At 67.9% G+C, this 57,671-nt stretch carries 47 protein-coding genes (2 of these 47 only partly in view); 18 read left to right on the top strand and 29 right to left on the bottom strand.

Annotation, left to right across the window (positions count from 1 at the left end; translation table 11 throughout):
- The 4 genes from KR541_RS05610 to KR541_RS05595 all read left to right on the top strand — a co-directional run.
- Positions 1-1,318, top strand: the 3' portion of a protein-coding gene (locus tag KR541_RS05610) for an MdtA/MuxA family multidrug efflux RND transporter periplasmic adaptor subunit (RefSeq protein ID WP_216089401.1). It extends 56 nt beyond the left edge of the window; the window shows 1,318 of its 1,374 coding nt (coding positions 57-1,374); the start codon falls outside the window, past its left edge; the stop codon is at positions 1,316-1,318.
- 15 nt (positions 1,319-1,333) lie between these two features.
- Positions 1,334-4,447 carry an MdtB/MuxB family multidrug efflux RND transporter permease subunit gene (locus KR541_RS05605; protein ID WP_050011371.1) on the top strand — a complete coding sequence of 1,038 codons (3,114 nt, stop codon included), beginning with the start codon at positions 1,334-1,336 and terminating at the stop codon, positions 4,445-4,447.
- 83 nt (positions 4,448-4,530) lie between these two features.
- On the top strand, positions 4,531-7,839 hold the full coding sequence (locus tag KR541_RS05600; RefSeq protein ID WP_050011372.1) for an efflux RND transporter permease subunit: 3,309 nt from the start codon (positions 4,531-4,533) through the stop codon (positions 7,837-7,839).
- Positions 7,840-7,957: 118 nt separating this feature from the next.
- Positions 7,958-8,341 carry a VOC family protein gene (locus tag KR541_RS05595; protein WP_050011373.1) on the top strand — a complete coding sequence of 128 codons (384 nt, stop codon included), beginning with the start codon at positions 7,958-7,960 and terminating at the stop codon, positions 8,339-8,341.
- A gap of 99 nt (positions 8,342-8,440) precedes the next feature.
- On the opposite strand, the gene KR541_RS05590 is transcribed toward KR541_RS05595, so the two are convergent.
- Positions 8,441-9,904: an NYN domain-containing protein gene (locus KR541_RS05590; RefSeq protein ID WP_216089400.1), complete on the bottom strand. Its 1,464-nt coding sequence runs from the start codon at positions 9,902-9,904 to the stop codon at positions 8,441-8,443.
- A gap of 253 nt (positions 9,905-10,157) precedes the next feature.
- On the opposite strand from KR541_RS05590, the gene KR541_RS05585 reads away from it, so the two are divergent.
- Positions 10,158-10,787 (top strand): SDR family oxidoreductase, encoded by a 630-nt coding sequence (locus KR541_RS05585; protein WP_050011408.1) that lies wholly within the window; start codon positions 10,158-10,160, stop codon positions 10,785-10,787.
- 86 nt (positions 10,788-10,873) lie between these two features.
- Here the strand turns inward: KR541_RS05585 and KR541_RS05580 are convergent, their stop codons facing one another.
- Entirely contained in the window at positions 10,874-11,422 is a 549-nt protein-coding gene (locus KR541_RS05580; protein WP_050011409.1) for a peroxiredoxin, read from the bottom strand.
- Between the two features lie 278 nt (positions 11,423-11,700).
- On the opposite strand from KR541_RS05580, the gene cdpA reads away from it, so the two are divergent.
- Both cdpA and KR541_RS05570 read left to right on the top strand, forming a co-directional pair.
- Positions 11,701-13,443, top strand: coding sequence for a cyclic di-GMP phosphodiesterase CdpA (gene cdpA, locus KR541_RS05575; protein ID WP_200891613.1), 1,743 nt, complete (start codon positions 11,701-11,703; stop codon positions 13,441-13,443).
- Positions 13,444-13,469: 26 nt separating this feature from the next.
- Entirely contained in the window at positions 13,470-14,981 is a 1,512-nt protein-coding gene (locus KR541_RS05570) for an HDOD domain-containing protein (protein WP_209937521.1), read from the top strand.
- A 93-nt stretch (positions 14,982-15,074) separates the two neighbouring features.
- Here the strand turns inward: KR541_RS05570 and KR541_RS05565 are convergent, their stop codons facing one another.
- The 16 genes from KR541_RS05565 to hpnI all read right to left on the bottom strand — a co-directional run bounded on the left by KR541_RS05565 (position 15,075) and on the right by hpnI (position 33,407).
- A complete protein-coding gene (locus KR541_RS05565) occupies positions 15,075-15,869 on the bottom strand; it encodes an ABC transporter substrate-binding protein (RefSeq protein WP_050011412.1) in 795 nt (264 codons plus the stop codon).
- A 329-nt stretch (positions 15,870-16,198) separates the two neighbouring features.
- A complete protein-coding gene (gene astE / locus KR541_RS05560) occupies positions 16,199-17,227 on the bottom strand; it encodes a succinylglutamate desuccinylase (protein WP_176016678.1) in 1,029 nt (342 codons plus the stop codon).
- A 7-nt stretch (positions 17,228-17,234) separates the two neighbouring features.
- Complete coding sequence (astB, locus tag KR541_RS05555) at positions 17,235-18,575, bottom strand: N-succinylarginine dihydrolase (RefSeq protein ID WP_050011414.1); 1,341 nt, start codon at positions 18,573-18,575, stop codon at positions 17,235-17,237.
- A gap of 14 nt (positions 18,576-18,589) precedes the next feature.
- Complete coding sequence (gene astD / locus KR541_RS05550) at positions 18,590-20,053, bottom strand: succinylglutamate-semialdehyde dehydrogenase (RefSeq protein WP_050011415.1); 1,464 nt, start codon at positions 20,051-20,053, stop codon at positions 18,590-18,592.
- Between the two features lie 7 nt (positions 20,054-20,060).
- On the bottom strand, positions 20,061-21,092 hold the full coding sequence (astA, locus tag KR541_RS05545; protein ID WP_209939436.1) for an arginine N-succinyltransferase: 1,032 nt from the start codon (positions 21,090-21,092) through the stop codon (positions 20,061-20,063).
- Positions 21,089-22,156, bottom strand: coding sequence for an arginine/ornithine succinyltransferase subunit alpha (aruF, locus tag KR541_RS05540; RefSeq protein WP_050011417.1), 1,068 nt, complete (start codon positions 22,154-22,156; stop codon positions 21,089-21,091). The genes astA and aruF overlap by 4 nt, the downstream gene beginning before the upstream one ends.
- A 30-nt stretch (positions 22,157-22,186) precedes the next feature.
- Entirely contained in the window at positions 22,187-23,419 is a 1,233-nt protein-coding gene (locus KR541_RS05535) for an aspartate aminotransferase family protein (protein ID WP_050011418.1), read from the bottom strand.
- A gap of 1,018 nt (positions 23,420-24,437) precedes the next feature.
- Positions 24,438-25,478 carry a GlxA family transcriptional regulator gene (locus KR541_RS05530; RefSeq protein WP_089488286.1) on the bottom strand — a complete coding sequence of 347 codons (1,041 nt, stop codon included), beginning with the start codon at positions 25,476-25,478 and terminating at the stop codon, positions 24,438-24,440.
- Between the two features lie 21 nt (positions 25,479-25,499).
- Positions 25,500-26,300: an ABC transporter ATP-binding protein gene (locus KR541_RS05525; protein WP_006488736.1), complete on the bottom strand. Its 801-nt coding sequence runs from the start codon at positions 26,298-26,300 to the stop codon at positions 25,500-25,502.
- A 20-nt stretch (positions 26,301-26,320) separates the two neighbouring features.
- On the bottom strand, positions 26,321-27,034 hold the full coding sequence (locus KR541_RS05520) for an ABC transporter permease (protein WP_006476443.1): 714 nt from the start codon (positions 27,032-27,034) through the stop codon (positions 26,321-26,323).
- A complete protein-coding gene (locus KR541_RS05515) occupies positions 27,031-27,720 on the bottom strand; it encodes an ABC transporter permease (RefSeq protein ID WP_011544981.1) in 690 nt (229 codons plus the stop codon). The genes KR541_RS05520 and KR541_RS05515 overlap by 4 nt, the downstream gene beginning before the upstream one ends.
- A 364-nt stretch (positions 27,721-28,084) precedes the next feature.
- Positions 28,085-28,639 carry a hypothetical protein gene (locus KR541_RS05510; RefSeq protein WP_050011421.1) on the bottom strand — a complete coding sequence of 185 codons (555 nt, stop codon included), beginning with the start codon at positions 28,637-28,639 and terminating at the stop codon, positions 28,085-28,087.
- Positions 28,640-28,726: 87 nt separating this feature from the next.
- Entirely contained in the window at positions 28,727-29,770 is a 1,044-nt protein-coding gene (locus tag KR541_RS05505; protein ID WP_216089399.1) for a lysylphosphatidylglycerol synthase domain-containing protein, read from the bottom strand.
- Positions 29,767-30,651: a hopanoid biosynthesis-associated protein HpnK gene (gene hpnK, locus KR541_RS05500; RefSeq protein WP_050011423.1), complete on the bottom strand. Its 885-nt coding sequence runs from the start codon at positions 30,649-30,651 to the stop codon at positions 29,767-29,769. The genes KR541_RS05505 and hpnK overlap by 4 nt, the downstream gene beginning before the upstream one ends.
- Positions 30,652-30,654: 3 nt before the next feature.
- Positions 30,655-32,097: a hopanoid biosynthesis associated radical SAM protein HpnJ gene (gene hpnJ, locus KR541_RS05495; protein WP_373452483.1), complete on the bottom strand. Its 1,443-nt coding sequence runs from the start codon at positions 32,095-32,097 to the stop codon at positions 30,655-30,657.
- Positions 32,098-32,231: 134 nt separating this feature from the next.
- On the bottom strand, positions 32,232-33,407 hold the full coding sequence (gene hpnI, locus KR541_RS05490; RefSeq protein ID WP_050011425.1) for a bacteriohopanetetrol glucosamine biosynthesis glycosyltransferase HpnI: 1,176 nt from the start codon (positions 33,405-33,407) through the stop codon (positions 32,232-32,234).
- A 637-nt stretch (positions 33,408-34,044) separates the two neighbouring features.
- On the opposite strand from hpnI, the gene KR541_RS05485 reads away from it, so the two are divergent.
- Positions 34,045-35,043, top strand: a complete 999-nt coding sequence (locus KR541_RS05485) for an LLM class flavin-dependent oxidoreductase (protein WP_050011426.1) — start codon at positions 34,045-34,047, stop codon at positions 35,041-35,043.
- A gap of 36 nt (positions 35,044-35,079) precedes the next feature.
- On the opposite strand, the gene KR541_RS05480 is transcribed toward KR541_RS05485, so the two are convergent.
- Complete coding sequence (locus KR541_RS05480; RefSeq protein WP_124629910.1) at positions 35,080-36,141, bottom strand: alpha/beta fold hydrolase; 1,062 nt, start codon at positions 36,139-36,141, stop codon at positions 35,080-35,082.
- A 234-nt stretch (positions 36,142-36,375) separates the two neighbouring features.
- On the opposite strand from KR541_RS05480, the gene pdxY reads away from it, so the two are divergent.
- The 3 genes from pdxY to KR541_RS05465 all read left to right on the top strand — a co-directional run bounded on the left by pdxY (position 36,376) and on the right by KR541_RS05465 (position 41,219).
- Entirely contained in the window at positions 36,376-37,236 is an 861-nt protein-coding gene (gene pdxY, locus KR541_RS05475) for a pyridoxal kinase PdxY (protein WP_050011428.1), read from the top strand.
- 320 nt (positions 37,237-37,556) lie between these two features.
- Positions 37,557-39,701: a phosphocholine-specific phospholipase C gene (locus KR541_RS05470; protein ID WP_216089398.1), complete on the top strand. Its 2,145-nt coding sequence runs from the start codon at positions 37,557-37,559 to the stop codon at positions 39,699-39,701.
- Positions 39,702-40,070: 369 nt separating this feature from the next.
- Positions 40,071-41,219: a branched-chain amino acid ABC transporter substrate-binding protein gene (locus KR541_RS05465; protein WP_050011430.1), complete on the top strand. Its 1,149-nt coding sequence runs from the start codon at positions 40,071-40,073 to the stop codon at positions 41,217-41,219.
- Between the two features lie 135 nt (positions 41,220-41,354).
- Here KR541_RS05465 and KR541_RS05460 read toward each other — a convergent pair whose 3' ends face one another.
- Positions 41,355-42,104, bottom strand: coding sequence for a FadR/GntR family transcriptional regulator (locus KR541_RS05460; RefSeq protein ID WP_011544971.1), 750 nt, complete (start codon positions 42,102-42,104; stop codon positions 41,355-41,357).
- A gap of 362 nt (positions 42,105-42,466) precedes the next feature.
- On the opposite strand from KR541_RS05460, the gene gudD reads away from it, so the two are divergent.
- Positions 42,467-43,819 (top strand): glucarate dehydratase, encoded by a 1,353-nt coding sequence (gudD, locus tag KR541_RS05455; protein ID WP_050011431.1) that lies wholly within the window; start codon positions 42,467-42,469, stop codon positions 43,817-43,819.
- A 190-nt stretch (positions 43,820-44,009) separates the two neighbouring features.
- On the opposite strand, the gene KR541_RS05450 is transcribed toward gudD, so the two are convergent.
- The 3 genes from KR541_RS05450 to KR541_RS05440 form a co-directional block, all read right to left on the bottom strand.
- Positions 44,010-44,474, bottom strand: a complete 465-nt coding sequence (locus tag KR541_RS05450; protein ID WP_050011432.1) for a DUF2214 family protein — start codon at positions 44,472-44,474, stop codon at positions 44,010-44,012.
- Between the two features lie 38 nt (positions 44,475-44,512).
- The gene (locus KR541_RS05445) at positions 44,513-45,322 is read right to left on the bottom strand and encodes a hypothetical protein (protein WP_089488280.1); all 810 of its coding nucleotides are present in this window, start codon (positions 45,320-45,322) and stop codon (positions 44,513-44,515) included.
- Between the two features lie 226 nt (positions 45,323-45,548).
- Positions 45,549-46,613: a glycosyltransferase family 4 protein gene (locus tag KR541_RS05440; protein ID WP_006476459.1), complete on the bottom strand. Its 1,065-nt coding sequence runs from the start codon at positions 46,611-46,613 to the stop codon at positions 45,549-45,551.
- 561 nt (positions 46,614-47,174) lie between these two features.
- On the opposite strand from KR541_RS05440, the gene KR541_RS05435 reads away from it, so the two are divergent.
- Positions 47,175-49,007, top strand: a complete 1,833-nt coding sequence (locus KR541_RS05435) for an ABC transporter ATP-binding protein (protein WP_050011436.1) — start codon at positions 47,175-47,177, stop codon at positions 49,005-49,007.
- Between the two features lie 87 nt (positions 49,008-49,094).
- On the opposite strand, the gene otsA is transcribed toward KR541_RS05435, so the two are convergent.
- Together otsA and otsB are read right to left on the bottom strand one after the other, a co-directional pair.
- Entirely contained in the window at positions 49,095-50,480 is a 1,386-nt protein-coding gene (gene otsA / locus KR541_RS05430) for an alpha,alpha-trehalose-phosphate synthase (UDP-forming) (protein ID WP_124556929.1), read from the bottom strand.
- Entirely contained in the window at positions 50,477-51,229 is a 753-nt protein-coding gene (gene otsB / locus KR541_RS05425) for a trehalose-phosphatase (RefSeq protein WP_124556928.1), read from the bottom strand. Before otsB ends, otsA begins: the two co-directional genes overlap by 4 nt.
- Before the next feature lie 235 nt (positions 51,230-51,464).
- Here otsB and KR541_RS05420 point away from each other — a divergent pair, with 235 nt between their 5' ends.
- From KR541_RS05420 to KR541_RS05410, 3 genes are read left to right on the top strand one after another with little or no spacing between them, the layout of a single operon-like run.
- Positions 51,465-52,127 carry an SCO family protein gene (locus KR541_RS05420; protein ID WP_425542604.1) on the top strand — a complete coding sequence of 221 codons (663 nt, stop codon included), beginning with the start codon at positions 51,465-51,467 and terminating at the stop codon, positions 52,125-52,127.
- Between the two features lie 8 nt (positions 52,128-52,135).
- Positions 52,136-52,582 (top strand): copper chaperone PCu(A)C, encoded by a 447-nt coding sequence (locus KR541_RS05415; protein WP_050011440.1) that lies wholly within the window; start codon positions 52,136-52,138, stop codon positions 52,580-52,582.
- A gap of 10 nt (positions 52,583-52,592) precedes the next feature.
- Positions 52,593-53,462, top strand: a complete 870-nt coding sequence (locus KR541_RS05410; protein ID WP_050011442.1) for a cytochrome c oxidase assembly protein — start codon at positions 52,593-52,595, stop codon at positions 53,460-53,462.
- 15 nt (positions 53,463-53,477) lie between these two features.
- Here KR541_RS05410 and KR541_RS05405 read toward each other — a convergent pair whose 3' ends face one another.
- On the bottom strand, positions 53,478-53,969 hold the full coding sequence (locus KR541_RS05405; protein WP_089488277.1) for a GNAT family N-acetyltransferase: 492 nt from the start codon (positions 53,967-53,969) through the stop codon (positions 53,478-53,480).
- A 135-nt stretch (positions 53,970-54,104) separates the two neighbouring features.
- Entirely contained in the window at positions 54,105-54,971 is an 867-nt protein-coding gene (locus KR541_RS05400; protein WP_050011444.1) for a pirin family protein, read from the bottom strand.
- Between the two features lie 111 nt (positions 54,972-55,082).
- Here KR541_RS05400 and KR541_RS05395 point away from each other — a divergent pair, with 111 nt between their 5' ends.
- Positions 55,083-56,000, top strand: coding sequence for a LysR family transcriptional regulator (locus KR541_RS05395; protein WP_050011446.1), 918 nt, complete (start codon positions 55,083-55,085; stop codon positions 55,998-56,000).
- A gap of 103 nt (positions 56,001-56,103) precedes the next feature.
- Complete coding sequence (locus KR541_RS05390) at positions 56,104-56,607, top strand: GAF domain-containing protein (RefSeq protein WP_050011447.1); 504 nt, start codon at positions 56,104-56,106, stop codon at positions 56,605-56,607.
- Positions 56,608-56,710: 103 nt separating this feature from the next.
- Here KR541_RS05390 and map read toward each other — a convergent pair whose 3' ends face one another.
- Together map and KR541_RS05380 are read right to left on the bottom strand one after the other, a co-directional pair.
- Positions 56,711-57,517 carry a type I methionyl aminopeptidase gene (map, locus tag KR541_RS05385; protein ID WP_050011448.1) on the bottom strand — a complete coding sequence of 269 codons (807 nt, stop codon included), beginning with the start codon at positions 57,515-57,517 and terminating at the stop codon, positions 56,711-56,713.
- Positions 57,517-57,671, bottom strand: partial view of a ParD-like family protein gene (locus tag KR541_RS05380; RefSeq protein WP_050011449.1) — the 3' portion only. 82 nt of this gene lie beyond the right edge of the window; 155 of the gene's 237 nt are visible here — the last part of the coding sequence; its start codon lies beyond the right edge, outside the window; the stop codon is at positions 57,517-57,519. The genes map and KR541_RS05380 overlap by 1 nt, the downstream gene beginning before the upstream one ends.

The raw sequence follows: 57,671 nt of genomic DNA, 5'->3' as shown, positions 1-57,671 counted from the left end.
CCGGCGCCCACGCCGCACGCTGCTGATCGGCACCGCCGCGGTCGTCGTGATCGGCGGCCTGTTGTGGTGGCACCCGTGGAACCGCACGCCGGCGGCAGGCAGCACCGCGAAAGGCGCGGGCGCCAGCGCCGCCGCGGGCAGCCATCGCGGCCGCGGCGGCCCCGCCGCGATGGCGAACATGCCGCAGCCGGTGCAGGTCGCGACCGCGACGCAGGGCGAGATGCCGATCGTGCTGTCCGCGCTCGGCACGGTCACGCCGCTCGCGAACGTGACGGTGAAGACGCAGCTGTCGGGCTACCTGCAGTCGGTGTCGTTCCAGGAAGGCCAGCTCGTCAAGAAGGGCGACGTGCTCGCGCAGATCGACCCGCGTCCGTACCAGGTCGCGCTCGAGAACGCCGAAGGCACGCATGCGCGCGACGCGGCGCTGCTCGCGACCGCCCGCCTCGACCTGAAGCGCTACCAGACGCTGCTGTCGCAGGACTCGATCGCGTCGCAAACCGTCGATACGCAGGCGTCCCTCGTCAAGCAGTACGAAGGCGCGGTGAAGACCGACCAGGCCGCGATCGATTCCGCGAAACTCAATCTCACGTATGCGCGCATCACGGCGCCGGTGTCGGGCCGCGTCGGCCTGCGCCAGGTCGACCCCGGCAACTACGTGACGCCGGGCGATACCAACGGCATCGTCGTGATCACGCAGTTGCAGCCGATGAGCGTGATCTTCACGACGTCGGAAGACAACCTGCCGCAAATCCTCAAGCAGGTGAACGCGGGCCAGAAGCTGTCGGTCACCGCGTACAACCGCAACAACACGGTGCCGCTCGAGACGGGCGCGCTCGCGACGCTCGACAACCAGATCGACACGAGCACCGGCACGGTCAAGCTGCGCGCGAATTTCGATAACAAGGCAGGCATGCTGTTCCCGAATCAGTTCGTGAACACGCGGCTGCTCGTCGACGTGATGCGCAACGCGACGATCGTGCCGACCTCCGCCGTGCTGACGGGCTCGATCGGCCAGTTCGTCTACGTCGTCAAACCCGACGATACGGTGACCGTGCGCAAGGTCACGATCGGGCCGGTCGACGGCGAACGCACGAGCATCGTCAGCGGCGTCGCGCTCGGCGAGCGCGTGGTGACCGACGGCTCGGACCGCCTGCGCGAAGGCGCGAAGATCTCGATTCCGGCCGACAAGCCGAAAGGCGCGTCGGGCGCGCACGGCACCGGCGCGGCGTCGGGCGCCTCGGCGGCCTCGGGCGCGGCCGGTCATCGCGGCGGACACAAGCACGGCGCGTCGCAGGCCGCGGCCCCCGCGGCCCAGTAACGCGCGGGCCGCTCGATGAATCCATCCCGCCTCTTCATTCTCCGGCCGGTCGGCACCGCTCTCCTGATGGCGGCGATCATGCTGGCCGGTCTCGTCGCGCTGCGCTTCCTGCCGCTCGCCGCGCTGCCCGAAGTCGACTATCCGACGATCCAGGTCCAGACCTTCTATCCGGGCGCGAGCCCGGAGGTGATGACGTCGTCGGTCACCGCGCCGCTCGAACGCCAGTTCGGGCAGATGCCGTCGCTGAACCAGATGTCGTCGCAAAGCTCGGCCGGCGCGTCGGTGATCACGCTGCAGTTCTCGCTCGACCTGCCGCTCGACATCGCCGAACAGGAAGTGCAGGCCGCGATCAACGCGGCCGGCAACCTGCTGCCGTCCGACCTGCCCGCCCCGCCGATCTACGCGAAGGTGAACCCGGCCGATGCGCCGGTCCTGACGCTCGCCGTCAAGTCGAAGACGCTGCCGCTCACGCAGGTGCAGGACCTCGCGGACACGCGCCTCGCGATGAAGATCTCGCAGATCGCCGGCGTCGGCCTCGTGAGCCTGTCGGGCGGCAACCGGCCGGCCGTACGGATCCAGGCGAACCCGACCGCGCTCGCGCAGTACGGGATGAACCTCGACGACCTGCGCACGACGATCTCGAACCTGAACGTCAACACGCCGAAGGGCAACTTCGACGGCCCGACGCGCGCGTATACGATCAACGCGAACGACCAGCTGACGAGCGCCGACCAGTACAACAGCGCGGTCGTCGCGTACAAGAACGGCCGCCCGGTGATGCTGACTGACGTCGCGACGGTCGTCGCCGGCTCGGAGAACACCAAGCTCGGCGCATGGGTGAATGCGGACCCGGCGATCATCCTGAACGTGCAGCGCCAGCCGGGCGCGAACGTGATCGCGACCGTCGACGCGATCAAGGCGCAGTTGCCGAAGCTGCAGGAAACGCTGCCGGCCGCGCTCGACGTCGAGATCGTCACCGACCGCACGACGATGATCCGCGCGGCCGTGCGCGACGTGCAGTTCGAGCTGCTGCTCGCGGTCGCGCTCGTCGTGCTGGTGATGTACCTGTTCCTCGCGAACGTCTACGCGACGATCATCCCGAGCCTGTCGGTGCCGCTGTCGCTGATCGGCACGCTCGCGGTGATGTACATGGCCGGCTTCTCGCTGAACAACCTGTCGCTGATGGCGCTCACGATCGCGACCGGCTTCGTCGTCGACGACGCGATCGTGATGATCGAGAACATCGCGCGCTACGTCGAGGAAGGCGAATCGGGGCTCGAGGCCGCGCTGAAGGGTTCGCGGCAGATCGGCTTCACGATCATCTCGCTGACGGTGTCGCTGATCGCGGTGCTGATCCCGCTGCTGTTCATGGGCGACGTGGTCGGCCGCCTCTTCCACGAATTCGCGATCACGCTCGCGGTGACGATCGTGATCTCGGCGATCGTGTCGCTCACGCTCGTGCCGATGCTGTGCGCGAAGCTGCTGCGCCATTCGCCGCCGCCGGAGAGCCACCGCTTCGAGGCGCGCGTGCACCGCGCGATCGACTGGGTGATCGCGCGCTACGCGGTCGCGCTCGAATGGGTGCTGAACCGCCAGCGCTCGACGCTCGTCGTCGCGCTGCTGACGCTCGGGCTGACCGCCCTGCTCTATGTGTTCGTGCCGAAGGGCTTCTTCCCCGCGCAGGACACCGGCGTGATCCAGGCGATCACGCAGGCGCCGCAGTCGATCTCGTACGGCGCGATGGCCGAACGCCAGCAGGCGCTCGCGGCCGAAATCCTGAAGGACCCGAACATCGACAGCCTAACGTCGTTCATCGGCGTCGACGGCAGCAACATCACGCTGAACAGCGGCCGGATGCTGATCAACCTGAAGGCACGCGACGAACGCACCGAAACCGCCGCGCAGATCATCCGCGACTTGCAGCAGCGCGTCGCGAACGTCACCGGCATTTCGCTGTTCATGCAGCCGGTGCAGGACCTGACGATCGATTCGACGGTCAGCCCGACGCAGTACCAGTTCATGCTGACGAGCCCGAACTCGGAAGAATTCGCGACCTGGGTGCCGAAGCTCGTCGCGCGGCTGCAGCAGGAGCCGTCGCTCGCCGACGTCGCGACCGACCTGCAGAGCAACGGCCAGTCGGTGTACATCGAGATCGACCGCGCGAGCGCCGCGCGCTTCGGCATCACGCCGGCGACCGTCGACAACGCGCTGTACGACGCGTTCGGCCAGCGCATCGTGTCGACGATCTTCACGCAGTCGAACCAGTACCGCGTGATTCTCGAATCGGAGCCGAAGGAGCAGCACTACGCGCAATCGCTGAACGACATCTACCTGCCGTCGGCCGGCGGCGGCCAGGTGCCGCTGTCGTCGATCGCGTCGTTCCACGAGCGGCCGTCGCCGCTGCTGGTCGCGCACCTGTCGCAGTTCCCGTCGACGACCATCTCGTTCAACCTCGCGCCGGGCGCGTCGCTCGGCGAGGCCGTCAAGGCGATCGAGGCCGCCGAGAAGGACATCGGCCTGCCCGGCTCGTTCCAGACGCGCTTCCAGGGCGCGGCGCTCGCGTTCCAGGCGTCGCTGTCGAACCAGCTGTTCCTGATCCTCGCGGCGGTCGTCACGATGTACATCGTGCTCGGCGTGCTGTACGAGAGCTACATCCACCCGATCACGATCCTGTCGACGCTGCCGTCGGCCGGCGTCGGCGCGCTGCTCGCGCTGATGATCACCGGGCACGACCTCGACATCATCGGGATCATCGGCATCGTGCTGCTGATCGGCATCGTAAAGAAGAACGCGATCATGATGATCGACTTCGCGCTCGAGGCCGAACGCGTCGAAGGCAAGCCGCCGCGCGAGGCGATCTACCAGGCGTGCCTGCTGCGCTTCCGGCCGATCCTGATGACGACGCTCGCCGCGCTGCTCGGCGCGGTGCCGCTGATCGTCGGCTCCGGCGCGGGCTCCGAGCTGCGCCAGCCGCTCGGGATCGCGATCGCCGGCGGCCTGATCGTGTCGCAGGTGCTGACGCTGTTTACGACGCCCGTGATCTATCTCGGCTTCGACTCGCTCGCGCGCCGCGTGCGCGGCTGGTTCGAACGCCACGGCCCGCAAGCCGGCACGCGCACGGATGCGTAAATGAAACGACCCCCACGCTCACTTCGTTCGCTGCCCCCCACGGGGGCGGTCGGCACCCTTGGGGCGGCCCAGCGAGTGCCGACATGAACCTGTCGCGTCCCTTCATCACCCGCCCCGTCGCGACGACGCTGCTCGCGCTCGGCGTCGCGCTCGCGGGCCTGTTCGCGTTCATCAAGCTGCCGGTGTCGCCGCTGCCGCAGGTCGATTTCCCGACGATCTCGGTGCAGGCGTCGCTGCCGGGCGCGAGCCCGGAAACGGTCGCGACCAGCGTGACGAGCCCGCTGGAGCGGCACCTCGGCTCGATCGCGGACGTCTCCGAAATGACGTCGACGAGCACGGTCGGCAATGCACGGATCATCCTGCAGTTCGGCCTGAACCGCGACATCGACGGCGCCGCGCGCGACGTGCAGGCCGCGATCAACGCGGCGCGCGCCGATCTGCCCGCCGCGCTGAAGAGCAACCCGACCTACCGCAAGGTCAACCCGGCCGATTCGCCGATCATGGTCGTCGCGCTGACCTCGGAAACGGCGTCGCCGGCGAAGGTGTACGACGCCGCGTCGACGGTGCTGCAGCAGTCGCTGTCGCAGATCGACGGGATCGGCCAGGTCACCGTGAGCGGCTCCGCGAACCCGGCCGTGCGCGTCGAGCTCGAACCGCAGTCGCTGTTCCACTACGGGATCGGCCTCGAGGACGTGCGCGCCGCACTGGCCTCCGCGAACGCCAACGCGCCGAAGGGCGCGATCGAGTTCGGCCCGCAGCGCTTCCAGCTCTATACGAACGACCAGGCGTCCCAGGCGTCGCAATACCGCGACCTCGTCGTCGCGTACCGCAACGGCTCGGCCGTGCGGCTGTCCGACCTGTCCGACGTCGTCGATTCGGTCGAGGACCTGCGCAACCTCGGTTTGTCGAACGGCAAGCGCGCGGTGCTCGTGATCCTCTACCGGTCGCCCGGCGCGAACATCATCGAGACGCTCGACCGCGTGCGCGCGGCGCTGCCCCAGCTCACCGCGTCGCTGCCGGCCGACATCACGGTCACGCCGGTGCTCGACCGCTCGACCACCATCCGCGCGTCGCTGAAGGACACCGAGCACACGCTGCTGATCGCGATCAGCCTCGTCGTGATGGTCGTGTTCCTGTTCCTGCGCAACTGGCGCGCGACGCTGATCCCGAGCGTCGCGGTGCCGATCTCGATCGTCGGCACGTTCGGCGCGATGTACCTGCTCGGCTTCTCGATCGACAACCTGTCGCTGATGGCGCTGATCGTCGCGACCGGCTTCGTCGTCGACGACGCGATCGTCGTGCTCGAGAACATCTCGCGGCACATCGAGAACGGCAAGCCGCGGATGCAGGCGGCGTTCGACGGCGCCCGCGAAGTCGGCTTCACGGTGCTGTCGATGAGCATCTCGCTCGTCGCGGTGTTCCTGCCGATCCTGCTGATGGGCGGGATCGTCGGGCGCCTGTTCCGCGAGTTCGCGCTGACGCTGTCGCTCGCGATCGCCGTGTCGCTCGCGGTGTCGCTCACGCTCACGCCGATGATGTGCGCGCGCCTGCTGCCGGAACAACACGACCCGCAAAGCGAGGGCCGCTTCGGGCGCTTCCTCGAACGCGGCTTCGCGCGCATGCAGCGCGGCTACGAGCGTTCGCTGTCGTGGGCGCTGCGCCGGCCGCTGCTGATCCTGCTGACGCTGTTCGCGACGATCGGGCTGAACCTCTACCTGTACGTCGTCGTGCCGAAGGGCTTTTTCCCGCAGCAGGACACCGGGCTGATGATCGGCGGCATCCAGGCCGACCAGTCGACGTCGTTCCAGGCGATGAAGCTGAAGTTCTCCGAGATGATGCGGATCGTGCAGGGCAACCCGAACGTGAAGAGCGTCGCAGGCTTCACCGGCGGCACGCAGACCAACTCGGGCTTCATGTTCGTCACGCTGAAGGACCGCACCGAGCGCAAGCTGTCGGCCGACCAGGTGATCCAGCAGCTGCGCCCGCGGCTGGCGGACGTGGCGGGCGCGCGCACGTTCCTGCAGGCGGCGCAGGACATCCGCGTCGGCGGCCGGCAGAGCAACGCGCAGTACCAGTTCACGCTGCTCGGCGATTCGAGCGCCGACCTGTACAAGTGGGGGCCGATCCTGACCGAAGCGCTGCAGAAGCGCCCCGAGCTGACCGACGTGAACTCCGACCAGCAGCAAGGCGGCCTCGAGGCGATGGTGACGATCGACCGCGCGACGGCCGCGCGGTTCGGCATCAAGCCCGCGCAGATCGACAACACGCTGTACGACGCGTTCGGCCAGCGCCAGGTCTCGACGATCTACAACCCGCTGAACCAGTACCACGTCGTGATGGAGGTCGCGCCGAAGTACTGGCAGAGCCCGGAGATGCTCAACCAGGTGTGGATCAGCACGTCGGGCGGCAGCGCGAACGGCTCGCAGACCACCAACGCGGCCGCCGGCACCTTCGTCGCGACCTCGGCCGGCACGTCGAGCGCCGGCACGGCCGCGCAGAGCGCCGCGGCGATCGCGTCCGACTCCGCGCGCAACCAGGCGCTCAACGCGATCGCGGCGAGCGGCAAGTCGAGCGCGTCGTCGGGCGCGTCGGTGTCGACGTCGAAGTCGACGATGATCCCGCTGTCGGCGATCGCGACGTTCGGGCCGAGCACGACGCCGTTGTCGGTCAACCACCAGGGGCTGTTCGTCGCGACGACGATCTCGTTCAACCTGCCGCCGGGCGTGTCGCTGTCGCAGGCGACGCAGATCATCTATCAGACGATGGCGCAGATCGGCGTCCCGCCGACGATCGTCGGCAGCTTCCAGGGCACCGCGCAGGCGTTCCAGCAGTCGATGAACGATCAACCGATCCTGATCCTCGCGGCGCTGCTGGCCGTCTACATCGTGCTCGGGATCCTGTACGAGAGCTACATCCACCCGATCACGATCCTGTCGACGCTGCCGTCGGCCGGCGTCGGCGCGCTGCTCGCGCTGCTGCTGTTCAAGACCGAGTTCAGCATCATCGCGCTGATCGGCGTGATCCTGCTGATCGGCATCGTGAAGAAGAACGCGATCATGATGGTCGACTTCGCGATCGACCAGACGCGCAACAACGGGAAGTCGTCGTTCGACGCGATCCACGAGGCGTGCCTGCTGCGCTTCCGCCCGATCATGATGACGACGATGGCGGCGCTGCTCGGCGCGCTGCCGCTCGCGTTCGGCAGCGGCGACGGCGCCGAGCTGCGCGCGCCGCTCGGGATCGCGATCGCCGGCGGCCTGGTGATGTCGCAGGTGCTGACGCTCTATACGACGCCCGTCGTCTACCTGTACATGGACCGGTTCCGCGTATGGGGCGAGAAGCGCCGCAACCGCCGCGGCAATACCGGCGGGCCGGCGGTCGCCGGCGAGTGACGGAAAGCGGCTGCCCTTCGGGCAGCCGTCTTTTGCGCTTGATTGGCGGGCTTGTTTGCCGGCCGCGATCGGCTATCGTGTGTCCATGTCCACCGCCGCGCCTTCCCGGGAACCCGCCATGAACGTCCAGCTCAATCACACGATCGTCTGGTGCCGCGACAAGCATGCGTCGAGCCGCTTCGTCACCGAACTGCTGGAATTGCCGCCGCCGACGCCGTTCGGCGCAATGCTGGTCGTCGCGCTCGACAACGGCGTGTCGCTCGATTTTTACGAACAGGCGGGGGAAATCCGGTCGCAGCATTACGCGTTCCTGATCGACGAAGCCGGCTTCGACCGCGTGCTCGCGCGCATTCGCGAACGCGGGTTGCCGCACTGGGCCGATCCGGCGAAGCGGCAAGCCGGCGACATCTACCGCCACAACGGCGGACGCGGCGTGTACTTCGACGATCCGGACGGCCACTTCCTCGAAGTGATGACGCAGCCGTATGTGCTGAACGGGTAGCGCGGCAGGCCGGCGGGGCGCCGGCCCGGCATGCGCGGCGCGGGTGTCGCCCGGTTGCGGACGAGACCCGGCCGATTGTCCGACTGTCGCCCGCTGCCGTTACTCGGCGGCAGCCGTCGTCTTGCGCGGACGACGCGAGCGCGGCGCCGCCTTGCGGGCCGGTTTCTTCGGCTTGGCGGCGGCCGGGGCTTCGGCAGCCGCTTCGGGGAGTGCCGCGTCGTGCGACGGTTGCACGGCCTCGTCCCGAGCGTCGGACGCGCGAGCCGCCGGTTCGGCCGCCGCCGCCGCGTGCCGCTCGTCATGCGCCGCGTCGCGGTGCGGTTCGTCCGCATGCCGGCCGGGCACGTGCGCTTCGCCACCGTGTGTCGTATCGCGCTGCACGGCGGCGTCCGGCTTGCCGGCCGCGTGGCGACCGGCGCCCTTCGCGGCCGCGCCCTTCTTCGCGGCGGTCTTCTTGGCCGCGCTCTTGCGCGCGCGCTTGCGGCCATCCTTCGCGTCGCCGTGCGCGTCGGTCACATCGGGCGTGTCGGCCGTATCGGCCGGCGCCGCATCAGCGACCTCGGCAAACTCCGCGTCTTCCGCGTCGAACTGCACGCTTTCGTGAACGACCGCTTCCGCGCGCTGCCCGCCACGGTGCGCGTCGCGGCCGGCCGGTGCCGGCTCCGCCGCGCGCGCGCCGTGATGCGCGCCGTGGTGCGCCGCGCCACCGTCACCGCCCGCCGCGACGTGCTCGGCCGCGGCCGACTGGCGGGCCCGCGACACGAACGCGCCCGACTTGTCGTCGCGCCCCACTTCGAGCAGGCCGCGCGCCTGCGCCTCGTCGAGCAGGTTGCCGAACGCGCGGAACCCGTAGTACGACTCGTTGAAGTCCGGCTTGCGACGCTTGATCGCGCTCTTGAGCACCGACGCCCAGATCTTGCCGACGTCGTCACGCTCCGACGCGAGCGCGTCGAACGTCTCGACCGCCAGCGCGATCGCCTCGGCCTTGCGCGCATCCATGTCGTGCTTGCGCGACGGCTCGTCCGGTCGCTTCGCGCCGCCGTTGCCCGCGCGCTGCTGTTCGCGCTTCGCGAGCGCACGCTGCTGCTCGCGCACCAGATCGTCGTAGAAGATGAATTCGTCGCAGTTCGCGACCAGCAGATCCGACGTCGATTTCTTCACGCCGACGCCGATCACCTTCTTCGCGTTCTCGCGCAGCTTCGACACGAGCGGCGAAAAATCCGAGTCGCCGCTGATGATCACGAACGTATCGACGTGCGACTTCGTGTAGCAGAGATCGAGCGCGTCGACGACGAGCCGGATGTCGGCCGAATTCTTGCCCGACTGGCGCACGTGCGGAATCTCGATCAGCTCGAAGCTCGCTTCGTGCATCGACGCCTTGAAGCCCTTGTAGCGATCCCAGTCGCAATAGGCCTTCTTCACGACGATGCTGCCTTTCAGCAGCAGGCGCTCCAGCACGGGCTTGATGTCGAATTTCTCGTACTTCGCATCGCGCACGCCGAGCGCGACGTTCTCGAAGTCGCAGAACACGGCCATGCTGACGTTGTCCAGGGGTAATGCCATGTGTACTCCAACCGGTGGGCCGACGCGTGATGCACGCGTAGCGGCGAAAAATGCATCGCGCACATGATAGCCGGTCGGCGCGTCATTCCCGCATCCGTGTGAACGAATGAACGCCGGTACCCGGCACCGGTACGCCCGATGCCGGTACGCCCCTTATTACGTGCGCACCGTCGGGGCGATTCGACATTACACTTGAGTTATCGGTCGTCCGTCCCTATCTGCACGGATGACGCATCGAGCAAGGAGCGGTTTCATGACGACGAAGGTACTGCTGATTGGCGCGACCGGCCGGACGGGCCAGGCCTGCGCGGATCTGCTGCTCAAGCAGCCGGAGTTCGAGGTCACGGCGCTCGTGCGCCGGCACGGCTATGCGCTGGCGGGCGCACGGGTCGTCGAGGCCGATCTGACGAACGATTTCTCGCACGCTTTCCAGGGCATCACGCACGTGATCTACGCGGCCGGCTCGGCCGAATCGGACGGCGCGACCGAAGAGGAGCAGGTCGACCGCGATGCGGTCGCCCGCGCGGCCGACTACGCGCTCGCGTTCAACGTGCAGAAGCTCGTGGTGGTCAGCTCGCTGTCCGCCTACCGGCCCGAGCACGGGCCCGACGCGCTGCACCACTATTCACGGATGAAGCGCGAAGGCGACGATCGCGTGATCGCGTCGGGCGTCGACTACGTGATCCTGCGCCCGGGCCCGCTGACGGACGATCCGGGCGTCGGCAAGATCGCGCTGACCGACACGTGGCTCGAGCCCGCGCCGCCCGTGTCACGCCAGGATGTGGCATGGGCCGCGATCGAGGCGATCAAGCTCGGCATCTCGCGCAAGGTCGTCGGCTTCGTCGGCGGCAGCGTGCCGATCGAACAGGCGCTGCGCGCATAACGGCCCGCTGTGCGCCGCCGGGAGGCGGCGCGTTCCCGTGCCCGCGGCCCGCACGACGGGCCGTTTTCACGCGCGGGCCAGCCGTTTTACTGCTTCGGATGCGCGTCGGCCCACGCCTTCACGGCGGCGAGCGTGTTCTCGACGTGCTTGTCGGGCGACAGGCTCGTGTATTCGTAGAGAATCTTCCCTTCCGGCGAAATCACGTAGGACACGCGGTTCGCCCGGTCGAGCGCCGGCAACTTCGCGTCGTACTCGCGGATGATCTTTGCATCCGGGTCGGCCGCCACCGGGAACTTGCTGCGACACTCGCTCACCGAGAACTTCGTCAGCGTGTCGATGTTGTCGGCCGACACGCCGATCACCGTCGCGCCGTAAGCCTTGTAACGGTCGACCGCGTCCGCGAACGCATGCGCCTCGATCGTGCAGCCCTTCGTGAACGCCGCCGGATAGAAATACAGCACGACCGGCCCCTGCTTCAGCGCGTCCGCGAGCGCGTACGTGTAGGTCTTGCCGCCCAGCGACGCCTGCGTCGTGAAATTAGGCGCGGCCGCGCCCGGCTTCAGTTCCGCCTGCGCCACGAGCGCATGGCCGGCCACCAGCGCCGCCATGGCGCCCAGCAACAGTTTTCGCTTCATCTGCGTCCTCATTTCTTATAAAGTCGGCCTCGATACAGGCCACGCGGGCGTTCGCCTGCCGAACATCCGCGTGGAAGATCCGGCCGGCGGCAGCGCCGCCTGGGGCCGGTCCGTTAAAGATTTCGCACAGTCTGCCGTTATTCCTTCCGGACAACCGGTTCCAGCCCTTCACGTCAGCGAGAAACATGGAAGCCAACAGGAAACAGACGTCACGCAAGGGCTCCTGGCGCAGCGCCTTGCATACGCTGCGCCGCTTCGCTCGGTCGGGCGGCGCGCTGATGCCCGCGCGCGCGGTCGCGCCGCGACGCGACGACTCCGTGCGCAACTGGCTGGAACAGACGGTCGGCACGGTGGATTTCCTCGCCCACGTCGACCGCGAGTTGCGCTTTCTGTACGTGTCCGACGCGAGCCTGCGCTTCATCGGCTACCACCGCGACTACCTGCATACGCTGACGCTGCGCGACCTGATCGCCGAACAGGATACCGCGGCGCTCGAAGGCCTGCTCGCTCGCGCCGCGCGGTCGGGCCAGGTCGAGAAGGCGACGATGTGCATCGTCAAGTCGCTCACCTACCCGCTGGACGTCGAGGTCCGCGCGTTCAAGAGCCGCCACCACGGCGTCGACGGCTTCGCGATCGCGGCGTTCGACGTGTCGTCGTGGCGCGCGCTCGAGGCGCGTCTGACCTACGAAATGCACCACGACCCGATGACGGGGCTCGACAACCTGTCCGCGCTCGTGCCGGCGCTGATGCGCGCGCAGCAGACCGCCGACGAGGACGGCACCTGCGCGGCGCTGCTGCTGCTCGACCTCGACGACTACCAGCGGATCAACCGCGCGCTCGGCTACGACGCGGGCGACATGCTGCTGCGCGAGACCGCGCAGCGGCTGAAGGCGCTCGTCACGCCGGACGAGCAGCTCGCGCGCGTCGCGAGCGACAAGTTCGCGGTCGTGCTGGGCGCACCGGACCGCACGCAGGCGAGCCATGCCGCCGATTCGCTCGCGCGCCGGCTGCAGGCTGCGGTGCGCGAGCCCTACGTGTTCCAGGGCCAGACCGTGCACCTGTCCGCGAGCATCGGCATCGCGCTCTATCCGGACGAACGCGCCGCGCCGCATCGCGCGCAGCATCACAGCCCGCTGCTGCGCCGCGCCGACCACGCGCTCTCCCAGGCGAAGGCATCGGGCGGCAACGCGCTCGCGTTCCATGCGCCCGTCGACGATCCGGCCGACGCCGAACGGCTCAAGCTCGAAGCCGACCTGTACGACGGCGTGCGCAACGGCGAGTTTTCGCTGCATTTCCAGCCGATCACGCGCAGCCAGTCGGGCGCGGTGGTCGGCGTCGAGGCGCTGATCCGCTGGCGCCATCCGGTGCATGGCCTCGTGCCGCCGGCCACCTTTATCCCGCTCGCCGAATCGATCGGCCTGATCAACTACCTCGGCAACTGGGTGCTCAAGGCCGCGTGCATGCAGCTCGTCGCGTGGGACGGCCAGGGGCTCGCGCTGCAATACGTGGCGGTCAACGTGTCGCCGCAGCAGTTCCGCGACCCGCGCTTCACGCAGAGCGTGCGCGAGGCGATCGCGCTGACCGGCATCGACCCGCGCCGCATCGTGCTCGAAATCACCGAAAGCCTGCTGATGCACGATCCCGCGCACGCGAAAATGCTGCTCGAGGAGCTGACCGGTCTCGGCATCCGCTTCGCGATCGACGATTTCGGCACCGGCTATTCGAGCCTGGCCTATCTGCAGCGCTTCCCGCTCGCGAAACTGAAGATCGACCGCAGTTTCGTCGAAAACCTGCTGACGTCGCGCAACGACCGCGCGATCGTGTCGGCGGTGGTCGGCCTCGCGCAAACACTGGATCTCGAGCTCGTCGCCGAAGGCGTCGAGACCGAGGCGCAGCGCGAGCTGCTGACGGAGATGGGCTGCAATCACATCCAGGGCTGGCTCGTCTGCCAGGCGCTGCCGTCCGAGGAGCTCGCGCGGCGCTTCGAGGCGCAGCAGCTGCACCTGCACGCCGCCGCCTGACGCGCGCGGCGAACCGAAAGATCCGTATGTCAACCACCGAATACCTGCCCCGCACCGCGCTGCTCGACAAGCTGTGGGCCCGGATGAACGAGCGGGGCGATTTCCCGCTGCTGTCGGAATCGCTGCGCGCGACGATGGCCGCGATGAAGAACGACGACCTCGACTTCACCGCGCTCGTGCGCGTCGTGCTGTCGGACTTCGCGCTCACGCAGAAAGTGCTGCGGCTCGCGAACTCCGCGATGTACATGGCGTTCGGCGGTAACATCACCACCGTGACCCGCGCGCTGATGGTGCTCGGCATGGACGCCGTCGGCCATCTCGTGGTCGGGTTGAAGCTCGTCGACCACTTCCATCAGAGCACGCCGCGACGCATCGACGCGAAGCTTGAGCTGAACCGTGCGCTGCTGTCCGGCTGCGTCGCGCGCAAGCTCACCGAGCACGCCGAACTGCGCGGCGGCGAGGAAGCCATCGTCTGCACACTGATGCGCCAGGTCGGCAAACTCCTGGTGGTCTGCTATCTCGACAGCGAATGGGACCGCATCCGCCGCCGCGCGGCCGAGCTGAACGGCGACGAAGCGGCCGCCTGCGTCGACGTGCTCGGCGTCGGCTTCGACGAGATCGGCGTCGAAGCGGCCGCGCGCTGGAGGCTGCCCGACGTGATCTGCGGCGGGATGGCCGACGACGATCGCGCCACCCGCGCCGACGCGTTCGACAACGAAGACGGTGACGCCCGCCACGCGGGCCCGGCTGCCGACGACGGCTCGGCCGATCGCATCCGCTGGCTGCGCGCGGTGAGCCGCTGCTCGACCGACGTCGCCGGCGCGCTCGTCATGCCCGCGAGCCCGCAGCGCGACGCGCGCATCGCGGCGCTCGCGCAGCACTACGGCGCCGAGCTCGACATGGAGGCCGACGCGCTCGTCGAGATCGCCGATCGGCTCGCGCGCGAGGAAGCGAGCGACACCATGATGCGCGAGATCGTCGAGCTGCGCGCGAACGCCGATGCGATCGCGCGCGCGCAGGCCGCGCCCGAGGCCTGCCTCGAAGCCGGCCTCGCGGACTTGCGCGCGCTGCCGTCCGAGCACGTGCTGACGCCGGTGCTCGCGCTCGCGTCGGAAAGCCTGCTGGCCGGCCTCGCGTTCACGCGCACCGTGATGTTCGTGCGGCACGACGACGGCACCTTCGCCGCGCGCCTGGGCTTCGGCCCCGGCGTCGATACGGCGCTCGACCGGCTGCATTTCGACGAACGCTTCGAGCCGGACGTGTTTCATCTCGCGATCTCGAACTCGGTCGGCATCTTCATCGAGCAGGCGCAGGACCCGAAGATGACGAAGCGCCTGCCCGCGTGGTATCTCGACGCGTTCGACGACGCGCGTGCGTTCGTGCTGCTGCCCGTGCGCGTCGGCACGACGAGCGTCGCGCTGCTGTACGGCGACTGGGCCGGCGCGCAACCCGCGCGCAAGATCTCGCAGCAGGAGATGGCCGTGCTCAACGAACTCGCGCGCGAGCTGGGACGGTTCTTCGCCGCGCAGCCCGGCTGACGGCGGGCCAGCCTCCCGTCGTTTTCGCTCCCCAAAAGCAAACCGGCCGCATCAGCAGCCGGTTTTTTACCATCGTGCGATCGAGCGAGGCGCTTACTTGAGCGTGACAGGCACGCTGAAGTACTTCTTCGCGAGGTTGTCGATCGTGCCGTCGGCCTTCAGGTCCTTCAGCGCCTGATCGAGCGCGGTCTTCAGCGCCGCGTCGTTCTTGCGCAGGCCGAAGCCGACGCCCGAGCCGAGGATCTCGGCGTCGCTGACCGTACCGCCCGCGAACGCGAAGCCCTGGCCTTGCGGCTTCGTCAGGAAGCCCTTCGAGCCCGCTTCCGAATCCTGGAACGTCGCGTCGAGACGGCCCGACTTCAGGTCGGCATACGCCAGATCCTGCGTCTGATACGGCACGACATCAACGCCGGCCGGCGCCCACTTCTTCTTCGCGTACGCTTCCTGGATCGTGCCCTGCAGCACGCCGACGCGCTTGCCCTTCAGCGATTGCGGGGTCGGCAGCAGGCCGCTGCCCTGCTTCGCGATCAGCTGGTTCGGAATCGTGTAGATCGGATCGGTGAACGCGATCGCATGCTTGCGCTGGTCGGTGATCGTCATGTCCGAGTTGATCGCGTCGAACTTGCGCGCCTGCAGCGCCGGGATCAGGCCGTCGAAGTCGTTCTCGACCCACACGCACTTCGTCTTCAGCTTCGCGCACACCGCGTTGCCGATGTCGATGTCGAAGCCGGTCAGCTTGCCGTCGGGCGTCTTGTATTCGAACGGTGCGTACGAGGCCTCGACGCCGAACCGGATCTCCTTCAGATCCGCGGCAAACGCGCTGCCTGCCGCCACCGCCGATGCCGCTACCACCGCGTGCGCGGCCACTTTACGCCAATCCAACTTCATCAGGTGTTCTCCTCGATACTCGAATGTTCCGGAACGACAGACGCATGCATCATTGCAGGGTCGAATGCCACCGACAATGCCCACGCGGCGCCGTGATGCGGCGCAACAGCCGCAAGGCCGCGATTGTACCAATCCGCGCGGCCCGATACGGCAAAGCGGCCGCCGGTGCGCGATGCTGCGCTGCGCGCACGGCGGCCGCCGCGCGACCCGTCGAACTTGCAAGACGGTGTCGCAAATATGCAAGCGCGCCGTCCGCGCAGCGGGCGGGCGTCATCGCAAAAAATGAATCGACTGCCGGACGATGCGCGGTCCGCACGATTGCACGTCGATCAGACGAGCGCCGCCAGCGTGTCGCGCGTCGTATCGACGACGAGCAGGCCCGCGCGCAAACCCGGCTTCACGGTCGGGTTCGGAAATACGATGCGTTCCTCGTCGTGCTTCACCGTATAGCGGTAGTCGCCGTCCTGCGCGAGCACCGTGCCGCGCGCGAACGCGGTGAAGTTCGCGACGTCGGCCGCGACGAACAGCTCCAGCGCATCGCTCTGCTTGGTGATCTGATCGATCACCGTGAACACCCGCGGCAATGAGGCGTCGACGTCACGCCGCTCACCCGACACGAGCTTGCGCACCGCGCGGTCGGCCGGCGCGAAGCGCGTCAGGTCGTTCTGGCCGAACGGCCGCACCTTGCCGAGTTCCAGCGTGCACGCGAGCGCGCCGCACTGCTCAGCCGTGAAATGCGAATACGTGTTGCCCTTCGCGGTATGCAGCAGCACGGCCGCGATGCGTGCATCGCCGAGCCATTCGACCATCGCGCGCGTCGGCGGCGTGCCCGTATGCGGCAGCAGCGCGAATTGCTCGAAGACCGATGCGCGAATCGCCGTGTGCATGTCGATGTGCCAGCGCGCGCTGCCTGCCGGCGCGGCCGCGAAGAATGCGGCGGCCGCCGCCTCGAGCTGCGCGGCGCGCGGCGCTTCGCGGCTCGCGCTCACCTGCGCGTGACGGCCGCTGAACAGGCGGTTCAGGTCGTCGTCGAGATAGCGTTCGCCCGCACGCATCGCCGGCACGTTGCCGAGCACGACCAGCAGCCGGCACGCGAGCGGCAGCGCGCCCGCCGCGAGATCGCGCACCAGCATCGACAGCAGCTCGATCGGCGCCGTCTCGTCGCCGTGCACGCCGGCCGACACGAGCACGCTCGCGCGCGCCGCGGCGTCGGCGGCTGCCGGTTCGAACGCGAGCAGCCCGTCGCCGAGCCAGCGCCAGCGCACCGCGCCGCCCGCGCACGCGCCGTCCCGTTCGGCCGGCGCGCCACCGGCCAACGTGAACGCGAGGAAGTCGTCGAGCAGCGCGGCGGCCGGCATCCGTGCCTCAGCGCTGGAAGTCATACAGCGAACCGACGCGCAGGATCTGCGTGAGCTCATCGAGCGCCGTGCGCGATTCGTCGAGCAGCGCCGGATCGGCGAGGTCTTCCGGGGCGAGGCGATCGCGATAGTGCGTGTCGATCCACGCGTCGAGCGACGCGAACAGCGTGTCGTTGATCCACACGTTCGACGTGACGGCCGCGCGCTCGGCTTCGGTCAGCACGACGCGCAGACGCAGGCACGCGGGGCCGCCGCCGTTCTTCATGCTTTCGCGCAGGTCGAACACGAGCACGTCGTGAATCGGGCCGTTGCCGGCAGCCAGTTGATCGAGATAGGCGGCGACCCTCGCGTTCTCGCGGCATTCCTGCGGCACGACGAGCACCTGCGAGCCGTCCGCGCGCGACAGCAGCTGGCTGTTGAACAGATACGACGTGACCGCATCGTTCACGCTCACCGCTGCGTCGGGCACCTCGATCACGTTCAGGCGCGCCCCGCGTGCGTCGAGCGCGGCGGTCAGCGTGTCGTAGATCGCCTGCTTGTTGACGAACGCGCGTTCGTGCGTGAACAGCGTGTCGCGGTTGCCGACCGAGATCACGTCGTTGTGGAACACGCCCGCGTCGATCACGTCCGGATCCTGTTGCGCGTAGACCGTCGCTTCCTCGGCGAGCCCGTGGCGATGCGCGACTGCGCGGCTCGCCTCGAAGGTCTGCCGTGCCGGGAAGCGCTTCGGCTCGGGGCCGCGGCGGTATTCGGCGCGGCCGTACACGAAGAATTCGACGCCCGGCTTGCCGTATTCCGCGCAGAAGCGCGTGTGGTTCGCCGCGCCTTCGTCGCCGAGCGCCGGCGTGCCCGTCAATGCTTCGTGCACCGCGAAGTGCGTGGGGTCCGCGAACAGCGTCGACAGCGTGCGGCGCGTCGCTTCGTGCTCGATCGCGCGATGCAGCTTGCTGCACAGGTTCGCCGGCGTGAAATGCACGCGGCCGTCGCTCGTATCGGCCGACGGGCTGACGGTGGCCGCGTTCGCGGTCCACATCGCCGACGCCGAGCTCGCCGCGGCGAGCAGTTCGGGCGCCTGCTTCGCCGCCTTCGCGATCACGTCCGCGTCTTTGCCGGAGAAGCCGAGCTCGCGCAACAGGCGCAGCGACGGCCGCTCCTGCGGCGGCAGCACGCCTTGCGCGAAACCGAGGTCCGCGAGCTGCTTCATCTTGCGCAGCCCCTGCTTCGCGGCGGCCTTCGGGTTCGCGGCCGACTTCTCGTTGTTCAGCGACGCCACGTTGCCGAACGACAGCCCGGCGTAGTTGTGGGTCGGGCCGACGAGCCCGTCGAAATTGGCTTCTTGTGCGTTCATCGTCGCTCCCTCGATCAGAAATGCAGGCCCGGCGACAGGCTCGCGGGCAAAGTCAGTTGCGTGCTTTCCACCGACGCCATCGGGTACGCGCAATAGTCGGCCGCGTAGTACGCGCTCGGCCGATGGTTGCCCGAGCGGCCGGTGCCGCCGAACGGCGCGGCCGACGATGCGCCGTTGGTCGGGCGGTTCCAGTTGACGATCCCGGCGCGGATCGTGCGGCGGAAGTGATCCCATGCGTTGGCGTCATCGGCCAGCAAGCCCGCGGACAGGCCGAACGCCGTGTCGTTCGCGCGCTCGATCGCTTCGTCGAACGTCGCGTAGCGGACGATCTGCGCGAGCGGGCCGAAATGTTCTTCGTCGGGCAGGTTCGCGACACCCGTCACGTCGATGATCGACGCGTTCACGAAACCCAGGCGCGGATCGCGCTGCGTCATCGCGATGATCGGCTTCGCGCCCTGCTCGACCAGGCGCGCCTGCGCATCGACCAGCTTCGCGGCCGCGCGCGCCGAGATCACCGCGCCCATGAACGGCTGCGGATCGGCGTCGAACACGTCGGCCGTGATCTTCGACGTGACGTCGGCAAAGCGTGCGAGGAAGCGATCGCCGAACGCGCCCTGCGGCACGAAGATGCGGCGTGCGCACGTGCAGCGCTGGCCGGCCGACAGGAACGCCGACTGGATCGTGTGATGCACGGCGGCGTCGATGTCCTCGACCTCGCCGATCACGAGCGGGTTGTTGCCGCCCATCTCGAGCGCGAGCACGATTTCCGGACGGCCGCCGAACTGCTTGTGCAGCAGCGTGCCGGTATCCGAGCTGCCGGTGAAGAACAGCCCGTCGATCTGGCGGTGATTCGCGAGCGCGATGCCGGTGTCCTTCTCGCCCTGCACGAGATTCAGCACGCCGGCCGGCAGCCCGGCTTCGCGCCACACGTCGACCGTCGCGCGCGCGACGCCCGGGGCAAGCTCCGACGGCTTGAACACCACGGTGTTGCCGGCGATCAGCGCCGGCACGATATGACCGTTCGGCAAGTGGCCGGGGAAGTTGTACGGGCCGAACACCGCGACGACGCCGTGCGGGCGGTGACGCAGCACCGCGACGCCGTCGGCCATGTCCTGGCGCTTCTCGCCGGTGCGTTCCTGATAGGCCTGGATCGAGATGCCGACCTTCGCGGCCATCGCCGCGACTTCGGTGCGCGCTTCCCACAGCGGCTTGCCGGTCTCGCGGCCGATCGCGGTCGCGATCGCTTCCTTGCGTTCGGTGAGCAACGCGGCAAAGCGCTTGACGATTTCGCAGCGCGCTTCGAAGTCAAGCGCCGACCAGCCGGCGAATGCGCGGCGTGCGCTCGCGACCGCACGGTCGACGTCCGCCGCCGATGCGCTGCCGCCCTGCCATGCGATTTCATCGGTACCCGGGTTGCGCGACGCGAAGACGGGGCCCGAGCCTGCGACCCAGGCGCCGTCGATGAAGAGTTCCGTCATGATTCGTTTATCCCTGTTTGACTTTGAGCGGCAGCACGCGGACCGGATCGCCGGCCTTCACGTCGAGCGCGGCGGCATCGTCGGCCGACAACACGAACGCGCCGTTCTCAACCACGCCCGGCGCGACGCCGACGCGGAAATCGCCGAGCGACGTGTTCGACACGAGCGACCGGGGCGCGTTATCGCTTGCATCCGGCACACCGATCGCAACCGGCACGACGACGCTCTCGCGCACCGTGCGCAGGTCGTTCACATGGCATTCGAGCACCGGGCCCGCGTCGAAGATGTCGACGTGATTCTGGTAGCGCAGCCCTTCCGCTTCGAGCATCTTGCGGGCCGGCAGCGTGTCGCGATGCGTGAGGCCGACCGCGTCCTGCGCGTCCTGCGGCAGCAGGTCGACGTACACCGGGTAGCGCGGCATCAGTTCCGCGAGGAACGACTTGCGGCCGTGCGAGCTCAGGTAATCGGCCGCGTTGAAATCGATCTGGTAGAAGTGCGAACCGACCGCGCGCCAGAATGGCGACGTGCCGTCCTCGTCGAAGTGGCCGCGCAGTTCCGCGCAGATGCGTTCCGGAAAGCGGTCGCGGAACTGCGCGATGAACATGAAGCGCGAGCGCGACAGCAGGCCGCCGACGCCGCCCGTGCGATAGCGCGGGCTCAGGAACAGCGAGCACACTTCCGCGTAGCCCGTCAGGTCGTGCGAGATGTTCAGCGCGGACATCCGCGTCCACACGCCGAGCTCCTGGCTCGCATGCACGACCGTGCTCACGCGATAGTTGTAGAACGGTTGTTCGAGGCCGACCTGCGTCTCGATTCCGCACACGCCTGCGATGTCGCGCGTCTTCGAATCTTCCATCACGAAGAAGTAGCCGGCCTCGCCGGGCGCCGCGTGGCCTTCGAGCGTGCGGCGCGAGCGTTCGATGCGCGCGGCCAGCGCGTCGCGGTCGGGCTTGAACGTGGTCAGGCCCGGCCCGGTTTCCTGCGCGAGCGACACGAGCGCGTCGACGTCGCCCGTTTGTACGACCCGAACGACGATCATGCTGCGTCTCCCTTCAAATCTTCATCGTCGCGGCGATGCAGCGGCACGCAGCGCACGACATCGCCTTCCTTCACATCGAGCGCCGCGCGCACGTCGCCGGCGAGCGGCGCCTCGGTGCTCCGCGCATCGGCCGTGTCGCCCGGCAAGTCGACCAGCACGCAGCGGAACGATTCGCCGCTGCCCGTCGACACCATGTACGCGACGTCGCCCTGCTGATGCGCGGCCTCGCGCACGACGCGCTCCGACGCCTGCTTCACGCACGCGGTGCGGTCGACCTGCGCGGTCAGCACCGGGCCCGCGTCGAAGATGTCGACGAAGCGGTCGGGCTCGAAGCCTTCCTCGAGATGGATGTCGTACGCGAGCAGTGCCGTTTCGTTCGGCTCGCCGAGCACGCGTTGCGCGGCTTCCGGCAACAGCGGCACGTACAGCGGATAGGCCGGCATCACTTCCGCGATGAACGTGCGGCTGCGACCGCCCGATGCGATGTCGACGTCGGTGAAGTCGCGGCCGAAGAACTTGCGGCCCACCGCTTCCCAGAACGGCGACGCGCCGTTGCCGTCGCTCACGCCGAGCAGCAGCGTGAACACTTCCGGCGTGAAGCGGCGGCGGTTCGCGGCGATATACATCATCCGGGCACGCGAGATCAGGTGCGCGGCCGCGTCGCCGCGCAGCGACGGATCGACGTAGAAGCCCGCGAGCCGGCTCTTGCCGGTCAGCTCGTGCGACATCGTGAGCGCGTGGATCTTGCGGTTCACGTGCAGCTCGCGCGACGCGTGGATCAGCGCGTCGTTGCGGAACGCGTAGAACGGTTCCGAGTAGCCGGCCGCGGCCACGATGCTCGCCGTGCCGAGCAGCTTGCCGGTTGTCGAATCCTCGAGCACGAAGAGGTAGAACTCCTCGCCGGCGAAGTCGACGTCCGCGCGAAACGAATCCTCGGAGAGCGCCACGCGCGCTTCGAGCGCCGCGCGGTCGTGCGGCAGCGAGTGCAGGACCGGCTGCGCGGTGCGCGCCATGTGCGCGAGCGCATCGAGATCCGTGAGTTTGCCGGGGCGAACAAATAGCATCGTCGTTCCTGTCTGCGATGGGGGCGCCGATCAGCGCGCGGTGGCTTCCTGTGCGGCAAGCACTTGTTCGACCGCCTTCTCGAAGCGCTTCACGCCTTCGTCGAGCAGGTCGAACGGGATCACCAGCGACGGAACGAAGCGCAGCACGTTCGGGCCGGCGATCAGCATGATCAGGCCGTTCTCGGCGGCGGCGGTGACGAAATCCTTCGCGCGACCGTCGAATGCGGCGGTGAGTTCCGCGCCGACCAGCAGGCCCTTGCCGCGGATGTCCTTGAAGATGCCGAAGCGCGCGTTGATGCGTTCGAGTGCGCCCTTCAGGCGCACGCTGCGTTCGCGCACGCCTTCGAGCAGCGCCGGGTCGCCGATCAGTTCGACGACCTTGTCCGCGATCGCCGATGCGAGCGGGTTGCCGCCGTACGTCGTGCCGTGCACGCCGACCTTGAAGTGCGCGGCCAGTTCGTTCGTCGTCAGCATCGCGCCGATCGGGAAGCCGTTGCCGAGCGCCTTGGCGGTCGTCAGGATGTCCGGCGTGACGCCCGTGTCCATGTAGGCGTAGAACTGGCCGGTGCGGCCCACGCCCGTTTGCACTTCGTCGAAGATCAGCAGTGCGCCGTTGGCGTCGCACGCTTCGCGCAGTGCCTTCAGGAACGCCGGATCGGCGGGGATCACGCCGCCTTCGCCTTGCACCGGCTCGACGATCACGGCGCAGGTTTTCGGGCCGATTGCGGCCTTCGCGGCTTCGATGTCGTTGAACGGCAGGTGCTTGATGCCTTCCGGCACCGGGCCGAAGCCTTCCGAGTACTTCGGCTGGCCGCCGACGCTGACCGTGAAGAACGTGCGGCCGTGGAACGACTGCACGAACGACACGATTTCGTATTTGTCTGCGCCGTGGCGGTCGAACGCGACGCGGCGCGCGAGCTTCAGTGCGGCTTCGTTCGCTTCCGCGCCCGAGTTCGCGAAGAATGCGCGGTCGGCGAAGGTCAGCGATTCGAGGCGCTTCGCGAGGCGCAGCACCGGCTCGTTCGTGTAGCCGTTGCCGATGTGCCAGAGCTTGCGGCCTTGTTCGTCCAGCACCTTCAGCAGTTCCGGGTGGCCGTGGCCCAGCGACGTGACCGCGATGCCGCACGCGAAATCCACGTACTCGCGGCCGGCCGTGTCCCACACGCGGGAGCCCTCTGCACGGTCCGGCACGAACGGCGCGGGAGAGAATACCGGCACCATCACTTCGTCGAATGTCTGGCGGGTCACGGTCGAGGTCGTCATGGTCGTTCCTTTCGGTTTCGTAAGAGGGTTCAACAGGATCAAGTTTAGGGAAGGGTGACGCAAGCGTCTTGCGGAATTGCGACGGGTTCTATCGGAAGGTTTTGGTTTTGCCCTTTCGGGCTGGCCGGGGCGGCTACGCCGTGTCGGTATTTTGGGGCTTTTTCTCGCTCGTCTGGGGTCGGCTTCCCGGGTCGTGACGCACCTGCGATCGTGTCGGTCTATTAGCGTCGCCCCTCCGCGGGGCAGCGGTCACTTTTCTTTGTCTTGCCAAAGAAAAGTAACCAAAAGAAAGGCGCTCAGATATCGCATAACCTCCCGGTGCCATCGCCAACAAAGTGGTCCGCACAAAAGTGTCCGCGCCAGTCACGAAACCGGAGTGGTTCGAGCAATGGTTCTGACACCACTGCCTGCCCCACGGAGCGGTATACCGCTCGCTAGCTCCGTCCTCGCTTCGCTCGGCCGATAGGTCCATCCCGGCCAATGCCGCCATCTTCCGCCCGTTGCAAGGCACTCGCTCTACTTTCGATAAACGGGAATTCGCTGCTCTGCCCGTGAAAAAAATGGGGGACACAAATACATCGTCTCGCGCAGACATCGATCGTCAAACGATCCGGTCATACAAATGCGGAGAGCAGAAAAAGTGCCTGGCAGTCGACAGTTCATGCAGGAAGCAAGAGCGCCCTCCCCACCCTGAAGTACCTTCCAGCCGAGCGTAGCGAGGATGGAGCTAGCGGACGGTATACCACTCCGTGGGGTAGCGAGAGATGTCAGAACCATTGCTCGAACCACTCCAGTTTCCTGACTGGCGCGGACACTTTTGTGCGGACCACTTGGGGTGCCATGGCACCGGTAAGTCATGCGTTATCCGAGCGCCTTTCTTTTGGTTACTTTTCTTTGGCAAGACAAAGAAAAGTGACCGCTGCCCCGCGGAGGGGCGACGCTAATAGACCGACACGATCGCAGGTGCTTCACGCCAACCGCGGGCGGACCGCCAACCAAACCAAGTCAAACCCGGATCTCAATCCTTCCCGCGCTCGACGAGCGCCCCACCCCGAGGTTCGCTGCCGCCGCCGGTCTGCTTCTCGAGCCACGCTCTTCGATCCTCCCGAGGCGTAACACCAAACCTTTCGCGATAAGCGTTAGAGAAGTGCGCAGCAGAAGAAAACCCACAAGCGAGAGAAACCTGAACGACAGACTTGCTGGTCCGCTGCAACTGCGTCCTTGCCTTGAGCAACCGAAGATTGAGGTAATACTTCGAGGGCATTGCCCCGAGATACTGTCGAAAGAGCCGCTCCAGTTGCCGGCGTGAAACGCCCACGAGCCCGGCGATCTCATCGGTCGTCAAAGGATCCTCGATATTGGCTTCCATCAAAAGCAAAGCATCATTCAACCGAGGATGTCGCTCACCGGGCGCGGTAACAAAAGGAATCCGTTGGCGCTCCTCACCACTCCGCAGCGTCCCGGCCCCGAGCGCATCAGCAATCCGCTCCGCGAGATCCACCCCATGTTCCCGGCCAATCATGGCCAACATGAAATCGACGGTCGCCTGCCCACCGGCACAGGTGGCCCGATCGCGATCGATCTCGAAGATCTGCTGCGTGACGATCGACCGCTCGAACTGCTCGGCGAACTGCTGATACGTCTCCCAGTTCACGCTCACGCGATACCCGGAAAGCTGCCCGGCCATCGCCAGCCACCACACGCCGTGATGAATGCCGGTCACAACGGGCGTACGCTGCCCGACCCGCGCGAGACTCGCGAGAAACAACCGGTAATCGGCAAACTGCTGAAACCGCTCGGACACGACGATTACCCAGTCGCACGCGATCGCATCGTTGAACGCCGCATCGGCATGCCACTGCGCGCCGCCCGCGAGCGGCACCGGCCGACCGTCCCACGAACACACCTGCCAGCGATACAGCAGGCGTCCGTCGATCTCGTTCGCGAGATTCAGCGCATCGACGATCGGACCCACGCCCGACATCGACACGGGCGGCAATGCAACGATCGCCACCTGCGTCGTGCGGGTGGCGCCTGCGGGACGAGACACCGGTACCACGTTGAAACCTGCCCTGTCGCGTTACTTGAGGCTGCCCGACAGGAACTGCTTGAGCCGCTCGCTCTGCGGGCGCACCAGCACCTCCTTCGGATCGCCCTCTTCCTCGGTCCGCCCCTGATGCAGGAACATCACATGATTCGACACGTTGCGCGCGAAACCCATCTCGTGCGTGACGACGATCATCGTGCGGCCTTCCTCGGCCAGCTTCTGCATCACCTTCAGCACTTCGCCCACCAGTTCCGGATCGAGCGCGGAGGTCGGCTCGTCGAACAGCATCACGTCCGGATGCATCGCCAGCGCCCGCGCGATCGCCACGCGCTGCTGCTGGCCGCCCGACAGATGCGACGGATACTGCTTCTCGACGCGCGGCGGCAGACCGACCTTCTCCAGGTACTCGCGCGCACGCTCCTCGGCTTCCTTCTTCGAAATGCCGAGCACGTGCACGGGCGCTTCCATCACGTTCTCGAGCACGTTCATGTGCGCCCACAGGTTGAAGTGCTGGAACACCATCGCGAGCTTCGTGCGGATGCGCTGCAACTGCTTGTGATCGGCGACTTCGAGCGCGCCGGCGCGGTCGGTCTTCGTGCGCACGGCCTCGCCGTCGACGACGATCTGCCCCGCATTCGGCCGCTCGAGAAAATTGATGCAGCGCAGGAACGTGCTCTTGCCCGAGCCGCTCGCGCCGATGATGCTGATGACGTCGCCGGCCTTCGCGTTCAGCGACACGCCCTTGAGCACCTCGTTGTCGCCATAGCGCTTGTGGATGTCGACCGCGGCAAGCTTGACGGAAGCGGACGCGCTCGTTTGAGTGATCTCGGCCAACTGGCTCTCCTCGAAGTAATTCAATGACGGGCGGCCGCGAGATACGCGAGCCAGTGGCGCTCCGCGCGGCGAAACGCCGCGACGAGTGCGAACGATACCGCAAGATAGATCAGCGCGGCGATCCCGAACGACTGGAACGCCATGTAGGTCGCGGAATTGGCGTCGCGCGCGACCTTCAGGATGTCCGGCACGGTCGCGGTGAACGCGACGGTCGTCGCGTGCAGCATCAGGATCACCTCGTTGCTGTACAGCGGCAGCGCGCGGCGCAGCGCCGACGGCAGGATCACGCGGCGGTACATCGTGAACGGCGACATCCCGTAGGCCCGCGCCGCCTCGACCTCGCCGTGCGGGATCGCACGAATCGCGCCGGCGAAGATCTCCGTGGTGTACGCGCAGGTGTTCAGCGCGAACGCGAGGATCGCGCAGTTGAAACCGCTGCGGAAAAACGCGTCGAGCAGCGAGTGCGAGCGCACGAACTCGAGGCTGTACATGCCCGTGTACATCAGCAGCAGCTGCACGTAGAGCGGCGTGCCGCGGAACACGTACGTGTAGAACCGCACGGGCATCGACACCCACTTGTTCCTCGACACGCGCGCGACCGCGAGCGGCACCGCGCACACGAAGCCGAGCGAAATCGACGCGACGAGCAGCCACAGCGTCACCGCGAGGCCGGACAGGCGCTGGCCGTCCCAGAAAAGGAACGCCTTGCCGAATTCCTGGAGGATCTCGATCATAGTTCTGCGTGCCGCACGCCCATGGAATAACGCTTCTCGAGCTGGATCAGCACGAGGTTGGAGACGGTCGTGATCGCGAGATAGATCAGCGCCGCGACGAGGATGAAGAAGAACATGTTGAACGTGCTCTTGCCGGCGTCCTGCGCGGCCTTCACGACGTCCGCGAGACCGATGATCGACACCAGCGCGGTCGCCTTCACGAGCACCTGCCAGTTGTTGCCGATGCCCGGCAGCGCAAAGCGCATCATCTGCGGAAACATGATCCGCACGAACACGCGCGCGCCGCTCATCCCGTAAGCCGAACCGGCTTCGAGCTGGCCGCGCGGCACCGACAGGAACGCGCCGCGAAACGTCTCGGTGAAGTACGCGCCGTAGATGAAGCCGAGCGTCAGCACGCCGGCCACGAACGGATCGATGTCGATCTGGTTCCAGCCGACGAGGTCGGTGAACTGATTCAGCCAGATCTGGATGCTGTAGAACAGCAGCAGCATCAGCACAAGGTCGGGCACCGAGCGGATCAGCGTCGTATAACCGGTCGCGATCGCTCGCAGCACCCGGTTGTGCGACAGCTTCGCCACCGCGCCGATCAGCCCCAGCGCCACCGCAGTGGCGAGCGACAGCACCGACAGCTCGATGGTCTGCACGGTGCCGGCCCAGAGGACGGGACCAAAGCCGTAAAGGAACACGCGCGTCTCCAGAGTTGAATGAATGCCGACGCGTATGCCTGTCCCGCGCCGGGCTGACGCGGATAGTCGCAAGCGAAATTATTTGCCTCAAATCACCGTGCGCGCGATTGCTGCGTCGCAACAATTCGTCCCATCATTTCTGCGCACGGCCTACGCCGCTGTTTCAAAAGGAAAAAACCCGCTTCCTGACAGTCCGATGACGCGCCGGGAAGCGGGCTTTTTGCAATTTTCCGGTCGCTTTTTCGATATAGCGCCGGCTTGGCCGTCAGGCCGAATGGGCAGATCCGGACCGACGCCACACAATTGCTCGCTCATGCCCGCGACGCGCTGCGCGGGCTGGCTGAAGAAGCGCCGCGCGTGAGCGTCACCGCCCTTTCAGGATATCGGAGCGCGATGTCGTATAGACGAGCCCGTCCGGGCCGAAATGGACGTTGAAGAACGCGTCGGTGTTGACGCCGTCCTCGAGCCAGCGCCAGCTCCAGACCGTCTCGGGTTTCAGCGGATACTGCGCGACGTCGCCGGGCTTGCCGAGCAGGCGCCGCACCTCGTCCTCGTCCATCCCCGGGCGCACTTTCGCGAAATTCTCGGCGGTCAGCACCTGTGTCGCGCCCGTGTAGCGCCCGTTCGCGTCGAGATCGACGAACCACGTCTGGTTGCCCATCGGGCCGCGCGGATATTCGAGACGCTTCGAGCCGTCGGTGAACGTGCGCTCGGTCTCGGGTTTGCCCATCGTGCCGCGCACGTCGGCCTCGGTCGATTCGCCGACCTTCAGCCCCTTCAGCAGCAGCGGCGCGGGCTTGATCGCGTTGAAGAAGTCCCTGATACGTTGCACGTCGAGATGGCCTTGGTCGTCGCAACCGGTCAGCGCCAGCGCGGCGGCCAGCATCGTCACGGAAAGCAGCCGGAAACGAAAAATCATCGGAAGAATGGCGCGTGGAGAAACACGCGGCAAGGATACCCGCGCGGCGCCGAAAGCGCGAGACGGGCCGCGCGGCCCGTCGGAGGTTCAATGCGTCGTTTCGGTCCGGGCTTCGGACGCCCGATTCGCCGGCGGCGCCGGGCGCGGCCCACTCGGCGGCGCGCCCGGACGGCCGCGCGTGCGCACCAGCTCGGCAAGCTGCCACGAGCCGAGCGCGAGGCAGCCGAACAGCACTTCGCGGCCACGCTTGACCACCGCGAGCGACAGCGCCGTCTCGCGGTCGACGCCGAACATCTGCGCGAGCAGCACGACGGTCGCCTCCTGCACGCCGAGCCCGCCCGGCACCATGAACGCCGCATGCCGGACGGCCTGCGTCATCGCCTCGATCGCGATCGCGCCGCCGATCGACACCGGATGGCCGAGCAGCGCGAGCGCCCAGTAGATCTCGAGCGCGCCGAGCACGTAGCCGGCCAATTGCCAGAAGAACGCGCTGAACAACAGGCCCGTGCGCGACATCAGCGAATCGATGTCGGCGTCGAGCCGGCGGCCGTCGACGCCCTGCAGCAGCCGGTGCGAATCGCCGAGCAGGCGGCCCGCGAAACGCTCGATCGCATGGAAGATGCCGCCGCGCCGCATCAGCACGACGCCGAGCACCGGCAACGGCAGCGTCAGCAGCAGCGCGAGGCCGATCGTGCCGCCGCCCATGTTGTCGGTCGTCGCGAGCAGCAGCACGAGGCCGAGCGCCGCGAACGCATACTGGACGACGATCGTCACGAGCACCTCGACGATCACCGACGCGGTCACGCGGCTCGCGTCGGGCACCTGCCAGCGCGCGAGCCGGATGCCGACGATCTCGCCGCCGATCCCGACCACGGGCAGCAGCCGGTTCACGGCCTCGCGCACGGTCGCGATCCACCACAGGAACGCCAGCGACGCGCGCCGGTCGAGCAACTGGTGCCACGCGTATGCATCGAGCAGCAGCGGCAGCGCGTGGAACGGCACGAGCCACAGCAGCGCGTAACCGGCGCGCGCGAGCATCTGCGACACGTCGCCGACGCCTTCGTGCAGCCCCAGCGCGAGCAGGATGCCGATGCCGATCGGCCAGCCGAGCCACTTGATCCACTTGCTCATGACGGCTGCGCTCCCGGTGCGCGCGACGCATGCGCGCCGCGCCGGGCCGCGGGCCCGCCGAACACGTCGGCAAAGCCGCCGGTCGCGACGCCCGCCGCCTTCAGCGCGGCCGCGACACGCGGCGACAGCAGCGCATCCAGTTCGTCGACCGGTCGGTAGCCGGCCATCGTCGGCGTGATCGGACCGTCGCCGGCTTCGGCCGGATGGCAGTAGATCTCGCCGACGCCCGGCGGCAGCTTCGCGAGCGCGTCGAGCAGCACGGCCTCGTCCATCGCACCCGTATGCTCGATGCCGACCACGTAGTCGTTGTGCGCGAGCCCGGCCCGGTCGAGCCGCGCGCGCACCAGCGCGATCCACGGCTTGAGCAGCGCGGGCGCGCTCGTTTCGTACGGCAGCCGCACCGCGCGCAGCCCGTAGTCGCGGCCGATCTCGACGATCATCGACAGCACGGTCGGGTGCAGGTGGAAATGCTTGTGCGCGTTCACGTGATCGAGCGGCAGGCCGCTCGCCGCGAACGCGTCGAACTGCGCACGGATCTCGCGGCGCAGTTGCGCGCGCACGTGCGGCAGGAAGAAGAAGCGACAGCCGTCCTTCGCCATCGCGTCGCCGAAGCGCCCGTCAAGGCCGACGAGCGCGGGAATCTCGTGCGCGGGCAGCGTGGCCGGCCCGTCCGCGAGCACCAGATGCAGGCCGACCGCGAGCGACGGCAGCCGCCGTGCGCGCTCGATCGCATCCTGCGCCGCAGGCGCACCGACCATCAGGCTGGCGGCGTTCAGCACGCCGTCGCGATGCGCACGCTCGACCGCCGCGTTGACGCGCGGGTGCAGCCCGAAGTCGTCCGCGGTAAAGATCAGCGCCCGCGCCGCCCGCTGCGTCGTCACGGATCAGGCCTCGTGCGCGCGCAGGAAACGGAAGAACTCGACGCCTTCGCGCAGGCGACGCTTCATCATGTCCCAGCTCGTCAGCATCTCGCGCACGATTTCCCAGATCTTCGACGGGCGGAAGTAGAACTGGCGATAGAACTGCTCGAGATGGTGATAGATCTCGTCGCGCGACAGGTGCGGATAGCCGATCGCCGCGAGCTGCACGCCTTCCTTGCTGACCAGGTTGATGGTCTTGTTCTCTTCCATCCAGCCGTTCTCGACGGCCTGCTTGTACAACGTCGTGCCCGGATACGGCGCGGCGAGCGACACCTGGATCGTGTGCGGGTTGATTTCCTTCGCGTACTCGATCGTCTTCCTGATCGTCTCCTGCGTCTCGCCCGGCAGGCCGAGGATGAAGGTGCCGTGGATCTTGATGCCGAGCTTCTTGCAGTCCGCGCTGAAGCGGCGCGCGAAATCGGTGCGCACGCCCTTCTTGATGTTCACGAGGATCTGGTCGTCGCCCGATTCGAAGCCGACCAGCAGCAGGCGCAGGCCGTTGTCCTTCATGATCTTCAGCGACTTGTACGGCACGTTGGCCTTCGCGTTGCACGACCACGTGATGCCGAGCTTGCCCAGGCCGATGGCGATGGCTTCGGCGCGCGGCAGGTCGTCGGTGAAGGTGTCGTCGTCGAACATCAGTTCCTTCACTTCCGGCATGTTGTCGCGGATCCACTTCGCTTCCGCGAGCACGTTCTCGACCGAGCGCGTGCGGTAGCGATGGCCGCTGACCGTCTGCGGCCACAGGCAGAACGTGCAGCGCGACTTGCAGCCGCGGCCCGTGTAGATCGACACGTACGGATAGTTCAGGTAGCCGATGAAGTAGTTGTCGATCTTCAGGTCACGCTTGTAGACGGGCGCGACGAACGGCAGCTCGTCCATGTTCTCCAGGATCGGACGCGCTTCGTTGTGCTCGATCGAGCCGTCCTTCGCGCGCCAGCTCAAACCCTTGATTTCGGGGAACGGCTTGCCTTCGGCGATTTCCTTGCAGGTGTAGTCGAATTCCTCGCGACAGACGAAGTCGATCGCGTCGCTCGCCGTCAGCGAGTTGTGCGGATCGACCATCACCTTCGCGCCGACCATGCCGACCCGCATCGACGGCTTCATCTTCTTCAGGTCCTGCGCGAACATCGCGTCGGTCGGGAACGACGGCGTGCTCGTGTGGATGATCACGAGGTCGTAGTCGTTCGCGATCTTCAACGTTTCCTCGACCGACAGCCCGTCGGCCGGCGCATCGACGACGCGGCTGCCCGGCACGAGCGCGGCCGGCTGCGCGAGCCAGGTCGGATACCAGAAGGAACGGATTTCGCGCTTCGCCTGATAGCGCGAACCGGCTCCGCCGTCGAAGCCGTCATACGAAGGGGCCTGCAAGAACAGCGTTTTCATGAATGCTCCGGTAGCCTGCATAGTTCGTTTCGTTACAACGATTCAGTCAAAAAACCGCGGGCCGCCCTGCCGGCGCCCGCCTCTCTGTCATGTCGCGCCGCGCGGCTTCGCCGTGCGACGCGTCTCGGCCCGCGGGCCGGGTTCGATCGACGGCGCTAGCGGCCGTCCACTGCTTCCACGGCCGCCGTCGCGCGTTCGCCGCCGACGACCGTCATCCTGGCGCCGCGCCACACGACCTGCGTGCCGAACACGGCCGCGAGCCACTCGAGCGCGAGCAGCGTGTCGCGCACCGCGACGAGCGGCAGGTCGCGCCAGAACGCGCGCCAGCCGTCCTCGCCGCGCGCGTGCAGCACGAGCCGCCCGAATGCGCCGACCGCGGCCGCCCCGCCCGCCAGCGTGCCGGCGAAGGTGCCGTCGAGGCGCAATGCCAGCACCGCGCCGATCGCGAGCCACGGCGCGGTAAACGTGATGAACAGGAACGCGAAGCCGGCCGGGTTCAGCGAACGAATCGTGCGCAGCCAGCGCGTCTCGCGGTGCCACAGCGGCCCGAACGACGGTTCGATCACGTCGGTCGCGACCTCGACCTCGGACAGCACGGTGCGCCGCCCGAGGCGGCGCGGCAGCTCGGCCAGCCAGAAATCGTCGGCCAGCTCGTCCTTCAGCGCGAAGAGACCGCCGATCCGGTCGAGCGTGTCGCGCGTGAGCGCGAGCGTCGCGCCGAAGCCGAAGCGGCTCGAGCGGCCGAGGTGGGTGATCCGCACCGACGGCGCGAACCACGCGTCGACGAACTGCGCGCCGATCCGCGTCCAGAAGCCGCCGACGCTGCGCGCATGATACAGGCACGTGACGACCCCGACCGACGGGTCCGCGAGCGGCGCCGTCACGCGCTCCAGATAGTCGGGCTGCACCGCGATGTCGCTGTCCGCGATCACGATGCGGCCGTATTTCGCGCGCTCGGCGAGATTGATCAGGTTGCTGACCTTCAGGTTCTTGCCGTGCACACGCGCGTCGATCACGACCGTGATGTCGCAATCCGGATGATCGGCGCGCAGCCGCTCGACGACGGCCGCGGCCGGATCGGCCGACGATGCGACGCCGAACAGCACCTCGTAGCGAGGATGGCGCTGCGCGCAGAAGGTCGCGAGGTTTTCATACAGGTGCGGCTCCGCGCCGCACAGCGGCTTCAGCACGCTGACCGGCTCGAAGCCGTCGCGCACCGTCGTGCGCGGCGTGCGCGGCCGCGGCGCGAAGGCCGCGACGAGCGCATAGCCGGCCGCGGCCAGCGTGAACGCGATCAGGAGCCAGTCGAGCAGCGTGGCGGTGGGCGTCATGTGCGATGCCTCCCGGCGACGTGGGCGCCATGGCAAACGCTTGAGCGTGATTGAGCGTGATGCGGTATTCCGACAACGACGAACGCGGGCACGACCCGACTCCTTGTTCCAGCAGCGTCTGTAAGGGGAAGGCGCGACCCGTTGTTCGGGTTCGGCCATGCCCGGCTTCGCGTGGCGTATCCCCGCGCAGCGCCCGGACGGCATGCGGGAAGACTCGAATGGCTCCATCGGCACAAGATGGGCAGGCGGCGGATTTTAGCAGTCTGCGCCCCCGCGCGCGCGGTGCTACGCGAAACGGACTAGTGCAATTCCGGCAAAGCTGAGCGGTCGACGAGCCTGATCGGCCCGGCCACGTTCACATTAGCGTAAGCACTTTGCAGGCGTATTGCAGTCTTTAAAATCAAACGTTTCGTGCAAATTTGTATGTCGATGCGGTTTCACTTCCAATCGCCGTAAAGTTTGGTAATTAATCAGCGATTAGATTGATTTTCGCAACGATCGTCGCAAGCAACCCTGCGCCCCTGTAAGGCGCATGGGTATCCGCGCGCCGCCAGCACGTTCCGGAACCCTTTGGCAAAATCCTTGGCGTCTGTTGCGTCAGCGCATCACCACGCCACCCCGTTTCGAAGGTCTTCCGATGACACCGTTTTCCGTACTCGATCTCGCGCCCATTCCGGCCGGCGCCGACGCCTCGCAGGCGTTCCGCAACACCGTCGATCTCGCGCAGCACGCGGAGCGCTGGGGCTACCGGCGTTACTGGCTGGCCGAGCATCACAACATGCCGGGGATCGCGAGTGCGGCCACCGCCGTCGTGATCGGCCACGTCGCGGGCGCCACGCAGACGATCCGGGTCGGCTCGGGCGGCATCATGCTGCCGAACCATGCGCCGCTCGTGATCGCCGAGCAGTTCGGCACGCTCGCGTCGCTGTATCCGGGGCGCATCGACCTCGGCCTCGGCCGCGCGCCCGGCACTGACCAGACCACGTCGCGCGCGCTGCGCCGCGACCTGATCGGCAGTGCGGACTCGTTCCCGGACGACGTCGCCGAGCTGCAGCGCTACTTCGCGGAGCCGGTCCCCGGCCAGCGCGTGCGCGCGGTGCCTGGCGCAGGGCTCGACGTCCCGGTGTGGCTGCTCGGTTCGAGCCTGTTCAGCGCGCAGCTCGCGGCGATGCTCGGGCTGCCGTTCGCGTTCGCGTCGCACTTCGCGCCCGACTATCTAATGCGGGCGCTCGAGATCTATCGCGCGCAGTACCGGCCGTCGGCCGCGTGGCCGAAGCCGCATGCGATGGTCGGCGTCAACGTGTTCGCGGCCGAGACCGACGACGAGGCGCGGCGCCTGTTCACGTCGCTGCAACAGCAGTTCATCAACCTGCGGCGCGGCACGCCGGGCAAGCTGCCGCCGCCCGTCGACGCGCTCGAGGCGAACGAACTCGAACTCGCGACCGTCGCGCATTCGCTGTCGTTCGCGGCGGTCGGCTCGCGCGACACGGTGCGCGACAAGCTGCGCGACCGTATCGCGCAGACGGGCGCCGACGAGCTGATCATCACCGCGCAGATCTACGATCATGCCGCGCGGCTGCGCTCGTTCGAACTGGCCGCGCAGATCCGCGACGAACTCGCGAACGAGGCAAGCTGACGGCACGACCGCGCGCGGCCGGCCGCCCGCGCCGCATCACTGCGGGCGCACGGCGTCCAGCCCGTCGAGCAGCGCCTTGTGGAACGCGTCCGGGTCCTGGATCTGCGGCGCGTGGCCGAGCGCCGGGAATTCGACGAGCTGCGCGCCGGGAATCGCGGCCTGCGTGCGCTTCGCGAGTTCCGGATAGCGGCCGAGCTTCGCGTGCACGTCGGGCGGCGCGACGTCCTTGCCGATCGCGGTCGTGTCCTTGTCGCCGATCATCAGCAGCGTCGGCACGCGAATCGCGCCGAATTCGTAGACCACCGGCTGCGTGAGGATCATGTCGTAGATCAGCGCGGAGTTCCACGCGACCGCGTCGCGGCCGGCGCCGCGATACATGCCGGCGAGCATCTGCACCCAGCGCTCGTACGACGGCGCCCACTTGCCCGCGTAGTAGGTCGCCTGCTCGTAGCGGCGGATGCCGTCGGCGTTGGTCTTCAGCTCGCGCGCATACCAGTAGTCGACCGACAGCGGCGGCACGCCGAGCGCCTTCCAGTCCTCGAGGCCGATCGGGTTCACGAGCACGAGCTGGTCGGTCGCCTTCGGATACATCAGCGCGTAGCGGATCGCGAGCATCCCGCCCGTCGAGTGGCCGACGATCGTCGCCGATTTCACACCGACCGATTCGAGCAGCGCGTGCGTGTTGCGTGCGAGTTGCTGGAAGCTGTACTGGTAGCGCTCGGGCTTCGACGACTTGCAGAAGCCGATCTGGTCGGGCGCGATCACGCGATAGCCGGCGCGGCTCAGCACGCCGATCGTGTCCTCCCAGGTCGCCGCGCAGAAGTTCTTGCCGTGCAGCAGCACGACGGTGCGGCCGTTCGGATGCGCGGGCTGCACGTCGAGGTACGCCATCTCGAGGGTTTCGCGCTGCGACACGAACGCGTATTCGTGCACGGGCGCCGGATACGCGAACCCTTCCAGACGCGGGCCGTACGCGGGCCCGTCGTTGGCGGCGGGCGTCGCGGCGACGCTCGCAACGGGCATCGCGCACGCGGCGGCGGCGCTCGCGCCGAGCACGGCGGCGCGCGCGGCGGACAGGATCTTGCAAATCGAAAGCATGGCGGTCACGGTGATGGGGGGACGCGCGCGGGCTGCCGGGTTGCCGCGGGCTGTCTCGGGCTGTCTCGGGCTGTCTCGGGCTGTCTCGGGCTGTCTCGAGCTGTCTCGCGCCCCGCGATTCTACGCGGTCGCGTGACGACGGCGCGCAACACTCCAACGCCGCGCGACTTCCGCGCGTACGACGAACTCGGGTATCGTGTGACGTGACCCTGAAACGCGTGCAGGCGAATTCCCATGAAAAACGTCCTCAGCATTCAGTCGCACGTCATCTACGGCCATGCCGGCAACAGCGCGGCCGTGTTCCCGATGCAGCGCCTCGGCGTCAACGTCTGGCCGCTCAACACCGTCCAGTTGTCGAATCACATGCAGTACGGCCACTGGGCCGGCAGCGCGATCGACGCCGCGAAGATGGAACAGCTCGTCGACGGCATCGCCGCCATCGGCGCGCTCAAGCGTTGCGACGCGGTGCTGTCCGGCTTCCTCGGCTCGCCGCCGCAGGCACGCGCGGCGGTCGAGATCGTACGCTCGGTGAAGGCGATGAATCCGAACGCGTGGTACTTCTGCGATCCGGCGATGGGCCAGACGGGCGGCGTCCGGCCCGAGCCCGGCGTCGAGGAATTCATCGTGCAGGAGGTGCCCGCGCTCGCGGACGGCATGTCGCCGAACCATACCGAACTGCAGAAGCTCGCCGGGCGACGCATCGAGACCGTCGCGGAAGCCGTCGACGCGTGCCGCGCGCTGATCCGCCGCGGCCCGAAGATCATCCTCGTCAAGCACCTGCACGACCGCAACAGCCCGGCCGACCGCTTCAACATGCTCGCCGTCACCGAAACCGAAGCGTGGATCGGCCAGCGGCCGCTGTATGCGTTTCCGCGCCATCCGGTCGGTGTCGGCGACCTGACCAGCGCGATCTTCGTCGCGTGCCGGCTGCGCGGCGACTCGGTGCGCGCCGCGTTCGAACACACGCTCGCGGCCGTGCACGCGGTCGTGAAGGCCACCTACGACGCACGCCGCTACGAGCTCGAGCTCGTCGCCGCGCAGGATGAAATCGCACGGCCGAGCGAATGGTTCGGCGCGTGGGTGACCGACGCCTGACGCGTGCGCATCGCCCTGCTCGCCGCGGCTGCCTGCTGCCGCACCTCGGCCGTCCTGCGGCTCCCTCGCTGTTCCCGCTGTCCGCGTGCCGCGCAGCACCCGCCTCGCCCGTTGCCGCTGCCCCGCAGTCCGTGCGGCGGCGCACCGCCGGCTGCAACCCGGTCCACGCGTGCAAACGTTTCCGGACTTCACATGAATGACACCGATTCCTCGCTATGCTCGCGGCGGCACGCATCGGCGCAGCCGCATCCTGCGACCCGGTGTGCGCCCTTTCCGCAGGTCCCGCCAATCGGCTCCCTCTTTACCCCACGATAACGACCATGACCCGATCGAACCGTCGTGACTTCCTGCGCGTCGCCGCCGGCACTGCCGGCGCCGCCGCGCTGAACCTGCTTCCGCCCGTGATCCGCGATGCGCTCGCGATTCCCGCGAACCGCCGTACCGGCACGATCCGCGATATCGAACACATCGTGATCCTGATGCAGGAGAACCGCTCGTTCGACCATTACTTCGGCACGATGCGCGGTGTCCGCGGCTTCGGTGACCCGCGCCCGCTGCGCCTCGCGAACGGCAAGCCGGTGTTTCACCAGCCGGTCGGCCCGGCCGAACTGCTGCCGTTCCACCCGGGCGCCGACAAGCTCGGCCTGCAGTTCCTGCAGGACCTGCCGCACGGCTGGCAGGACATGCACGCTGCCTGGAACAAGGGCCGCTACGACCAGTGGGTGCCGAACAAGGGCACGACGACGATGGCGTACCTGAAGCGCGACGACATCCCGTTCCACTACCAGCTCGCCGACGCGTTCACGATCTGCGACGCGTACCACTGCGCGTTCCCGGGCTCGACCGACCCGAACCGCTATTACATGTGGACCGGCTACGTCGGCAACGACGGCACGGGCGGCGGCCCGGTGCTCGGCAACGATGAAAAGGGCTACGGCTGGACGACCTATCCGGAAGTGCTCGAACAGGCCGGCGTGTCGTGGAAGATCTACCAGGACGTCGGCACGGGGCTCGACGCGAAGGGTTCGTGGGGCTGGACGTCCAACCCGTACATCGGCAACTACGGCGACAACGCGCTGCTCTACTTCAACCAGTACCGCACCGCGCTGCCGGGCACGCCGCTGTACGACAAGGCGCGCACCGGCACCAACATCAGCGCCGGCGGCACGCTGTTCGACGTGCTGCAGCAGGACGTGAAGAACGGCACGCTGCCGCAGGTATCGTGGATCTGCGCGCCGGAAGCATATTCCGAGCACCCGAACTGGCCGGCCAACTACGGCGCGTGGTACATCGAGCAGGTGCTGAAGGCGCTCGTGTCGAATCCGGACGTGTGGAGCAAGACCGCGCTCTTCATCACGTATGACGAAAACGACGGCTTCTTCGATCACGTGCCGCCGCCGTTCGCGCCGCAGTCGCGCGACAACGGGTTGTCGACGGTCGCGACGACCAACGAGGTCTATGCCGGCGACGCGTCGCACATGGCCGGTCCGTACGGGCTCGGGCCGCGCGTGCCGATGCTGGTCGTGTCGCCGTGGACCAAGGGCGGCTGGGTCTGCTCGCAGACCTTCGATCACACGTCGCTGCTGCAATTCATCGAGGCGCGATTCGGCGCGCAGTATCCGGTCACGGCCGCCAACGTGTCGCCGTGGCGCCGCGCGGTGTGCGGCGACCTGACGTCGGCGTTCGAGTTCGCGACCGCGGACGCCGCGTGGCCGACGCTGCCCGACACGAGCGGCTACGCGCCGCCCGACCGCGTGCGCCATCCCGACTACATCCCGGTGCCGCCGGTGCTGCAGAAGCTGCCGAAACAGGAAGCCGGGCTGCGTCCGGCGCGCGCGCTGCCGTACGAGCTGTTCGTGCACGGCCGCGTCGAAGCCGCGAACGGGCAGTTCCGGCTGACCTTCGCGAACACGGGCCGCGCAGGCGCCGCGTTCCAGGTCCAGTCGCGCAACCGCGTCGACGGCCCGTGGGCGTACACGGTCGAAGCCGGCAAACGCATCGCCGATACGTGGAGCGCCGCCGCGTCGCTCGGCCTGTACGACCTCGACGTGTACGGCCCGAACGGCTTCTACTGCCATTTCCGCGGCCCGTTCGCGACCGGCGTCGGCAGCGCGAGCGTGAACCCCGAAGTGATCTACGGCTACGACGTCGCGAACGGCAACATCACGCTGCGCCTGATGAACCGCGGCCACAAGGCCGTGCGGCTGAAGGTCACGAACGCGTACGGCCACGGTCACGCGCGCACGTTCGACCTCGCGCCGGGCGCGCACGTCGACGATTACTGGGACCTGCGCGGCAGCCACGGCTGGTATGACCTGACCGTCAGCGACGGCCGCCAGCTCGGCTTCCTGCGCCGCTTCGCGGGCCACGTCGAAACGGGCCGCCCGAGCACCAGCGACCCGCTGATCCGCACGACCGCGTCGCACGACGACGCCGAAGCCGCATCGGACGCCCTGTCCGACTGACGTCGACCCACGCGCGGCGCGGCCCCGGCGGGCTGCGCCGCGTCTTTGCCCCGCAGCACTCCCCCCCTCTGAGCCCGTTCCGTTCGCGACGGGAAACTCCCGATACCGGCCGCCCGCGCTCGCGCGGAAGCTATGCGCAAATCCGCATCGAATGCGCGACAAATTTCCAAGACCCGCGCATATCGGCGACCTATATATCGAAGCAATCGGGGCTCTTCACGGAGCCTGACGGGAGATGTTTCCGAGGATCACGCTGCCGACCTCCCCGCCCGATTCCGAGAAGCGGTCGAACCGCCCGCCCGTCGCACGCGCCCGGCCCGCCCGGACGCGCGCGGTACCCACTCGCCGGTGTCGAACAAGAGGAACAACATGAAATTCCGTCATTCCCTGCTGTCGGTGTCCATTGCCTCCGCGCTTGCCCTCCTCTCGCAACAGGCTGCTCACGCTGCCGACGCAACCGACGTGAAGGTCGGCTTCGCCGCGCCGCTCACGGGCGTGAACGCCGGCTACGGCAAGGATCTGCAGAACGGCGTGCAGCTCGCGCTCGACGATGCGTTCGCGCAGAAGGTGCAGATCGCCGGCAAGCCCGCCCGCTTCAATCTCGTCGTGCAGGACGACCAGGCCGACCCGCGCATCGGCGTGCAGGCCGCGCAGGCGCTGGTCGACCAGAACGTGTCGGTCGTGGTCGGCCACTTCAACTCGGGGACGACGATTCCGGCGTCGGTGGTCTACGACAAGGCCGGCATTCCGGTGATCGACCCGGCCGCGACCAACCCGACGCTCACGTCGCGCGGGCTCGCGAACATGTTCATGGTGATCGCGACCGACGGCCAGAACGCCGGCAACGCGGGCAAGTACGCGGTCGACGTGACGAAGGCGAAGCGCATCGCGATCATCGACGACCGCACCGCGTTCGGCCAGGGCGAGGCCGACGAATTCGAGAAGGCCGTGAAGGCTGCCGGCGGCACGATCATCGGACGCGAGTTCACCAACAACCAGGCCGTCGATTTCCGCGCGCAGATCACGAGCCTCAAGGGCAAGAACCCGGACCTGATCTTCTTCGGCGGCCTCGATTCGCTCGCCGCGAACTTCATCAAGCAGATGCGTCAGCTCGGGCTGAACGCGCAGTTCGTCGGCGGCGGCGGCGTGAAGGACAACGAGTTCATCAAGATCGCGGGCCCGGCCGCCGAAGGCGCGATGGCATGGGAATACGGCCGGCCGCTCGACGAGCTGCCGCAGGGCAAGGATTTCGAGGCGCGCTTCAAGAAGCGCTTCGGCGTCGACGTGCTGTCGTACGCGCAGTTCGGCTATGACGCGGCGTGGGCGGCGATCAAGGCGATGCAGGCGGCCGGTTCGACCGACCCGAAGGCCTATCGCCCGGCGCTCAAGAAAGTCGACTTCGAAGGCGTGACCGGCCGCATCTCGTTCGCGAACGACGGCTCGCTGAAGAGCGGGATGTCGACGCTGTACCAGGTGAAGAACGGCGCGTGGAAGACGATCGTGACGAAGGGAGGCTGATCGGCGAGGCGGGCGGCCGGCGGCGGGCACGCCGCCCGGCCGTGAAGATCGGCGGAATCACCCCGATCTCATATGACGACTGATGTTAAAGCGATTTCACCCGCGCGCAGCCGCGCGGGCTCCGCAACCCGGCGGTCAGCCGGCTTCGGCCTCCGCCGCCTCGTGCGCGCGGCGCAGCCGCTCGCGGCTGTTCGTGAGATGCGTGCGCATCGCGGCGCGGGCCGCTTCCGGGTCGTGGCGCGCGATTGCCTCGTAGATGTCCTCGTGCTCGTGATTCAGCCGGCCGACGTAGCGCTCGAGGTCGTCGCCGGCAAAGCGCGCCGAATTCACGCGCGTGCGCGGGATGATCGACGTGCCGAGCTGCGTCATGATGTCGACGAAATAGCGGTTGCCGGTGGATTGCGCGATCTGCAGGTGGAACTGGAAGTCGAGCTGCGCGGTGTCGCGGCCGCCGCCCGCGCCCGTCGCGATCGCGTCGAGCGCGCGCCGCAGCGCGGCGAGGTCGGCATCGTTCGCGCGCTGCGCGGCGAGGCTCGCGCACTCGCTTTCGAGGCTGATGCGCAGCTCCAGCACCGCGAGCACGTCGCGCAGCGTCGTGATCGTCGCGGGATCGATGCCGAGCGTCTGGCGGCGCGACGGCTCGAGCACGAAGCTGCCGATGCCGTGGCGCGTCTCGACGAGGCCGCTCGCCTGCATCCGCGAGATCGCCTCGCGCACGACCGTCCGGCTCACGCCCTGCGCCGCCATGACTTCGGTTTCGGTCGGCAGCTTGTCGCCGGGACGCAGTGTGCCGTTTTCGATCTGCGCGGTCAGCGCGTCGACGACATCTTGTGCGAGGCTGCGTGCGCGACGGCGCGGCGCTGCGGGAAGCGTAGGCACGGACATGTGGCCGGTTCCTTTTTGAATGATCGTAATGTGAGCCGAGGGTTTACGCGGGGTTTGAGCGAAAGCCGATGATTCATTATACTGCGTCACAAGTCATCCGACGACTGATGATCGGCGCACAGTCTCCTGTCGACTCAGGTCGGCTGTTCAGTCCCGCCTGGTCCCGTGCGTAACGATCGATCGACCCGTGTTCGCGCGCTGCGCTCCATGGGCCCGGTTGTCGCTTCCACCCCGTGTTCGGGTTGCGTCGACATGCGGGGCTTGCGCGCCGCGCACGTCGGTTGTCGAATGATCGCACCTCACGCCGCGCGCGGCAAAGCTTTTGCCGCACGGCATCGCCTACTTTTTCGCCATCGCCGCCCATGAACGCCGTCACTGCCTCGCCTTCCCACGACACGCCGCGCATCGTCGACCTGCAAGCGATTCCGGTCGCCGGCCACGACAGCATGCTGCTCAACCTGAGCGGCGCGCACGGCCCGTTCTTCACCCGCAACCTCGTGATCCTGAAGGACAGCGCGGGCCGCACGGGCGTCGGCGAAGTGCCGGGCGGCGAGAGCATCCGCCGCACGCTCGACGACGCGCGCGCGCTCGTCGTCGGCCAGCCGGTCGGCAACTATCACGCGGTGCTCAACGACGTGCGCCGCACCTTCGCCGACCGCGACGCGAGCGGCCGCGGGCTGCAGACCTTCGACCTGCGCACGACGATCCACGCGGTCACCGCGCTCGAAGCCGCGCTGCTCGACCTGCTCGGCCAGCATCTCGGCGTGCCGGTCGCCGCGCTGCTCGGCGAAGGCCAGCAGCGCGAGCGGGTCGAAATGCTCGGCTACCTGTTCTACGTCGGCGATCGCACGAAGACGGCGCTCCCCTATCGCGACGGCCGCGGCGCGACCGACGACTGGACCCGCGTGCGCGACGACGCCGCGCTGACGCCCGAAGCCGTCGTGCGGCTCGCCGAAGCCGCGCATGCGCGCTACGGCTTCAACGACTTCAAGCTGAAGGGTGGCGTGTTCGACGGGGCGAGCGAGATCGAAGCCGTGACGGCGCTCGCCGAGCGCTTCCCCGACGCGCGCGTGACGCTCGATCCGAACGGCGCATGGTCCCTCGACGAGGCCGTGCGACTGTGCCGCGATCAGCATCACGTGCTCGCGTATGCGGAAGATCCGTGCGGCGCGGAGAACGGTTACTCGGGCCGCGAGGTGATGGCCGAATTCCGCCGCGCGACGGGGCTGCCGACGGCCACCAACATGATCGCGACCGACTGGCGGCAGATGGGCCATGCGGTGCAGTTGCACGCCGTCGACATCCCGCTCGCCGATCCGCATTTCTGGACGATGCAGGGCTCGGTGCGGGTCGCGCAGATGTGCCGCGACTGGGGCCTCACGTGGGGTTCGCATTCGAACAACCACTTCGACGTGTCGCTCGCGATGTTCACGCACGTCGCGGCCGCGGCGCCGGGCCAGGTCACCGCGATCGATACGCACTGGATCTGGCAGGACGGCGAACGGCTGACGCGCGAGCCGCTGAAGATCGAGAACGGGCTGGTGGAAGTGCCGAAGCGGCCGGGGCTCGGTATCGACATCGACATGGATGCGGTCGCGCTCGCGCACGAGCTGTACAAGCAGCACGGCCTCGGCGCCCGCGACGACGCGGCGGCGATGCAGTATCTGATCCCGGGCTGGACGTTCAACAACAAGCGCCCGTGCCTCGTGCGTTGAGGGGGCGACGAACCGGGCGGCAGGTCCGCCCGGTCGGACGGAATGATGCGGTTCGCCGGTGGATTGGCGATCGCCGGCCGGGAAAGGCCGGCGAAGCAAAAGCGGGATTCGCGCGCGCGGCTAGCCTGTCGCCCGCTGATGGATCCCCTGGCCTGCCGCCCCCTAACCGGGCGTCCCTAACCGGGCGTCCCTAGCCGCCTGCGCCAATCCCCCGCGCCATCCCCGACGCGGCGAACACGATGACGATCACCAGCACCGCCTGCCAGTGACCGACCCGCACATAGGTGCGCGCACGGCCGATATCGGGCATCTGCTGCCGCCGCGCGGCGACACGCCAGCGGATCAGCCCCAGCATCGGCACGACCTCGAGCAGCAGGATCAGCACGAGCGCGGTCATCTTCAGGTGAAAGAGCGGTTCGTGCAGGTAGTACGCGGTGCCTTTCTCGAAACCGCCGAACGCGCGTGCGACGCCCGTCGCGATCAGCACGAGCGCCGACACGCCCCAGACCGCATCGGCCTTGAACACGCCGGGCAAATCGACCGCCTGCGCGGATGCGATGAGCCGGCGCAACGCGCGGTTACGCGCCGCGATCGCGGCAAACGCGACGCCGAACGCACTCAGGTGAATGGCAGCCAGCAACCAACGGACGATCATCGCGCCTCCTTGTCGCCCGCGCCCGGTGCGCGAGCCTGTCAGACGATTTGCTTGAGCGCCGCGTCGAGCGCGAGCACCGCGACGCGGTCCCCTTCGGTCGCGAGCGGCGTGCGCATCACGACCTGCCGGTTGTGGCCGACAGCCGCCGGCGAATCCCACAGCAGTTCCACCTTCGGCCGATTGAACAGGCTGCCGCGACGCGGCGGCACGACCGCCTGCTGCGCGCCCTGCTCGCCCGCGGCGGGCGCGGCAGGTGCGACCCGGCCGGGCCAGCGCACCGACAGTTCGCGCGCGTCGTACTGGCCGACCTTGCGGCTTTCCATCCAGACGATCGCGGTGCGCGTCAGCACGTCGAGCGAGATCGCATACCGGCCGACCGCGAAGCGGCGCGCGGCCACGTTGGTCCGCCACAGCGGCCGCGGCCGGCAGATCCAGACGATCGCCGCGTACAGCGCCGGCGCGGCGACGAGCCAGCCGTTGGTCGCCGTCACCGCATGCAGCGCGCGGCGCCAGCCGGCCGCCCACGTGAACGCGCCGATCGACCACGCGGCAAACAGGAAACCGATCAGCGCGAACACGCGCAGCGCCTGGCGCAGCCACTGCGGCAGCGGATGGAACGGCCGCTCGGCCCGCGCGGCGGCGCCCGGCAGCGCGAGCAGCAGGAAGATCAGGATGAGGTAGAGGAATGCCCACGGCGACGACACCATCGCCGACAGCGACGAGCGATAGCCCATCTGGGACATCGAGAACAGCCAGCGCGCGAGCAGCACGAGACCGATCGCGCGCAACGCGAAGATCACGCCGGCGCCGGGGGCCGGCGCTGCGCGCGTGGTTTTCGTTCTCGCCAAGACTGCTCTCCTCTGGATAGTCGTACCGGGCCGGATTTCACGGCACGGCCATTATAGGGACATTACCGTCTGGACAGACGGCAGGATGGTGTGCCGGGCCGCTTCGGAGGCCGTTCGCAGCGTCGGGCGCGGCGAGAATACAACAGATCCGCGCCGCAGATGTGACAACGCCCCGCCGGAAAACCCGGACGGGGCGTCGTGGCGGCCGCGCGGCGGCGGCCCGCAATCAGCTTGCGTTGACTTCGCGGAGCACCGTGCGGCGCTTCTGGCGCAGCAGTTCCTCGTAGCCCTTCACGTAGTTCTGCGCCATCACCTTCGACGAGAAACGGGCTTCGAACGCGGCGCGAACCTTCTCGCGCGGCAGCGTATCGAGACGCTTGAGCGCGGCGACGGCCGACAATTCGTCTTCGACGACGAAGCCCGACACGCCGTTGTCGATCACTTCCGGCACCGAGCCGCGCTTGAACGCGATCACCGGCGTGCCGCAGGCCATCGCCTCGATCATCACCAGGCCGAAGGGCTCCGGCCAGTCGATCGGGAACAGCAGCGCATGCGCGTTGCCGAGGAATTCGGTCTTCTCCGACTCGCTGATTTCGCCGATGTACTCGACGTGCGGCAGCGCGAACAGCGGCTTGATCTTCTCTTCGTAGTACGCGCGGTCGGCCTTGTCGAGCTTCGCGGCAATCTTGATCGGCAGGCCGGCCTGCTCGGCGATGCGGATCGCCGTGTCGACGCGCTTCTCCGGCGAGATGCGGCCGAGGAACGCGAGGTAGCTCGGCTTCACGTTCGGGATCGGCGTCAGCAGGTTTTCCGGCAGGCCGTGGTAGACGGTCGACAGCCAGTTCGCCTGCGGCAGCGGGATGCGCTGGTTGTCGGAGATCGACACGACCGGCACGTCGCTGAACGCGTTGAAGATCGGCTGCAGTTCCGGCAGGTCGAGACGGCCGTGCATCGTCGTCAGATGCGGGACCGGCTGGCGCGAGAACAGCGAGAACGGGTAGTAGTCGATATGGCAATGCAGGACGTCGAACTCTTCCGCGCGACGGCGCACCTGCTCGAGGAGCAGCATGTGCGGGGCCATCACGTCGCGGATCGTCGGGTCGAGGCGCAGCGCCTGCGGCCAGCACGCTTCGAGCTTCGCGGAGGTTTGCGAATCGCCGCTCGCGAAGAGCGTGACGTCATGCCCCATCTCGACGAGTGCTTCGGTGAGATAGGACACCACTCGCTCGGTACCGCCGTACAGTTTCGGGGGCACCGCTTCATGCAACGGAGCGATTTGGGCGATTCGCATGCGTAACTCCTAAAAAATCGGCAAAAAACCAGGTATGGGTCGGCAACCTGCCGGTGGTCCGGGCTGGAAACATGTCGTCCGAACCTCGGACGAATCAGCCTGCCGGGGGCGTCGAACCCGCGCTGCTCAAGGAGCGTCGGCGACGCGACAGGCATAGAACGTTTGAAACGAAGACCCGTTGACAGGGGTTCGTAAAAAAACCTGGAATCGAACCCGGAGCCGATTATCTAGGGTTATTCCCGATACGGCGCACGACATTTCAAACACTTTACTTTGTTACAAAGGCGCAACACTTTGCAACCCGCGGACTCGGGCGTCCGTTCTAGAGTGGAAGGCCGTTTTGGCGATCCTTGTTAACCCGCAGCTGCCGGCAGCGTGATTCCGGCACGCAGGACGGGATGCCGGATTTTATCTCAAAATCGAGCGCGAGCCCCTGGCCAAGGCAAGATTCGCGCAGCGCGACGCGCGGCGTTGTTTACAATGCCGGATTATTCAGTCCGGGCGAACGCCGGCCTGCGACCCAGCCGCCCCGCTCAATCACCGAATCACCGCACCCATATTTTGGAATCTCTCACCCCCGCCCAGCGCAACGCCCACAACGCGAAGCTGTCGAGCTACGCGCATCGGCCGATCGCGTTCCTGTTCCGCTACATCCGCCTCCACCCCGTCGCGCACCTGGTCGTGCTCTGCAGCGTGCTGGCCGCCGTCGGCTGCGCGCTCGGCTCGCAATATGCGATCAAGCACCTGATCGACGTGCTCGCGACCGGACGCCATCACCCGGGCCCGCTGTGGAGCGCGTTCGCGCTGCTCGTCGGGCTGATCGCGGCCGACAACCTGCTGTGGCGCGTCGGCGGCTGGGTCGCCGCGCACACGTTCGTCGCGGTCACCGGCGACCTGCGGCGCGACCTGTTCCAGTACCTGATCGGCCATTCGCCGACGTATTACTCGGAGAAGCAGCCCGGCACGCTCGCCAGCCGCATCACGGCCACGTCGAACGCGGTCTACACGTCGGAGAACACGATGGCGTGGAACGTGCTGCCGCCGTGCATCGCGGTGATGGGCGCGATCCTGATGATCATCGTCGTCAATCCGCTGATGGCGGCCGGCCTGCTCGGCTGTTCGGCCGTACTGTCCGTCATCCTGTTCAAGCTCGCCGGCCGCGGCTCCGCACGCCATCACGCGTTCGCGGCGAAGGCCGCGGCGGTCGACGGCGAGCTCGTCGACGTGATCGGCAACATGGGCCTTGTGCGCGCGTTCGGGATGACGCTGCGCGAACAGAAGCGCTTCAGCGCGACGGTGAAGGCCGAGATGGACGCACGCCAGCAGAGCCTGCTCTATCTCGAAAAGCTGCGGCTGCTGCACGCGGTGATCACCGCGATGCTGTCCGCCGGCCTGCTTGGCTGGGCGCTGTGGCTGTGGGATCAGGGCCGCGCGACGTCGGGCGACATCGTGCTCGTCAGCTCGCTCGGCTTCACGATCCTGCACGGCACGCGCGACCTCGCGGTCGCGCTCGTCGACGTCACGCAGCACGTCGCCCGCCTGTCCGAAGCGGTGAAGACGCTGCTCGAGCCGCACGGGATGCCGGACCGCTCGGACGCGCAGCCGCTGTCGGCCACGGGCGGCCGCGTCGATTTCGAGCGCGTGACGTTCGCGTACCCGCACCGCCGCGCGATCCTCGACCACTTCGACCTGCATATCGAGCCGGGCCAGCGCGTCGGCCTGATCGGCAAGTCGGGCGCGGGCAAATCGACCGTGCTCGCGCTGCTGCAGCGCTTCTACGACACGCAGGACGGCGTCGTGAAGGTTGACGGCCAGGACGTGAAGGCCATCACGCAGGACAGCCTGCGCCACGCGATCGCGCTGGTGCCGCAGGACATCTCGCTGCTGCACCGGACCATCTACGACAACATCGCGTACGGCCGCCCCGACGCGACCCGCGACGAAGTGCTCGCCGCAGCGCGCGACGCGCGCTGCGCGGAGTTCATCGAGGCGATGCCGGAAGGCTATGACACGATCGTCGGCGACCGCGGCGTCAAGCTGTCGGGCGGCCAGCGCCAGCGCATCGCGATCGCGCGCGCGATCCTGAAGAATGCGCCGATTCTGCTGCTCGACGAAGCGACGTCGGCGCTCGACAGCGCATCCGAGGAAGCGATCCAGAGCGCGCTCGACCGACTGATGGTCGGCCGCACGGTGATCGCGATCGCGCACCGCCTATCGACGCTGCGCAACTTCGACCGCATCATCGTGATGAGCAACGGCAAGGTGATCGACGACGGCCCGCCCGAGGTGCTGCGCAACCGCCCCGGCCTGTACCGCGATCTGCTCGCGAAGCAGCACGGCCGCCATCATGCGGCCACCGACGGCAACACGCCGACCGGCGAACGCGTGGCCTGACGCGCGTCGGCATCCGGCCAACGAAAAAGCCGCCGTGCTTGCTCGCACGGCGGCTTTTTCAATTGCAGCGGCAGCAATGGATCGGGATCAGACCTGCTGCAGATCGCGCAGAAAATTGTCCCGCCACACCGACACGTTGTTCTCGCGAAGCTGCGCGATCATGTCCGCATAGCGTGCGCGCCGTTCGGCGAGCGGCATCGTCAGCGCCTGCGACAGCGCATCGGCCATCCCGTCGATATCGATCGGATTGACGATCAGCGCGCCCGTGAGCTCGCGCGCGGCGCCCGCGAAGCGCGACAGCACCAGCACGCCCGGATCGTCCGGATTCTGCGCGGACACGTACTCCTTCGCGACGAGGTTCATCCCGTCGCGCAGCGGCGTCACGAAACCCACGCGCGCGAGCCGGTACAGCGCGGCCAGCAGCTGCCGGTCGTACTGGCGGTGAATGTAGAGGATCGGCGCCCAGTCGAGCTCCGCGTAGCGCCCGTTGATGCGCCCCGACTCCGCTTCGAGCTGCAGCCGGATGTCCTGATACGCGCGCAGGTCCGCGCGCGTCGACGGCGCGATCTGCAGGAACGACACGCGGTTGCGAATCGACGCCTGATGCTCGAGCAGCTTCTCGAACGCCCGGAAGCGCTCGACGAGCCCCTTCGAATAATCGAGCCGGTCGACGCTCATGATCAGTTGCCGCCCGCGCAGCGACGTCGCGAGCGTGCGCACCGCCTTGCCGTGCTCGCCCGCCTGCGCGAGCGACGCGATCTCGTCCGGATACACGCCGATCGGATAGGCGGCCGCGCGCAGCGTCTGGCCGAACGCCCGCACGTGCGCCGTGTGCCCGTCGTGCTCGACCTCGCCGTCCGCCTCGAACGCGACGTAGTCGCAGAACGCGCGCAGATCGGGCTCGGTCTGGAAGCCGAGCAGATCGAACGCGCACAGCGACTCGACGAGCTCGCGGTGCGGCGGCACGTTGACGAGCACCTGCGCGGCCGGAAACGGGATGTGCAGGAAGAAGCCGATGCGGTTCTTCACGCCTGCGTCGCGCAGCGCGCGCGCGAACGGAATCAGGTGATAGTCGTGCACCCAGATCACGTCGTCGTCCTGCAGCAGCGGCACGAGCTGCTGCGCGAGCCACACGTTGACGCGGCGGTAGCCGTCGAATTCGTGGCGATCGTACTGGATCAGGTCCGCGCGGTAGTGAAACGCGGGCCACAGCGTCGCGTTCGAGAAACCGCGGTAGTACTGGTCGTAATCGCGGCGCGACAGCCCGACGGTCGCGAACGTCACCGGCCCGCGCTCCTCGATGCGGATCTGCGGCTGCGGCGCGCCGGACGCGACCACTTCGCCGCTCCAGCCGAACCACATGCCGCCGGTTTCCTTCAGCGCGTCGTAGACGCCGATCGCGAGGCCGCCCGCCGCCGGTTCGCCTTCCGAAATCGGTGCGACGCGGTTTGAAACGATGATGAGCCGGCTCATGCGTGCGGTTGCCCCGCGTCGAGCCAGCGTGCGATCTGCTCATGCAGTGCGTCGACCGAATCGAGCCGCATCCGCGCGGACGTCTCGCCCGCGCCGACCTTGATCGACAGGCCGCCGCGCGCGTTGACCACCGCGAAGCCCTTCTCGTCGGTCAGGTCGTCGCCCGCGAACAGCGGCACGCGGCCCGCAAACGGCGGCTCGTCGAGGAAGGCGGCCAGCGCGCGCCCCTTGTCGACGCCCTTCGGCTTGATCTCGAACACCATCTTGCCGGGTTGCAGCACGTACGCATCCGGATAGTCGGCGACGAGGCGCTCGGCCGCTTCGCGCGCCACCGCCTCGCGCTCGGGCGCATTGCGAAAGTGCAGCGCGACGGCCGCACCCTTGATTTCGAGCAGCATGCCCGGATGGCGATCGACCACGCCTGCGAGCTCGCGCTCGATGCGCAGCAGGCGCTCGTCGTTGAAGCCGATGCGCTGCGTGTCGCCGTTCGCGTCGCGGCGCTCCGCGCCGTGCAGGCCGGCGATCGGCAGGCCGGGCATCTTCAGGAACGTGTCGAGGTTGTCGATCCCGCGTCCGGACACGATCGCGACCGCGCCGTGCGAGCGGCGCGACAACTCGTCGAGCAGCGTCAGCAGCGACGGCGGAACGTGAATGCTGTCGGGGGTCGGCGCCAGCTCGACGAGCGTGCCGTCGAAGTCGAAGAAGAACGCGGTATCGGTCAGGGACAGGGAAGCCGGAACGGATTGCATCGATTCGATAGTCTGAGGGCCGGCCGGCAAAACGCAGGCCGCCACTGCGCGAATGGAGTTGTGCGCATCTTACCGCGCCTGCGCCCCCAGATGGGCGAAACCGGGGCAGCGCGGACGTCGCGCCGCCCGCCGCGTCAACTGCGACATATTGCCCCGCTCGCCGGCCCCGTACCGGTTTCAAAAGGACGCAGGCGCGCGAATTGCGCTACAGTCGCAACCGCCTGCCGCGCGACGCATGGCATCGCGCCGGCCGGTCACCCATTTCGCCCGATCGAGCCCCAGGATGCCGTCTCGCCTCTCCCGCCTCATCCGCACGGCCGCGGCCCTCGCCGCCGCCGTGGCGCTCGCCGCGTGCACGCACGACGAGCCGCGCTGGAACCTGACCAACGTCACCGGCCACCTGCCCGACCTGTCGTTCGAGCTGACGGGCGGCGACGGCCGTCCCGTCGACGCCGACGCGTTCCGCGGCCGCGTCGCGCTCGTCTACTTCGGCTACACGCACTGCCCCGACGTCTGCCCCGAAACGCTGGCGCGGTTGATGGAAGTGCTGGCGAAGCTCGGCCCGCAGGCGGATAACGTGCGCATCCTGTTCGTCTCGGTCGACCCCGCGCGCGATACGCCGCAGGCGATGCAGTCCTATGTCGCCGCGTTCGACGCTGCGCATGCGCGCGGCCTGACCGGCACCGACGGCCAGATCGAATCGCTCGCGAAGCGCTATCGCGTCGCGTACCAGATGGAAAAACGCGATCCGTCCGGCGGCTACGAAGTGACGCACAGCTCGGCCGTCTACGTCTTCGACGCGACCGGCCGCGCACGCCTGCTCGCGACCGATCGCGATTCGCCCGACGCCATCGCCGCCGATGTGCGCCGGATCATCGACACTGCCTCCACGACCTGAATTCCGCCATGAACACGAAAACGACCTTCAAGACGTTCGCCCTCGTCGCCGCGCTGTGCGCCGGCGCGCACGCGTATGCCGCCGGCGCGATCAGCGCGCAGAACGCGTGGGTGCGCTGGCTGCCGAACAAGCTGCCCGCGGGCGGCTACGTGACGCTCGTGAACACCGGCGACAAGCCGATCGACCTCGTCGACGTCGACAGCCCCGACTACGGGATGGCGATGCTGCACCAGACGGTGTCGAACGGCTCGACGCAGAAGATGGAAATGGTCGACAAGCTGACGATCCCCGCGCGCGGCAAGGTCGACATCGCGCCGGGCGGCTATCACTTCATGCTCGAGGAACCGAAGCACGCGATCAAGCCCGGCGACACCGTGCACCTGCGCCTGAAATTCTCCGACGGCGAAACGGTCGATGCGCCGTTCGCCGTGAAATCGCCGGCCAAGACGAAGTGATGCGCGCGCGATGAACGTCCTGTACTGGCTCGATCCGTGGGAACCGTCGCCGACCGTGGTCATCGCGGTGCTGACGGCCGCCGTGCTGTTCGCGCGCGGCGCGAGGAAGGCGAAGGTGTCGCCGCTGCGGCAGTTCTCGTTCTGGTTCGGGCTGACCGCGCTCTACATCGCGCTGCACACGCGGCTCGACTACTTCTTCGAGCATGAATTCTTCCTGCACCGCGCGCAGCACCTCGTGCTGCACCATCTCGGGCCGTTCTTCATCGCGCTGTCCTATCCGGGCGCGGCGATCCGTGCGGGCATTCCGTTCCGCTGGCGGCAGCGCTTCGTGCGCCCCGCGCTCGCGTGGGCGCCGGTGCGGGCGACGCTCGACGTGGTGTTCCATCCGGTCGTCGCAGTCGTGCTGTTCGTCGGGCTGATCTATTTCTGGCTGCTGTCGCCGATCCACTTCATCGCGATGCTCGACTGGCGCCTCTATCGCGTGATGAACTGGAGCATGGTGATCGACGGGCTGCTGTTCTGGTGGCTCGTCGTCGATCCGCGCCCCGCGCCGCCCGCGCGGCTGTCGCCGGGCCGCCGGATCCTGATCGTCGTCGCGGCGATCCCGCCGCAGATCGCGCTCGGCGCGCTGATCTTCTTCACGCCGCACGAGCTGTATCCGATCTATTCGATCTGCGGCCGCGCGTTCACGTGGCTGAGCCCGCTGCGCGACCAGCAGATCGGCGGCCTGCTGCTGTGGATTCCCGGCTCGATGATGAGCGTGATCGGCGCGCTGATCGCACTGCGGCACTGGCTGCGGCTGTCCGCGCGCGGGCGCCTGATCGGCGAACGGGTCGCGCAGCGCGCGGACAAGCCGCCGGTCGCACGCACCGCGCACTGACCGCCGCGGCGCGCGTCATGCTCGCGCGCTGCTCATCCACACGTGCGGGATGCCGTCCTCGTCGTGCACGTCCGAACTCGGCGTGAAGCCGAATGCCCCGTAGAAACGCTGCAAGTGGGCCTGCGCATGCAGGCTCACCGGCGTATCAGGCCATTGCGCGCGGATATGCTCGAGCGCGCGCGACAGCAGCCCGTTGCCGAGGCCCGCGCCGCGAAACGCGGCGGTCGTCAGCACGCGGCCGATGCGCACGTCGGTGTGCTGCGCGTCCGGCAGCAGCACGCGCAGATAGCCGGCCAGGCGGCCGGCCGGATCGAAGGCGGCCAGGTGCCACGCGGCCTGGTCCGCATCGTCGATGTCGCGATACACGCAGTTCTGTTCGACGACGAATACGGCGCTGCGCGCTTCGAGGATCGAATAGATTTCGCGTGCCGTCAGCGCGTCGAAGGGTTTCCAGCGCCAGTCGAGATCGGCGGCGCTCGGGGATGCGGCGGGTGCGGAGGCGTTCATGTGCGGTCCTGATTCGGGCGCGCCGGCCGGCGCGCGGCAACCGTCGATTATGCCTCGAAGCACGCGTCGCGCGCGACCGCCTGCCCGCGCGCGAAAAAAAGGCCCCGCATCGCGCGGGGCCTGCTCGTCATGCGGTCATGCCGGCATCTGGCCGAAGCGGCCGCTGTTGAAATCGTCGATCGCGGTCCGGATTTCCTCTTGCGAATTCATCACGAACGGGCCGTAACCGACGACCGGCTCGTCGATCGGCTCGCCGCTCAGGATCAGCAGCTTCGCGTCGCCGTTCGCTTCGATCTCGACGTCGCTGCCGTCGCGGCCGAGTTGCACGAACTGCGCTTCGCGCGCCACCGTCTCGCCGTTCACCAGCACGGTGCCGCTCAGCACGACCACCGCGAGCGTGCGCCCTTCGGCGACCGGGAACCGCGCATGGCCGCCCGCCACGAGCCGCACGTCCCACACGTCGATCGGCGTGTGCGTGCGGGCCGGGCCGCGCCGCCCGTCGAACTCACCGGCGATGATCCGCGCGCGCCCCGCGCCGTCCGGCAGCTCGACCACCGGGATATCGGCGTTCAGCAGCGTCTGGTAGCCGGGCGCGCCCATCTTGTCCGCGGCGGGCAGGTTCACCCACAGCTGCACCATCTCGAGCGGGCCGCCCCGCGTCGTGAACGCCTCCGAGTGGAATTCCTCGTGCAGGATCCCGCTCGCGGCCGTCATCCACTGCACGTCGCCCGGGCCGATCGTGCCGCCCGCGCCGGTCGAGTCGCGGTGCGCGACTTCGCCGTCATAGACGATCGTCACCGTTTCGAACCCGCGGTGCGGATGCTGGCCGACACCGCGCGGCGCGCTCGCCGGTTCGAACGTCGCCGGGCCGGCGTAATCGAGCAGCAGGAATGGGCTCAGGTGCGTGCCGTGAGACTGGTAGCTGAACATCGAACGCACCGGGAAACCGTCGCCGACCCAATGGCCGCGCGGCGCACTGTACACACCCTGGATCTTCTTCATTTGCCTTCTCCGAATTGCGGCGAAACCCGTGTTTCGCATCCATGAGCGACAATATAGAGATGGAACGATCGATCCGGTAGACTGCCGAAATCGCACTCAGCGTTCCATTTCATGAACGATAAAGCGCGGGATCTGAACGATCTCTACTACTTCGTGCAGGTCGTCGAACATGGTGGCTTCGCGCCGGCCGGGCGCGCGCTGGACATGCCGAAATCGAAGCTGAGCCGCCGTATCGCGCTGCTCGAGGCGCGGCTCGGGATGCGGCTGATCCAGCGTTCGACGCGCCGCTTCACGGTCACCGACGTCGGGCAGACCTATTACGCGCATTGCCGCGCGATGCTCGTCGAGGCCGATGCCGCCGACGAGGCGATCGCGCTGCTGCACGAGGAGCCGCGCGGCATCGTGCGCGTCAGTTGCCCGATCGTGCTGCTCGATTCGCTGGTCGGCACGATGATCGCCGCGTTCATGGCCGCGTGCCCGCGCGTCGAGATTCACCTGGAAGCCACCAACCGGCGCGTCGACGTGGTCGGCGAAGGGATCGACGTCGCGATCCGCGTGCGGCCGCCGCCGCTCGAGGACAGCGATCTCGCGCTGCGCGTGCTCGCCGAGCGCGGCCAGTGCCTCGTCGCGAGCCCCGCGCTGCTGCGCGAGCATGGCGTGCCGGCCGTTCCCGCCGATCTGACGCGCCTGCCGAGCCTCGATCACGGCGTGCCGCAGTCCACGCACGTGTGGCGGCTGCGCGGGCCCGACGGCGCGCACGCGGAAATCCATCACCAACCGCGCTTCGTGACGGGCGGCATGCTCGCGCTGCGCGCGGCGGCCGCCGCGGGCGTCGGCGTCGTGCAGTTGCCGACGATGATGGTGCGCGACGAGGTGTCGCGCGGTGAACTGGTCACCGTGCTGCCCGACTGGGCGCCGCGCCGCGAAATCGTGCACGCGGTGTTCGCGTCGCGCCGCGGGCTGCTGCCGGCGGTGCGGGCGTTGCTCGATTTCCTGGCCGAGCGGTTCGCCGAACTCGAACCCGACTGAACGCGCCGCATCACGCACAACCGTGCGCTGCAGACCGCGCGCGCGTGCCGTAGACTGCGGTACGCGCAATGCGCATTTTCACAACCCCTATCGCTTTCCCGCCATGTTCACGCTGTCCAACGACCCTACCGCCTCCAAGGCCGATCAATACGCGACGCTCGTCGAGCAGGCACGCGCGCTCGTCGAATCCGAACGCGACCTGACCGCGAACGCCGCGAATTTCTCCGCGCTCGTGTATCACTCGCTCGATCGCCTGAACTGGGCGGGCTTCTACTTCTTCGACGGCGCCGAGCTCGTGGTCGGGCCGTTCCAGGGCAAGCCCGCGTGCGTGCGGATCGCGCTCGGCAAGGGCGTGTGCGGCACGGCCGCGCAAACGCGCGAGACGCAGGTCGTGCGCGACGTGCACGACTTCCCCGGCCATATCGCGTGCGATGCGGCGTCGGAATCGGAAATCGTCGTGCCGCTGGTGGCCGCCGACGGCACGCTGATCGGCGTATGGGACGTCGACAGCCCGGTCGCCGCGCGCTTCGACGACGAAGACCGCCAAGGGATGGAAGCGCTGTGCCGCGTGTTCGTCGAACACGCGTGGCAGAAGGCGCGCGGTTAAGCGTCGCGGCGCCGCGGCGCTGGCCGCCGCGAACGACACGGGCCCCGCGAAGGGGCCCGTTTCATTGCAATGCCGCGCCGCCGTCTGCGGCGCACGACCGGCGTCAGGCCGCGTGCGTGCCCGAAAGCGCGGCGAACCCCTGCGGCTTCGCGTCCTCGGTCAGCACCTCGAAGCCCGTTTCCGTCACCACGACCATGTGCTCCCACTGCGCGGACAGCGAATGGTCCGCCGTGACGACGGTCCAGCCGTCGGCCAGCATGCGCGTGTCGCGCTTGCCCGCGTTCAGCATCGGCTCGATCGTGAAGATCATCCCCGGCCGCAGCGGCAGGCCGGTGCCCGGGCGACCGTAATGCAGCACCTGCGGCTCGTCGTGATAGACGTCGCCGATCCCGTGTCCGCAATACTCGCGCACCACGCTGAATCCTTCGCGATGGGCGACCTGCTGGATCGCATAGCCGACGTCGCCGAGCGTCGCGCCGGGACGCACCGCGCGGATGCCGGCATGCATCGCCTCGTAGGTCGACGCGACGAGCCGCCGCGCGAGTTCGTTCGGTTCGCCGACGAAATACATGCGGCTCGTATCGCCGAACCAGCCGTCCTTGATCACCGCGATGTCGAGGTTCACGATATCGCCGTCACGCATCGGCCGCGACGTCGGAATGCCGTGACAGACCACGTGATTGACCGACGTGCACAGCGTCTTCGGATAGCCGTGGTAGCCGATGTTCGCGGGGATCGCGCCCAGTTCGTCGACGATGTATTCGCGGCAGCGCGCGTCGAGCTCGTCGGTGGTGACGCCCGGCTTCACGTGCTCGGTGATCATCGTCAGCACCTGCGACGCGAGCTTCGCGGCTTCGCGCGACTTGGCGATTTCCGCGGCACCGCGGATCGGAATTTCGCGTTTCCCCATTACGCCACCTGCTCGATGCTCTGCGCGACCGTCTCGGCCGGCCCCACGTCGCCGCCCCGCGCCTCGGCCTCGATCAACATCTTGCAGATGTCGCCGTAGGAGAGCGCCGGATTGAGTTCCGCCAGCATCCCGACGCGCAGCCAGTGTTCGGCCT

It is taken from the genome of Burkholderia sola (genome assembly GCF_905400185.1).
Classification (GTDB): Bacteria; Pseudomonadota; Gammaproteobacteria; order Burkholderiales; family Burkholderiaceae; genus Burkholderia; species Burkholderia sola.
The sequence above is the reverse complement of the archived record's forward strand: the minus strand, read 5'-3'. Positions and strand labels throughout refer to the sequence as shown.

What these genes read in the sequence shown, in the direction of transcription:
- KR541_RS05605 (WP_050011371.1), top strand. Translation starts at nt 1,334, where the DNA reads ATGAATCCATCCCGCCTCTTCATTCTCCGGCCGGTCGGCACCGCTCTC.
- KR541_RS05600 (WP_050011372.1), top strand. Translation starts at nt 4,531, where the DNA reads ATGAACCTGTCGCGTCCCTTCATCACCCGCCCCGTCGCGACGACGCTG.
- KR541_RS05595 (WP_050011373.1), top strand. Translation starts at nt 7,958, where the DNA reads ATGAACGTCCAGCTCAATCACACGATCGTCTGGTGCCGCGACAAGCAT.
- KR541_RS05590 (WP_216089400.1), bottom strand. Translation starts at nt 9,904, where the DNA reads ATGGCATTACCCCTGGACAACGTCAGCATGGCCGTGTTCTGCGACTTC.
- KR541_RS05585 (WP_050011408.1), top strand. Translation starts at nt 10,158, where the DNA reads ATGACGACGAAGGTACTGCTGATTGGCGCGACCGGCCGGACGGGCCAG.
- KR541_RS05580 (WP_050011409.1), bottom strand. Translation starts at nt 11,422, where the DNA reads ATGAAGCGAAAACTGTTGCTGGGCGCCATGGCGGCGCTGGTGGCCGGC.
- cdpA (WP_200891613.1), top strand. Translation starts at nt 11,701, where the DNA reads ATGCCCGCGCGCGCGGTCGCGCCGCGACGCGACGACTCCGTGCGCAAC.
- KR541_RS05570 (WP_209937521.1), top strand. Translation starts at nt 13,470, where the DNA reads ATGTCAACCACCGAATACCTGCCCCGCACCGCGCTGCTCGACAAGCTG.
- KR541_RS05565 (WP_050011412.1), bottom strand. Translation starts at nt 15,869, where the DNA reads ATGAAGTTGGATTGGCGTAAAGTGGCCGCGCACGCGGTGGTAGCGGCA.
- astE (WP_176016678.1), bottom strand. Translation starts at nt 17,227, where the DNA reads ATGCCGGCCGCCGCGCTGCTCGACGACTTCCTCGCGTTCACGTTGGCC.
- astB (WP_050011414.1), bottom strand. Translation starts at nt 18,575, where the DNA reads ATGAACGCACAAGAAGCCAATTTCGACGGGCTCGTCGGCCCGACCCAC.
- astD (WP_050011415.1), bottom strand. Translation starts at nt 20,053, where the DNA reads ATGACGGAACTCTTCATCGACGGCGCCTGGGTCGCAGGCTCGGGCCCC.
- astA (WP_209939436.1), bottom strand. Translation starts at nt 21,092, where the DNA reads ATGATCGTCGTTCGGGTCGTACAAACGGGCGACGTCGACGCGCTCGTG.
- aruF (WP_050011417.1), bottom strand. Translation starts at nt 22,156, where the DNA reads ATGCTATTTGTTCGCCCCGGCAAACTCACGGATCTCGATGCGCTCGCG.
- KR541_RS05535 (WP_050011418.1), bottom strand. Translation starts at nt 23,419, where the DNA reads ATGACGACCTCGACCGTGACCCGCCAGACATTCGACGAAGTGATGGTG.
- KR541_RS05520 (WP_006476443.1), bottom strand. Translation starts at nt 27,034, where the DNA reads ATGATCGAGATCCTCCAGGAATTCGGCAAGGCGTTCCTTTTCTGGGAC.
- KR541_RS05510 (WP_050011421.1), bottom strand. Translation starts at nt 28,639, where the DNA reads ATGATTTTTCGTTTCCGGCTGCTTTCCGTGACGATGCTGGCCGCCGCG.
- KR541_RS05505 (WP_216089399.1), bottom strand. Translation starts at nt 29,770, where the DNA reads ATGAGCAAGTGGATCAAGTGGCTCGGCTGGCCGATCGGCATCGGCATC.
- hpnJ (WP_373452483.1), bottom strand. Translation starts at nt 32,097, where the DNA reads ATGCAGGCTACCGGAGCATTCATGAAAACGCTGTTCTTGCAGGCCCCT.
- hpnI (WP_050011425.1), bottom strand. Translation starts at nt 33,407, where the DNA reads ATGACGCCCACCGCCACGCTGCTCGACTGGCTCCTGATCGCGTTCACG.
- KR541_RS05485 (WP_050011426.1), top strand. Translation starts at nt 34,045, where the DNA reads ATGACACCGTTTTCCGTACTCGATCTCGCGCCCATTCCGGCCGGCGCC.
- KR541_RS05480 (WP_124629910.1), bottom strand. Translation starts at nt 36,141, where the DNA reads ATGCTTTCGATTTGCAAGATCCTGTCCGCCGCGCGCGCCGCCGTGCTC.
- pdxY (WP_050011428.1), top strand. Translation starts at nt 36,376, where the DNA reads ATGAAAAACGTCCTCAGCATTCAGTCGCACGTCATCTACGGCCATGCC.
- KR541_RS05470 (WP_216089398.1), top strand. Translation starts at nt 37,557, where the DNA reads ATGACCCGATCGAACCGTCGTGACTTCCTGCGCGTCGCCGCCGGCACT.
- KR541_RS05465 (WP_050011430.1), top strand. Translation starts at nt 40,071, where the DNA reads ATGAAATTCCGTCATTCCCTGCTGTCGGTGTCCATTGCCTCCGCGCTT.
- KR541_RS05460 (WP_011544971.1), bottom strand. Translation starts at nt 42,104, where the DNA reads ATGTCCGTGCCTACGCTTCCCGCAGCGCCGCGCCGTCGCGCACGCAGC.
- gudD (WP_050011431.1), top strand. Translation starts at nt 42,467, where the DNA reads ATGAACGCCGTCACTGCCTCGCCTTCCCACGACACGCCGCGCATCGTC.
- KR541_RS05450 (WP_050011432.1), bottom strand. Translation starts at nt 44,474, where the DNA reads ATGATCGTCCGTTGGTTGCTGGCTGCCATTCACCTGAGTGCGTTCGGC.
- KR541_RS05440 (WP_006476459.1), bottom strand. Translation starts at nt 46,613, where the DNA reads ATGCGAATCGCCCAAATCGCTCCGTTGCATGAAGCGGTGCCCCCGAAA.
- otsA (WP_124556929.1), bottom strand. Translation starts at nt 50,480, where the DNA reads ATGAGCCGGCTCATCATCGTTTCAAACCGCGTCGCACCGATTTCGGAA.
- otsB (WP_124556928.1), bottom strand. Translation starts at nt 51,229, where the DNA reads ATGCAATCCGTTCCGGCTTCCCTGTCCCTGACCGATACCGCGTTCTTC.
- KR541_RS05420 (WP_425542604.1), top strand. Translation starts at nt 51,465, where the DNA reads ATGGCATCGCGCCGGCCGGTCACCCATTTCGCCCGATCGAGCCCCAGG.
- KR541_RS05415 (WP_050011440.1), top strand. Translation starts at nt 52,136, where the DNA reads ATGAACACGAAAACGACCTTCAAGACGTTCGCCCTCGTCGCCGCGCTG.
- KR541_RS05410 (WP_050011442.1), top strand. Translation starts at nt 52,593, where the DNA reads ATGAACGTCCTGTACTGGCTCGATCCGTGGGAACCGTCGCCGACCGTG.
- KR541_RS05405 (WP_089488277.1), bottom strand. Translation starts at nt 53,969, where the DNA reads ATGAACGCCTCCGCACCCGCCGCATCCCCGAGCGCCGCCGATCTCGAC.
- KR541_RS05400 (WP_050011444.1), bottom strand. Translation starts at nt 54,971, where the DNA reads ATGAAGAAGATCCAGGGTGTGTACAGTGCGCCGCGCGGCCATTGGGTC.
- KR541_RS05395 (WP_050011446.1), top strand. Translation starts at nt 55,083, where the DNA reads ATGAACGATAAAGCGCGGGATCTGAACGATCTCTACTACTTCGTGCAG.
- KR541_RS05390 (WP_050011447.1), top strand. Translation starts at nt 56,104, where the DNA reads ATGTTCACGCTGTCCAACGACCCTACCGCCTCCAAGGCCGATCAATAC.
- map (WP_050011448.1), bottom strand. Translation starts at nt 57,517, where the DNA reads ATGGGGAAACGCGAAATTCCGATCCGCGGTGCCGCGGAAATCGCCAAG.